Raw genomic sequence first — 57,671 nt, 5'->3', positions numbered from 1 at the left:
TTGGGTAGCGGTCATTTTGGTGATAAGCTAACGATCCAGGAAAACAATGAGTTAGATCAATTAGCAGCAGAACTCAACCGGATGAGTGAGCGCTTAGCTTCCCTAGATCAAGAACGTCGGGTGTTTTTAGCCAACGTCTCCCACGAACTGCGGACTCCGATCAGTAACGTTCAGGTAACAGTAGACGCACTTAAAAGCGGAGCATATGAAGAACCAGAATTACGCGATCGCTTTTTTCAAACTATCGACAGCGAAATCAAACGTTTGTCACGATTAATTCACGATCTCCTAGATTTAGGACGTTTAGAAGCAGGAGTTACCCAACTCGAACAACAAACCATCTCATTACAGGGGTTGATTAACCGTGCTGTGAATGCAATGGAACCGCGAATGCAAACCGTGAGAATTTCTCTACAAGTAAACGTAGAGCAGCTAATGATACAAGGCGATCCAGAACGGCTACTACAGGCGATTCTCAACTTATTGGATAATGCTATCAAACACTCACCCGCCAACTCCCAAGTCTTGATTTCTGGATACAGCAAAGGAAAACTAGCGATTATTCAAATTCAAGATCAGGGAAAAGGCATCAAGTCAGGTGATTTACCCCGAATTTTTGAACAATTTTATACAACAGACCCCTCACGCCAAAGTAGTGGTAATGGTTTAGGATTAGCGATCGCCAAGCGGATTATTGAAGCTCATCAAGGTAGCATTACAGCTACTAGCACGCCCAATCAAGGCGCAACTTTCACTATCTGCTTACCTTTAAAAAGCTAAAGTTCTGTGAATTCACAACTAAATTTCTTGCCAATCATTAATACTAGCCTCCATCAGTTTCATTAATTACACAAAATTAAGACATGAAACCTTGAGCCAAATTATAATCTCATGGACAATTGACAGATGGAATCATTCTCGGCTCTGCCGGAGTTAGGATACTAGATTTGCTCACCAAAACCTCAAAATCTCACAACTAAGTATGAAAATCGGTCTTCTCTAGTACCTAGATCTGGTGGGATGTTCCTTTGTCATTAGCTATTACTAGAAATTATCCAATCTAATCTCCTTCCAAATTTCCGAAACCTGCCATCCTGTATTCCCTACTGATTGGACTACAGGATTATCTCGCATAGGGATATAGTTAGGTTCTTGATTTTCTATATTCAATACTTGTTTTTCCATTGCTATTGCTGCCGATTCTGGAGCATCAATAGTATCGTCTTGAAGATTTTCTTCTATTTCCTCCATAATCTTGATCTTGTTGAGGAGGAGTTTTTCCGATTTTTTTATGAGTTTCATCTGGCTCTACTGAAAATTTTATAAATTTAGGCAATGGGAATTATTATATAGATCCACAGAGCCACTAATGTGCTTATTCAAGAATCTTCAGACATCCTCTCAGAACCTTTGCCGGAACTATAGTGGGAAAAATTTAACTTGGATTAACTAGCATACAGCAAAAGAGTGAGAAATCCGAGCGGTTTGCTGAAGAATGATAGAAATGCATCATCGGCAGCATGTCACCTTTTGAAAAAGATCTCAGATCGGGGATGGAATGGCACGCTTGTAAAGCTCTAACCTATACGGAATAAGGGCTACAGCTTTGAAATCTATTGAACAGTGAAGGAGGGGTCAGGCGATCGTCCTTGATGCAGTGTCATGGAAGCGATCGCTTTCTCCAACATCTTTCACCCTCTGGATAGTTGCGTCTCCCCCCAGCCCTTCTACCTAGCGATCAAAATTAAATATTTTTTCAAATCAGCATAATTTGTCGAGCAAACAAGGGATAACTAAAGATAGTCCTAACTATGGTAGATATTCTCGCGGTTATTCTATGACTTATTGCCTCAGAATTGCTGATATGCCTGAGACTGAGCGTCCGCGTGAGCGGTTAATGGCTCATGGCCCCAAAATTTTAGCCACAGCTGAGTTAATTGCAATTTTACTCGGTACTGGTCAAGGGCCAGGAAAACTATCTGCTGTAGGTTTAGGACAATATATCTTAAGTGAATTGGGCAAACACCAGCGTGATCCTTTGGCAGTTTTGCGCGAAGTTACCCCGGCGGAATTAATGCAAATTCCCGGAATCGGCCCAGCAAAGGCAACCACTATTTTAGCGGCAATAGAACTAGGCAAACGCGCCTTTCAATCCCGTCCAGAAGGTGAAATTATTGATAGCCCACAGGCGGCGGCGGCGGCGCTGAGTCAAAATTTAATGTGGCAAACCCAAGAACATTTTGGAGTCTTGCTATTAGATGTCAAGAATCGCTTATTGGGGACAAAAGTCATTACCATAGGTACTGCCACGGAAACCTTAGCTTCTCCCCGCGAAATTTTTCGAGAAGTAATTCGTCAAGGTGCAACGCGGGTGATTGTGGCACATAACCATCCTTCTGGGAATGTTGAACCTAGCCAAGAAGATATAGAATTGACACGCCAGTTATTAGCGGGAGCGCAGTTTTTGGGTATTCCTCTGCTAGACCATCTAATTTTAGGCAATGGCAATCATCAAAGTTTACGCGAGATCACAACCTTATGGGATGAGTATCCCCAAGGGGATTGAAAAATGAGGTACTATTCTCAGTAGTCTTCAAGAAGAGGCAGATATGTTATAATTGGGGATTACGGGCGATTAGCACAGGGGTAGCGCACATCCTTCACACGGATGGGGTCACTGGTTCAAATCCAGTATCGCCCATTGTTTTACATCAAATGCGATAAATGCGATCGCCAATGATCTGGACTCCAAGCTTTGCCCGAAGTACATCGTGGCGATCGAGAAGCGCGTTCACTAGGTGAATGGAGATGCGGCTTTGCTGGTGGGTGTTCTTGATGATTTGGTGCAAAGTTCTCTATATGCCGCGCGATCGCAGCTTTCACATCATAGAATCAACAGTGGGATTCAAGAAGATAAAACTCCTGTAATTGCTTCACCGCGCCTTTGCGTTCCTGCATCCCCGTGTCCGTTCAATTCAGGTTCTGTCTGAGATAAAGCGCCAAAAAAGTCGTAATGATCGAGTGCTTCCAAAATGCCCCAAGCATAATGCCCTTGAGCAAAGTAAACTTGTGGATAGCTACGCAACTTTTCTAATTCTGGGCTGTAGTTGCCCACAACCACAGCTAGGGTATTACCAGCTAGCATTGATTCATCATTACCCGATGCACCTGCAACTAAAAACCGTTTGATTGGCAATCCCCACTTTAAAGCACAATAACGAATAGCATCTCCTTTAGAAGCTCGGATTGGTACTAGGTCAAGATACATATTGTGACTATAGATACCTTTAACATGAAGCCGATGCTGTCGCAAATGACGCATGATTTCCCGATAACTCACAGATTGTTCTTCATCAATAAAGTAACTAATTTTGAACTTACCTTGATTTTCTGGAGGTTGTAGCATCACTCCTGGTAGTTCTGTCATTGCTTGGCGTACTGCGTCTGGTTGCCAACGATAGCTGATGTGTCTTTGCCAGTTGATATCTGCAATGACCTGAGAACCATAGTAAATTTCAGTACCCGTAGATACAATTAGCACATCGGGCATGGGAAACCGATATTCTTCCAACATCTGTAAAGAATTTTCTAGGTTGCGTCCGGTAGCAATTCCGACTCCAGTGGTGTGACCTTGATTATTTAAGCGATCGATTAATTGTTGCAGTGCATCTGGGTCACCTAACAGGGTATTATCAATTTCGCACACCAGGAAGCGATCTGCTGTTGGTAAGCGATTTTTTTCGGGTATGTTCCAATCAGTTAGGTTGCTGGCTGGCCCTTGTCGCAATGGACTCAGCAAAGATTGGACTCGTCGTTGCGGTAGTTGACGCACGTATTCGAGGTAGCGTTCTACATGGGTTTCCCAAGAGAAATTTTCTCGGACTCTACTTAAACCATTCGTAGACCAAAGTTGCCATTGTTCAGTATCGGTCAGTGCTTTGCGCAGAGCATCCTGAATCTGTTGAATATCTAGGGGATCGATTAACAAACCATTATCGCAAGCCGCTATGATATCTCTCGGCCCGCCATCTGATGTGGCAATAATTGGCACACCGCAGGCTGTAGCTTCGATTAAGGTGAGACCAAATGGTTCAGTCAATGCTGGATTGATAAAGACTCCTCGCGTTTTTGCCAGCAATCGATAGAGTTCCGGTACTTCATCAGATCCGTGATGTTTGGGATAGGCGATGTAACCGTAGAGGTCATAGCGGTCGATTAACTGGAAGATTTCTGTGAGTACCTGACGCGGCCCCGATTCCATCGTTGTAATATCATCTCGGTTTCCTAAAACCAGGACTAGGTTCGCCAGATGACGTAACTGTGGATCTTCGCCATAGGCTTTCACCAGAGTAGCGACATTTTTGCGCATTTCCGGACGGGAAAGCGCCATAATCATCGGCTTTTGCGAGTCTTTGAGAAAGCGTTGCAACTCTTTATATATCGGCGGTTCCTGCCAATTTTGCCCAACTGGGTAGAAGCGTTCAAGTACTACCCCAGGAGGAATTACAACCATTCTTTGTGGCTGATAGTGGTCGTAAATGTGATATTGCTGCGATACTTCTTGATAAGTACTGGCAATAATTAAGGCGGCACTAGCAAGTGTAGTTTCTTCGGCTTCAATTCTAGTAGTAAGATGAAAATTATTTTCAATAACTTCCGATTTGCTTCCCTGTTCTAACAATCGTTGTTGTTTGACACGTCCAAGGGAGTGACCGGTATGTACAAGCGGGATACCTAACCAACCAGCCACCCGACAACCCACATAACCTGCATCTGCATAATGGGTATGAATCACATTGGGTAATTTGGCAATTTGTCGCAGGTGTTTGAGTAACTCATCAGCAAAGTTATCCAAATGCGGCCAAAGAACTTCTTTGCGGAGATAGCGACGGGGGCCGCAGTTAAGGCGAATAATTTGCGCTTTGTCACAAAGAACTTCTACAGGTTTGGCGTAGTCAGAACTAACTTTTGGATCGTTAACTAAACGGGTGACTAGATCTACACGTTCTACTTGAGGGTTTTTCGCTAAGGCTTGAGCGAGTTCTAGCACATATTTCGTTTGTCCGCCTGTATCAGCATCTCGTCCTAATTCTAAATTTTGACCCCGAATTAACCCATGAACGCTGACTAGTAAAATATACAACCCTGAGCTATTTGACATAGTGCATTCCTCAATATGATTGCATTCCAGCCTACGTAAAGCTTTTGATAGAGATGTCTGTTATCCGCTACAGGTAAATGGAATATTATCCCAGTCTTTGCAGATTATAAAACAGATTTTCTGTCAGCAAGGGTAGATTTTACAACAAAGATTAGCTATTACTATGGTGCGGAATCCAATATCCAATATGCAAAAGATACAGCAGTTCTTAGGAAAGTATATTGGGGTATCTGAACACAATCTACTAAACTGCTTGCAAACATCCAAATTAACCTAAAAAGACATACATATTTATACTGATAAATAATATAATTTATTTGTTTTTTTATATACTAGATATTAATTTAGTCCAAAAAAAGTTTATTTTGTAATATATCGAGGATAATCTCAGGCAAAGGCGCATAGACGCAAAGCGGCTTCCCGAAGGGTAGGCGCAAAGAAAAATAACGTATTTATGGCTTAAGGCGCAAAAATTTTTCCCCGAAATTGTGCGTTTGACTCTGGCAATTTTAACCATTTTAGGGAACGAAACAGCCCTGCTGCTTCCCAAGGGGGGCAGTGGGGACAAGGGAAGGGGGACAAGGGGGACAAATGCCCCATGTCCAATGCCCAATAAGTAGGTCAACTTTGAAAAACGTAAAATAGATTCCTGGCGATTACTTCGCTACACTGCGTTTCGCTCGTAATGACATTTGACGTTTAATTATGTTGAGCTACTTACTTCGACTTCGCTCAGTACAAGTGCCCAATGCTCATTAACAATTAAAAAATATCTTTCCGCTTTTGCAACCAAAAAGTAATAATTAAATAAATTGCTGTATGTAACAATAAAATTCCCCAATTTAAATTTAAATTTCCCCATGTTGCTGTATACACTGTCCGTTCAAATGGTTGGGGAACTGTAGCGCTATCAGGTAATAAGCTATTAACATCTACTAAAGAACCATAAGCTCCTACAGACCACCGACTTAACATCAACCATGATAAAAATTGATTTACACCTTCATTTGTCTTAAATAAAACTCCAGAGAAAATAATTTGTGGTAACAAGAGTAATGGTAAAGTACTATTCGCTTGGCTACTATTTTTCACAGTTGTAGAGACCAATAAACCCAAGCTAAAACTAGCTAATAATGTGAGAAATGTTGTAATTGCTAATCCCACAGGCCAAGGAATTAATTCGGGATGGGGAGATTTAAAGCCGATGAGAATGACTGCAACCATCAACAAAGTTTGGGCGATCGCTAAAATTGATAGTACTGTTACTTTCGAGCCAAGATAAGCTAATAATCCCAAATTAACTAAGCGTTCTCTTAAGTAAATTGCTCCTTCTTTGACAATTTCTTGTACAGAACTAGAAAGTCCTACCCACAATGCTGCACAAGTAAACACAAACAATACTTGCAAAGCTAAGGGTGCGAGTGTGGGATCTGGTTGTGTACCTAAAACAAAGGGTGTTTTATCTTTGATGGCTAAGGTGATCAGGCTAATCCCGATGGGCGCTGTTAACAGTGAGAGGAGAAGATTGACGCGATCGCGTAAAATTAATTGCCAGTACCGTTGTGTTAATAAAAACCACTGTTGCCAAAAGGAAACTTTTTTCCGTGTCGGTGCAAAAGACTTTGTTAACTGTGGGGTGACGGTATTTATTTGATTGCCAATGTAACGTTGATAAAAGGGAGATTGCTGAAATAGCAGTGCATAATCAAGAACTGCTTGCTCTTGTTCGAGTTTAATATAGATATCTGCAAAATCACTGACGCCGAAAAATTTCAAAGCTTCTTGGGGTGTACCAAAATAGCATAGTCTACCACCCAAACCGAGAAAGACAATGCGATCGCATTCGGTAATATTCGCTGTCGCATGGGTGACTAAAATAATTGTTCTTCCCCCTTGATGGGCTAAATCCTTTAATAGCTGCATCATCTGTTTATCCAAGCCAGGATCGAGTCCGGAGGTGGGTTCATCTAAAAAGAACAATTTCGGATCGGCGAGTAATTCTACGCCAATGCTAACTCGTTTACGTTGTCCACCGCTGAGATCACTAACTAAAGCATGACGGCGATGAGTCATTTTAATAGCTGCTAACGCCTGTTCTACCAATGGTTGCAGATTAATATCCGGCGGTAAGCGTAATTTGGCTGCATAGGTGAGTACCTCTGCAACTGTCAATTCCCGGTGAATTACATCATCTTGGGGGACATAACCAATTTGGGTGCGGTATAAATTGAAGTTTTTTTGTAAATCTTCACCGTTGAGAAGCACAACACCTTTGGTGATTTTCTCAATTCCTAACAGCGTCCGCATTAAAGTAGACTTACCCGCACCACTCCCCCCAACCAAAGCGACAAACTGTCTCGGTTCAATCGCAAAAGATAAATCATCTAGTCGGCGCTTACCTTTAGTTTCTAAAAGTAAATTCTGTGCATCTAGACGAATGCGATCGCCTTGATCGAGAATTTCTAAATTATCATCGCGTACCACTAAAGTAAACGGCCCGATGCGGATTTTCGCACCATTTGACAGTACAGCTGTCCCCATGACTTGTTTACCGTCAATAAACACCCCATTAGTGCTATAGTCCCGCAAAATGTAGCGTCCTTGCCCATCAGTGTCAATCGTCGCATGACGGCGGGAAACTGTCGGTGCATCTAACTGTAAATTAGCTTGCGGATCGCGTCCAAGTAAAATTGATCGTTGTTTTAACGAAATCGCCCGGATTGCTGGTGTAGTTACCGAATGTGCGTTGGAGGGATTGCAATATTTAATTTGAATCAGTTGATTTGGGTTTTGGGCAATTTGAATTTCCAGTCCATGAGTTAAATAATAGCCTTCTTTAGGAGTGATCAGGGAATGATTGACATATAGCTTATTGCTACTTGGTTTTTGCGCGTCACCGTCATGAATGCGGTACTCTGCACCATCCTGGCGTAACACCGCTTGACAACGGGAAACCACTTCCCAATGTTGCGGAACCAGTAAATCGCACATACTGGGATCTCGTCCCAAAATATGCTGTGGTTTTTTGAGTTCAAAATAGATAATCTCGCCTTGATTGTTTAATTCTAAAAAGGGATTTGCGCTAAAAACAGTCCGACTTTGTGAAGGTGGCTGTACCATAAATCGCTATTAAAGGATGAAGGATGAAGGATAAAGAAAGAAATGAGGAATTGGTACAAGTCTGTGGCTGCAAAAGATGATTTCGCCCTGATTCATGCTGCATTGCAGTCTGGAAAAATTCAGGTGTAAGAAAGCCTTATCTCCGCTTTTTTGCTTGATAGGAGGGTTAATTTTATCCTGCATACTGCATATCTCATCCTTCATGCTTCAGTTGACTTATCAAAATTTAATTTTTTCCGAAGAAATTAAATTTATTCGCGGTATTAAGAGTTTATGATATTGGACAGCGAAATACAAATTAGATGAAGAAACTATGAAGTTACAATATCGGGCATGGCATCAAAGCCAGAAAATATAGAGATTTTCTTTGCGGCTTGGCGTGAGCTTTTTAAATAGGAGTGTTATCTGATGACCTTGACAATATTAAATAATCGTTATAAGGTTTTGCGCGTACTTGGAAGTGGTGGGTTTGGGGAAACTTTTTTAGCAGAAGATACCCAAATGCCCTCAAGCCGTCGTTGTGTGATTAAACAACTCAAACCTGTGGCGAATAATCCCCAGGTTTACCAATTAATACAACAACGGTTTCAGCAGGAAGCAGCAATTTTAGAAGAACTAGGCGATCGCAGCAATCAAATCCCGAAATTGTATGCCTATTTTATAGAAGAAGGGCAGTTTTATTTAGTACAAGAATATATTGAAGGTCACACCTTGAGTCAAAAAATGCAACAGCAAGGTGTATTGAGTGAAAGCGCAGTTAAGGGAATTTTAATTGATATTTTACCAGTTTTAGAATTTATTCATAGCAAGCGTATAGTACATCGAGATATCAAACCAGATAATATAATTTTGCGTTTCTTTGATGGCAAGCCTGTATTAATTGATTTCGGCGCAGTCAAAGTCTCAATGGGTACAATTATTACTGCTTCTGGCAACTCCAACCAGTCAATTGTCATTGGTACCCCGGGATTTATGCCAATGGAACAATCGGTAGGCAGACCAGTATTTTCTAGTGATATATATAGTTTAGGACTGACAGCGATTTATTTACTCACAGGGAAATTACCCGCAGAAATCCCCACAGATCCGGGGACAGGTGATATTCTCTGGCGACATTTGGCTTTTAACATTAGCCCCGATTTTGCAGCTATTTTGGATAAAGCCATTCAACAATCAGCACGCGATCGCTATCCCACAGCTAAAGATATGTTAGCAGCATTGCAGACACCAATTGCACCGACTGTACCAATTTCTGCACCGACTGTACCAATTTCTGCGCCAACTGTAATTACCACACCAGTAACAGCAGGCTATGTCCCAACGCCAACAGTTGCAGCTGCACCACCGCCATACCAGCCGCAGATATCCTCCCCATCTGCAAATCCAACGCCATCGCCGAAAGGATTAGCAACTTGGCAACAAGGGGTAATTATTGGCGGTGCGATCGGCTCATTAGTTGTCGGTGGTGTATGGTTAGTCAGAGGACAATTATCTAATCAACCACAGCCATCAAACACCATAGCCGCATCGCCTTCACCTACTATTAATAATCAACAAACATTACCGCCCACAACATCTAAATCAATCGATTCAAACTCGTCTAATTCTAATCCCCAAACAAATTACCCTTCAACACCTAACACAGAACAATCAAGCATACCTATCAATAATAATACAACCCGCACAGACAAACCTGTAGCATCAGCGACACTGACAGAAGCAGGAGCAAAAAATTTAATTAATAATTGGTTACAAGCAAAGAAAGTCATGTTTGCGCCGCCCTATGATTCTAGTCCAGCCGCTGAGTTAACTACTGGTAAACAATACGCCGACGTTGCTGGCTATGATGGTTCTATCAACTCTCTCAAAACTGACGGTCATTCTTACAAATATGGTTTACAACAAATTGATGGCGTAGACGATTTTTATGTCAATGGTAACCAAGCAATGATTCAAGTAAAAGTTACCGAAGACCGTAAACTTCTGGACAGAAATGGCAACATTCTGCCTAAAGAAACTGACTTTAAAACCAGAACAGTGCGCTATAATTTGCAGCTTGTAGACCAACGTTGGAAAATAGCCTCTACTGAAATAATTAGCAAATAATTATGAGATTGTTCTCAAAACTACCTTATCTTGCCAGAATCTTACTAATTGCGACAGTTGTGGCACTAAGTGTCATCATTAGCGGTATCTTAATGATGCGATTTTCTACCTCAAACGTACCTGTTCAAGCTAAAAATTCGCCAACGGCAACAACTACAGTTTCTGCGCAACCAAGCTTAGATACCGCAGCCCTACCAACTGCTATTCCGACTAATACTACACCAATAGAAATAACAAGAACCACACAAGTTAAAAAAACAACAACATCTAATCAGCTTGCTTATGGGCATTTTCCTTACGCACAAGCCGAACGCAATCAAATGATGTTGATTGGTAGCTATGCTAGTGGTGCAGATCAACGCTTTGAGTATTTGAATACTGAAGCTGTGCAAGCATTTATGAAAATGACTTATGCAGCCAGAGAAGTAGGAATTTGGATTATTCCGGTTTCTGGATTCCGGACTATTGAACAACAACAAAAATTATTTCAAGACCAAATTAAGCGCCGGGGTTCTGAGAAAGAAGCAGCAAAAATTAGTGCCCCTGCTGGATACAGTGAACACCATACAGGCTTTGCTTTAGATTTAACAGATGGTAAATCTCCTAAAAAGGATATTACTTTAGCATTTGAAAATACTGATGCTTATCGTTGGTTGACTAAACATGCTCAAGAATTTGGCTTTGAACTGTCTTTTACTCGCAACAATAAGCAAGGAGTAAGTTTTGAACCTTGGCACTGGCGATATGTAGGTTCAGCAAACGCAGCCGCAATATTTGCTAATGCTAAAAATCAGCAATAAATAATTGAAAATAAGAGGATATCTAGATTTTTTACTCTTCAGTTTACGACAGCATACAAAGTAAAATATATTGAGGATTATCCTGGTTATTAACGATGCCAATTTATGCAAACGCTGCTGAACAATCGTTATCAAGTGATTCAGACTTTGGGGGGCGGTGGATTTGGTGAGACTTTCTTAGCAGAAGATACCCAAATGCCCTCTAAGCGTCGCTGTGTGATTAAACAACTCAAACCGATTCAAAACAACCCGCAGATTTACCAACTGGTACAAGAACGGTTTCAAAGAGAAGCGGCGATTTTAGAAGATTTGGGCGGCGCTACTGACCAAATACCCTCGTTATATGCTTATTTTCAGTCAGAAGGGCAATTTTATGTAGTTCAGGAGTTGATTGAGGGACAAACTCTCACAGCAAAAATGCAACAGCAAGGACTATTTAGTGAAAGTGCTGTGCGGGAAATATTAGTAAATTTGTTACCAGTTCTAGAGTATATTCACTTAAAGCGGATTATTCACCGCGATATTAAACCAGATAATATTATCCTGCGCGATCGCGACCAAAAACCCGTACTCATAGATTTTGGTGCAGTGCGGGAAACAATGGGAACGGTATTTAATTCCCAAGGCAATCCTACCAGTTCAATTGTCATTGGTACACCAGGTTATATGCCCAGTGAGCAAGCAATGGGTAGACCAGTGTTTTCCAGTGATATATATAGTTTAGGAATGACAGCAATTTATTTGCTGACGGGGATACAACCGCCACAACTAGAAACAGATCCCCGCACAGGCGAAATTATTTGGTCACAACATGCTTTAAATGTAAGTCCGACATTTGCAGGCGTCATTGATCGCGCCATCGCCTATCATCCGCGCGATCGCTTCCCCAGCGCCAGAGAAATGCTACAAGCCTTGCAAATGGGGGCAAATACCTTTCCACCCACACAAACTTATAACCCTCCACCATTAATTAATACGCCAGTAGCACCAACTCAACATACAGTTTCTGTTAGCCCAGGCTTCTCTCATCAATCTCCAAATCCAGACAATGGAAAAAAGGGAATATTTCTAGTTATTTTGATGGTTTGTGGTTTAATTGGTGTGACTGCGATCGCTCTTCCTATCACTAATTGGTTTATTGCTCAAAATCAATCAACTCAAGCAAATCAGCCTTTATCTCGTGGTTGGATTAGGCTTGGTGCTGTCAATAATACTTTAGGTACTGCCACAATTGGAGAACCCCTGATTCAAACATCTCAACCTGTTACTATTTATCCCTCTGTTGTCCCTAAAGTTGGTACGCAAGTGACGGTAATTAACGGAGTAAACGTCAGGAAAAATAAACCACAAAAACCTGATTATAAATTAGCAGAAAAGATAAGTACACTGGCAAAGGAAGAGAAAATAATTATTCTTAACTTAGATTATTTTACCGATCCAACATCTTCTTCTCAATACACTGCTGTTTGGGCAGAAGTGGGGTTACCAAATTAAAAAGTATGTCATAAATATTCTGGCGATCCAAGAAAGATAAACCTAAACAGAAATTAAGATGCTATGACTCAAGCTGTACCAAAAATAATTACTTTTGATGAATTTATTGCTTGGTATCCCGAAAACTCTGGGGTACGCTACGAACTGCACAATGGGGAAATTGCCGAAATGTCACAGCCTACAGGTAAACATGAGAAAGTAAAAGGGTTTTTGGTAAGAAAGCTATCTGTGGAGTTTGACAGGTTAAATCTTCCGTACTTTATCCCCAATCAAGCAATAGTAAAACCACCGGCAAGAGAATCAGGTTATTTCCCAGATGTTTTAATTGTCAATGATGCAGCTTTAGGCTCCGAACCTCTTTGGGAAAAATCTTCCACTATTATCAATGGTGTATCAATCCCTTTAGTTATAGAGGTTGTAAGTACGAATTGGCGAGATGATTACTATTTAAAACTTGCTGATTACGAGGAAATGGGTATTCCTGAATATTGGGTGGTTGACTATGCAGCATTAGGGGCGAGAAAATTTATTGGCAATCCTAAACAACCTACTTTTTCACTTTATCAATTGATTAATGGTGAATATCAAGTGACTCAATTTCGGGGTAGTGATAAAATTCAGTCGCCCACATTCTCCGAATTAAATTTAACAGTTGAGCAGATATTTATAGCAGGACAATAATCGGATATTTTCATAGGTGTGCTGACGCGATCGCCAATCATATCATGTCCGCTTGATTACTTACTAAATCTCAAGAACCCCACCCCGACAAAGCGACGCTTTGTCTCCCCTCCCCGCTTGCAGGGAGGGGATTAAGGGGTGGGGTGCAGTGAATATGAGGACTTCCGCGACCCGTTAAATCCCAAATCCAAAATGCTATAAAGTATACAATAAGTACCCTTATTCTGACTGGCTAACGCCAATTTATGCAAACGCTGCTGAACAATCGTTATCAAGTTATTCAGACTTTGGGGGGCGGTGGATTTGGTGAGACTTTCCTAGCAGAAGATACCCAAATGCCCTCTAAGCGTCGTTGTGTGATTAAACAACTCAAACCGATTCAAAACAACCCGCAGATTTACCAACTGGTACAAGAACGGTTTCAAAGAGAAGCGGCGATTTTAGAAGATTTGGGGGGTGCTACTGACCAAATACCCTCTTTGTATGCTTATTTCCAGTCAGAGGGGCAATTTTATGTAGTTCAGGAGTTGATTGAGGGACAAACTCTCACAGCAAAAATGCAACAGCAAGGACTATTTAGTGAAAGTGCTGTGCGGGAAATATTAGTAAATTTGTTACCAGTTCTAGAGTATATCCACACAAAGCGGATTATTCACCGCGATATTAAACCAGATAATATTATCCTGCGCGATCGCGACCAAAAACCTGTACTCATAGATTTTGGTGCAGTGCGGGAAACAATGGGAACGGTATTTAATTCCCAAGGTAATCCTACCAGTTCAATTGTCATTGGTACACCAGGTTATATGCCCAGTGAGCAAGCAATGGGTAGACCAGTGTTTTCCAGTGATATATATAGTTTAGGAATGACAGCAATTTATTTGCTGACGGGGATACAACCGCCACAACTAGAAACAGATCCCCGGACAGGAGAGATTATTTGGTCTCAACATGCTTTAAATGTCAGTCCGACATTTGCAGGCGTAATTGATCACGCGATCGCCTATCATCCGCGCGATCGCTTCGCCAGCGCTAGAGAAATGCTACAAGCCTTGCAAATTGGGGCAAATACCTTTCCTCCCACACAACCTTATCAGCCCCCACAAGTAGCACCAACACAACAGACTATTTCCGTCAGCCCAGCCGCATCTCATCAACAAAATACAATTCCCGTCAGCCCAGCTCCATCTCATCAACCGCCCAATCCTCACCCCCCAAACAATGAACAAAAAGGAGTCTTGATTGCGAGTTTAATTGCAGGTGGTTTGATTGGTGGTGCGATCGTTATTGGTTTTGCTCTCAACAACAATAAACAACCTCAACCAGTTGCACAGTCAACAATATCAGCCAATGACTCTGCAACAATCCGCAATCAACCACAGGAGACAGCAACCCCAATTACAACTATTCCCAGCCCCAGGGTGACTGATTATTCTCCTACACCCACCCCATCTCTGCAATCTTATCCCTCAACACCAACACCTATTGATCGACCATCACCAGAACAAGCTGTACAAAATTATTACGCAAATATCAATCAAGGTCAGTTTCAAAATTCTTGGAATTTGCTAACTCCTAGCTTCCAAAATAATCGCAAACTCCACCCCAATGGCTATGTTTCCTATATAGATTGGTGGGGAAATAGAGTGCAAAGCGTATATGTTAAACAAGTTAATTTAGTGCAAGCAAATGCAGAGACAGCAACTGTTAATGCGCAGTTAGAATACACACTGAAAACGGGAAAAGTTGTCTCTAGTTCAGTTAATTTCCTGTTATTATGGGATGCCGACAATCGCAGATGGGTTGTTGCCGATGCTAAGTAGTCTACTACATTAATTTTGATGGACTGCGAGATCCCCGACTTCTTGAAGAAGTCGGGGATCTGAACTCTCGTTGTCTCTGAGAAAGTTATAAAAATTAACAAAGAAATCAGTAAAAACTAGTAAAAATGGAAAATAAAGCATTATAATTTCTATTTTTCTTGGGTGCAACCTGCAAAAAGTCAGTGAAATTACCGTTAGACAAAAACCGTAGCGGATAAAAATATGACTACACCAACCAGTTTGTATCTGAAGATTTGAATAAGTTAACAAGCGATCGCTAACACTTCACCATTGACTCTTCAACTCCACTTAACGCCAGTCCGCGACGATCTACCACCTCATAATAAAACAATTTAATTTATTATTTCAAATGTAATATTAGTAAGCCAACAACAACCATAATAAACATCCCTACTAAAAATAGGTTATCTGCGATTAATTCAAAATTACTATTATTATTGTTTCTGATAGATAGATATGATAAAAAACAAGAAGTAATGAATATCAGGGTATCAACTCCTAATATATCATCAGCATAAGTTTTCATGTGGAAATTCATTGTCCGCAAAAACGTAATCACTGTTACACATACACCAATCATTGTCGAAGCTGTTGGTAAAATGTGGGACGATAATGCTTTTTTTGGTTGTTTTGGCGGCAAATTTGATTTTTCCACTAAATATTGAAATATCCAACTAGCAAGGAATTGAAATCTGCTATTATTCTCAATAACTTTAGCTATCAATGACATCTATCAAAAAATCTCAACAGCTATTTTTGTCATCTTTAAATAATTTAATTCAAGAAAGCATTTATAAACTAACTGGTATATGTGGCAATTTTATGTCCAAGTTATGACGTAAATATGTCATTTACCACCTGCTTATATTTAGTTAGTTTTAGATAGTAGAATTAGTGTGCTGATGAGGATTTAAATTGCCAGATCATCATTCAGTATGGGCAAATTTAACAATTATTTACAGCGGTTCCCATAACAGCGAAAACGGAAAATGTTGAGAGTAAGATATCCCCGAATTTTGCATTACGGTATGGCTGTATTGAGTGTGTTAGTCGCACTACTACTAACTCTTATTTTGCAGCCCGTCCTCAACAAGAGCAGACTAGTAATATTTTTTGCTGCTGTAGCTGTCAGTAATTGGTATGGTGGATTCAAACCTGGACTACTAGCGACAATCTTGGCAGTATTAGTCAGCGATTACTTTTTCATCCCTCCGATTTACTCTGTCACACCCAGCAGTTGGGAAAATATCGCCCAGCTAATTGTATTCGTATTTGTCTCCGTCTTGATTAATTCGCTGAATACAGAACTGAGGATAGCGAGAAACCGCTCTGAAGCTAGTTTAGTCAAAGCAGAAGCGGCACGTAAAGAAGTCACCAACATCTTGGAAAGTATCACTGATGCTTTTATTTCCTTCAACAATCAGTGGTGCTGCATTTATATCAATGAACAAGCTATGAAGCTGTTACAAAAAACCCGCGAGGAGCTAATTGGGAAGCAGGTATGGGAAGAAGTATTTCCCCATGTATTTGGAGATCTGGCTTACCAAGAATTGCATCGAGCAGTTAATGAACAGACTACTTTGGTATTTGAAGATTTTGCACAATCTATTGACATTTGGCTGGAAATTCATGCTTATCCTTCTGCAAATGGACTTGCTGTCTACTTTCGAGATATTAGCGATGCCTATCGGCAAGCTGCGCAACGCAAACGAGCAGAAGCAGAACGCACTCAGCATCTACTCCAAGCACAGCAGCATACATATCGATTGCAAAGGTTGGCGGAGATATCCCTCACCATCAACTCAACCCTATCGCTTCAAGAAAGGCTGCAATTGCTGACTGAGCAATCTCGTGAAACCATCGGTGCGCATCAATCAGCTACTAGTATTACGGTAGATGAAAACTCGACACAGGCGATTCATGCAGTTTCGCTCTCAAACAAGTACGCACAATGGCAGAATTATCAGCAAAAACCACTGATTTTTCCTCTACAAAAACCGATACGGATGACTCAGGCTGAACTAGAATCCCATCCCATTTGGAGTGAATTTGCAAAAGAATTTCCTCAGTCTCTACCGCTGCGCGGTTGGCTAGCAGCGCCACTTGTTAATAGTAATGGCAAAAATATTGGTCTAATCCAGCTTTCTGACAAATATGAAGGTGAATTTACCGCAGAAGACGAAACTATTCTGGTGCAAATGACTCAGATGGCATCATTAGCAATCAACAATGCCCATCTCTACGAAGAATCTCAACGAGCCAATCGAGTCAAGGATGAGTTTTTAGCCATGCTCTCCCATGAATTGCGATCGCCTCTCAATGCTATCTTAGGTTGGTCACAAGTCTTGCGCTCTGGTAAGTTGAATCCAGAAATTACCATGCGTGCTTTAGAAACTATTGAGCGCAATGCCAAATTACAAACTCAACTCATTGAAGATTTGCTAGATGTTTCTCGCATCCTCAGGGGTAATATCAGCCTGAACGCCTTTCCCATCAACCCCGCATTACCGATAGCCGCAGCAATCGAGACTATGCGTCTAGCGGCGGAAGCCAAAACGATTCAGATATTACCTGTGATTGAATCTAATATCGGCACGATCTCAGGCGACTCCAACCGCTTACAACAAATTGTGTGGAATTTGCTATCTAACGCCATTAAATTCACATCCCCAGGGGGAAGAGTGGAAATTCGACTAGCCGCTGTAGACTCCCAGGCGCAAATTCAAGTGAGTGATACAGGTAAAGGAATTAGCGCTGAGTTTCTACCTTATGTGTTCGACTATTTCCGCCAAGCTGATGCTTCCATTACCCGGAATTATGGCGGATTGGGACTCGGTTTAGCAATTGTGCGCCATTTGGTAGAATTGCATGGCGGTACTGTGAGGGCGGAAAGTTTAGGGGAGGGAGAGGGAGCGACCTTTACAGTCAAATTCCCATTGCTGAAGCAACAGCCACTAACAAATCAGATTGATAAATCCTTAAACAATCCGCCAAACATCAACGGCGTAAAGGTACTAGTTGTTGATGATGATGTTGATACACGAGAGTTTCTAGTTTTTATCTTAGAGCAACATGGAGCGATCGCATTAGCTTCAGCTTCAGCAACAGAAGCCTTAGAACGCTTAGAACAGTTTCAAGCAGATATCTTGCTGAGTGATATTGGAATGCCAGGAGAGGATGGGTATAATTTTATTCGCCGAATCAGAATACTAGAATCTTCTCGCATTAAACAAATTCCCGCGATCGCACTCACAGCTTATGCTTCTCATGAAGACTGTAATCGAGCATTAAAAGCCGGCTTTCAAAAGCATATTCCTAAGCCGGTAGATCCAGCTGAGTTAATTACAACTGTTGCTCACCTCAATGCTAGCTTTGACCGTTAAATTTTGTGCGATCGCAAGTAGGGGCACATTTGTTAATGTGATGAATAGCGATCGCGGTCGCTTTGAGACCATCTAGTTTACATTAGTAAGGGCAAAGTCTCACGACAAGCTACTAGACGTCCACGCTTTCACAGAGCATGACAATAACCCTTCTCAACAATCGGTATCAAGTTATTCAGGTACTCGGTGCTGGTGGTTTTGGCGAAACCTTTCTGGCAGAGGATACTCATATGCCTTCTCGCCGTCGCTGTGTAATCAAACAACTTAAACCCATCAGTAATGACCCGCAAACCTACCAATTGATTCAACAGCGGTTTGAGAGAGAAGCCGCAACTTTAGAGTATTTGGGCAAAAGTAGCGACCAAATCCCGGAACTTTATGCCTATTTTTCGGAGAATGGGCAATTTTACCTCGTTCAAGAATGGATTCATGGTCAAACCTTGAGAGATGTTATCCAAGCAAAAGCATCCGAAAGTGAAACTGTGGTTCGGGGAATTCTTTTAAGTCTTTTGCCCGTCTTAGAATATATCCACAGCAAAGGAATTATTCACCGCGATATCAAGCCGGATAACATTATTCTCCGTTCCCAAGATGGTAAACCAGTATTGATTGATTTTGGTGCAGTCAAGGAAACTATCCGTTCTGTGGTGAGTTCCCCAGGATTAGCTGCGCAATCAATGGTAATTGGGACACCAGGATATATGCCCAGCGAACAAGCCTTAGGTCGCCCAGTTTATGCTACTGATATTTATAGCTTAGGTTTAACAGCAATTTTTCTGTTGACGGGTAAACAACCACAAGAACTAGAAACAGACCAGCAAACTGGAGAAATACTCTGGCAAAATTACGCCCCTAAAGTTTCCCCCGGTTTAGCCAAGGTACTTAATCAAGCGATTAAACCCAATGCTAGCGATCGCTACACCACCGCTAGTAAAATGCTCTATGCCTTGGAATCTGCTAGTTATATTGTCCCACCCACAGCTACCAAACGTCCCACCGCTATTGCATCAATTAACCAAACCCAAGCCTTATATTCCCCACCACCCCAAGCAATTCCGGCGCAAAATTGGCAAAAGCCAGCTTTAATTGTCAGTGGTTTAGTAGTAGGTGGATTAATTAGTGGCGTAGTGATTTCTAACCTTACCCGCCAACCAGAATCACAAACAGCTATTGTCAGCAATTCCACTCCTTCAGTTGAACCTTCAGCTATTAATCCCGAACCCTCAGATAGCGCGATTGATTCCCAACCTTCCCCAACAGCATCACCATCACCTGTGCAACAAATTCCTGCACCGATTCCTACGTTTAACCCCAAAGTAGAACCCGAACCGCCAGCAGTATCCACATCGATACCAGAACCAGAGCCAGTAATTTCTGATACTCCCACACCCACCCCTACATTAGCACCGCAGCCAAAAGCAGAAAATCCGCCACCTGTAGTTCCGACACCAGAGGTACGTTCCACACCACAAAATAACAACCAGCCGCCTAAATCAGCTAGCAGTAGCGTCAAGCAAAAAGTTCCGGCATTTCCCACCGGCACATCAAGAAGCAGCGTTGAAGCTACACTTGGTAAGCCAGCTAAAGATTTAAAAGGACTTTGGGGTAAAACCCGTGCAGTCACTTATAAAGTAGTTCCAAACCAAATTGACTTAGGCTATTTATTTGATCGTAAAACTGGAGCGTTACGTCAAACTGAAGCCGCTTTTGCCCAATCGGTAGACCCCCAAGTAATGCAGAATACTTTAGATGGAATGTTAGGTGGTCAAGCAAGTCAAGAAATTAAACAGGGACTACAACAAATCCAAAATCGTCAATCTGATAATTTCCAGTTTTCCGCAGGTTCAGTGAAGGGTCAAATTGTGCGTCAGAACTGTGATTTTATCTACATCAGCATTTGGGATGCAGATTTACATGATTTTGTCAATCCCGCTGATGCAAAACAATGCAGTTAACTCAAGTATGAGGTAAAAGGGGGTCAGATCCCCGACTTCTTAAAGAAAAAGGGGATCTTGCAGCCGTGTCTAAGTGCTGAACTATTCAGCGTCATCACCAGCAAAAGGATTACATTGGCGTGTAGCGATATCACAATAAGTCTGTGCTGCTACACCAAAGAAAGAGCGATCGCTTGCACTGCTGGTATTATTAGTCCGAATCACGGGAGCAGTCAGTTGAGGTAGCAATGTTTTCTTTTTCATATTTAACAATCCGCTTACGCAAAAATACTGTTGAGAGTATAAACTATTTAGGAACAGACCAAGAACGAACTTCACCCAAAGTTACAGGGATTATATATCTGACATCAATTGTAAATAAATAAATCCTTTTAGCTCTGCGGCCATTGTCTGGGTCAAAAAACTTCAATTTCACATCCCAACAATCACTATCTAAGCGACAGAAAGGACTTTTTTCGACTTCAATGCTGTCGAGTTCCATACCTCTAGAAACAGCATCCGCGAAAGTGGAAGCGGCTTGAAAAGCATTAGTGACGGCAAAATTTAAAGCTCTATCTTTAGATAGTTGCCCTAAATTTTGCAAATCATAATACACTCTTTGCAAGAAACTACTGAGGGATCTTCGCAATCTAACTTCATCAGCTGTTATTGCTTCGCCAATTGCACTTTCCACCGCCGCATTCACAAGGGTATTCACCTTCCAGCCATACATCCCCCGGATAACTGGTAGTGTCACCACCGGCACAACTTGCCCAGAAAATAGTTCTATAGTTCTATCAGTCAATCTTCCAGGGAAACTTACCCTCTCAATGTAATCTTCACTGTCTTGGGGTTGTAGCTGACCTGCTAAAATCATCTGCAAAGTTTCGTAAACATCAGCTGCAAATGCACCTTTGGGGTCAATTGCATAGATAGGTGTAAGTTCCTGGTTGAGTGTCCAAATTAAAGACTTTGCTTCTGAAGGGTTTTGATCTAAATAATCTGCCATTTGCCTTGCATCGTAAGGGTTGGCAGGAACCGTTACGCCGTCAATCTCTACATTTGGCATCAGTTGTTTAAACGAGTCGCGCCGCGCCTCTGTACCAAAGTCATAGCCCAGCCTACCCAAAGCATAGACTAAGTTTGTTTTAGCACTAGCTCTCACACCATCAGCAGCTTGGCTAATGGTGTGAGTTGCTGTTTGGGAATTGGCGCTGTGAGTGGCGACGGCTTGACCTAACCCCCCCACCCCCCGTTCCCTACTAGGGAAGTGGGGAGTAAATTCTTGTTCTCTAACTCCCCTCTCCTCGTAGGAGAGGGGCTGGGGGTGAGGTTCTCTAACTCCCCTCTCCTCGTAGGAGAGGGGTTGGGGGTGAGGTCTTTGTATTAACGCCTCTCCCGTCACTAACTTATAAGCACCGGGAATATTCAACTTACCCAGCAAACAACGTTCCGGTTCCTCCACCTCTTGAGGATCGCAAGGAATCGCACTATTTAAAATCGCTTGTCGCACTCCTTCGGCGTTAGGTTGTTCGCCTCGTTGCAATTGCAGACTCATCAACAGAGCAGAAATACCTGTAACAATAGGTGCGGCGCAACTTGTACCTTTTTCGCGGATGGGTTCTTCGGTTCCTGGTTGTGCGCCGAGGATATTTTCCCCATTCGCCATCACACCTTTATTTTGATACTCGCCGCCGTAGTTGCTAAATTTAAACGGCTGTCCATCGTCGCGGATTGCACCCACTGTAATCACACCAGGAAGAATGGCGGGAATACACCAACATTCGCCTTTATCATTGCCACCAGGAGCGACAATTAAAATATTATTATCTTGGCATTGTTTCACCGCACGGGCAAATAAATCTGGGGCTACTCCGGTTTGGGTGGGGTGACAAGCGGCTATATGGATGATATTTGCACCCCATTGCAAAGCGGTGTTAATGGCGTGGGTGAGGTTGACGGGTGAAATGAAATTATCGTCAGCGAAAGCAATGGGAATATTCATTGCTGTACACAGGGGTGCAATACCAGGGGCGGGTGTGCCGTGTTGCCCTAAGATAGTGCTAGAAATGTGAGTAGCATGGCTGGATAATTCGATGCGTTGTCTAATAGCTTCAGGGAAGGGTGCAAAAAATGCTTCTCGTTCTTTTTTCGCTGCTTCTTTATCGTGGTCTGGGTCCGATTTTTTGGCTTTTTGTTGTTTGTTAAATTCTAAATATAAGTTGAGATAATAAAAGTATTCATCGTTCAGTTCAATATCTTCTGACCAATAGGGTTTAAATTGGGTAAAATTTGCACCTTGAAAACAACTGCGTTCTAAGTCTGTTGCACCGTCGAGGATAGCAATTTTAATGCGGGGGTCGCCTTTTGTGCGTGTCCAAATTTGGGGAATTCCGGGGATATCGGTAAGGTCTGGCATGGGTTTTATGGGTGTTATAATTAAAAGTAAAAAAGTCTAAATATTGTTAAATTGATCCCTGCTAAAGATATTTTTCATGATGCTTTTAGAAAAGACTTAGAAAAAGAAGGTTGGGTAATTACAGATGATTCTTTGAGAATTCGATCGGGTAGGGTTGATATGCAAATCGACTTGGGAGCAGAAAGAATCGTAGCTTTTCCAACTAAAGAAGATATTGTGTTAGCATTTCATGAACCTTTGGTGAGGCAATATACAGGTTTTGCAGTTGGTTAAATTCAATCATTAATTGCGATCGCACTGGGAGCATCCCAATTTTGCCCTTAATAAATTTGTCGTGGGAGCAAGATGCTCCCTTTGAGGGCGATCGCAGTTAAATAAAAGTCAGTGCAATCGTCACCAATCCATCAGAAACTCACAGGCGCGATCGCACGGTAGGATAAGAGAAGCGTGCGATCGCCCAAAGTTCAACCACCAACCCCAAGAGGAGAGTGATAGAATGTGGTGACTTACTCAGTGTCGTCTCCGGCAAAAGGATGCCATATTGTTGTTGATTGTTGGGGATTTATCCCTTTTTCTCCTAGGGACGAGTTAGTGTTGGTTTCTCTTGCTACAGGTGCAGCTTGTTGGGGACGTAGGTTTCTCTTTTTCATGGTGTTTTTTCCTTTGTTTTTGTAGACAACTTCTTCAGTGCTGAAGAAGACTTTGTTGGTGAAACACTCGCGCTATTCTTGAAGCGTAATTTGACGAGCAGTGGCAATTCACCAGAAACTTTTAGTTAAGGCGGGCGATGTCTAACGACAAGAAGCGTAGCTCTCTACGCACTCAGATAATCACAATTGTTTACGCCAAAATTGAGATTTTCGCTTTGAGGGCGATCGCAGTTAAATAACAGTCAGCGCGATCGCCTCAACTCCCACTTTAACTTTTGGCGCGATCGCATTTAGATAATAGAAAGTATCATCGTCGCCATTCGCGCTGGAACTTTTGAAGCAATACCACAGTAATTATGTCAAGCGATCGCCTCATACTAGTTCAACCACTCACATCAAAACATGCTAGGTGGCTGCACGAAAACGATATTTACTGGCAGTGGGCTATGGGCTGTCAGTCCTTTTTGCTCTTGGCGAGAGGAGCCAGTGTTATCACGCTCAACGGGAGCAGTTTGAGTTGGCAGCAAGTTTCTCTTTTTCATGGTGTTTTTTTCCTTTGTTTGTTTGGATAACTTCTTCATTGATTGAAGAAGACTTTGTTAGTGAACTTTACTCAAATGAGTGAAGGGTAATAATTCGAGCAGTTGTCATCACCAGAAACTTTTGGTTAGGGCGATCGCCTACGGTGGAGCGTGGCCCATCGCGCAGTATGATTAAGTCAGTGCGCTATGCAGATGAGAGTTAGTGCGTAAGCTTGCATTGGATCATCACAAGTGCGATCGCTCAAGTAATATGGAAAGTGCGATCGCATTCTCTTGACGAACACCAAGCCATTCATCACAAACTTACCCCCCTTAGTCCCCCCGATATTTTGGGGGCAAACCGGAAATCCAATCCAGTTCCCTCCCCTTTATAAGGGGAGGGTTAGGGTGGGGTAACACCCGTCAACCAAAAGCCTCCCCCGTGCCAGGTATCGAAAACGAGGAACTGGCACTGGTTGTGCGTCAATTCATCGAGGCGAATCGTGCGCCAAGGGAAGTGGAAAAAGGATTTTGACCTTTTTTGAGGTGAGTGATAGAATCAGGTGACTTACTCCGCATCATCCCCTGCAAAAGGATCTCTACCCCAAGGATAAATAATCCCAGAGTAAAGAGCCGCGATCCCTTCTTTTTCTCCAAGGGAAGAATTAGTGCTGTTGGTTTCTCTCGCTACAGGTGCAGCTTGTTGGGGACGTAGGTTTCTCTTTTTCATGAGTTTTCTTTCCGATTTTTATGTTACTTGTTTTGTGGACAACTTCTTCAGTGTTGAAGAAGACTTTGTTGGTGTTAGCACTCGGTTTGAAGCGCAAATTGACAAGCAGTCGCAATTCACCAGAAACTTTTAGTTAGGGTGACGATCGCACACTAAGATAAGAGTCAGTGCGTAAGCTGCTCATTGATCATCACAAGTGCGATCGCTCAAGTAATATGGAAAGTGCGATCGCATTCTCTTGACGAACACAAAGCCATTCATCAGAAACTTACCCCCCTTAATCCCTCCGATTGGGGGGAAACAAGAAATCCAGTTCCAGTTCCCTCCCCAATATATCGGGGAGGGTTAGGGTGGGGTAAAACACCAAAGCGCAAAAGCGACCCCCCCGTGCCAGGTATCGAAAACAAGGAACTGGCACTGGTTGTACGTCAATTCATCGAGGCGAATCGTGCGCCACCTTAAGTGGAAACAGTGTTTTGATATTTTTTGAGGTGAGTGATAATATCGAAGTGATTACTCCGCGTCATCCCCTGCAAAAGGATTCAATTTATTTCCCCAATCAAGTGCCTGCACACCTTTTTCTCCGAGGGAAGAATTTGTGTTGGTTTCTCTCGCTACAGGTGCAGCTTGTTGGGGACGCAAGTTTCTCTTTTTCATGAGTTTTCTTTCCTAAGTTAATGTTACTTGTTTTGTGGACAACTTCTTCAGTGTTGAAGAAGACTTTGTTAGTGAAAGCACTCGCTTTGAAGCGCAAATTGACAAGCAGTCGCAATTCACCAGAAACTTTTAGTTAGTGCGACGATCGCACACTAAGATAAGAGTCAGTGCGTAAGCTGCTCATTGATCATCACAAGTGCGATCGCTCAAGTAATATGGAAAGTGCGATCGCATTCTCTTGACGAACAGCAAGCCATTCATCACAAACTTACCCCCCTTAATCCCCCCGATATATTGGGGGGGAAACAAGAAATCCAGTTCCAGTTCCCTCCCCTTAATAAGGGGAGGGTTAGGGTGGGGTAAAACACCGAAGCGCAAAAGCGGCCCCCCGTGCCAGGTATCGAAAACGAGGAACTGGCACTGGTTGTACGTCAATTCATCGAGGCGAATCGTGCGCCACCTTAAGTGGAAACAGTGTTTTGATATTTTTTAAGGTGAGTGATAAAATCAGCCTGATTACTCCGCATCATCCCCTGCAAAAGGAGTGTATATTCCAAGGATGTGAGCTGCGATACCTTCTTTTTCTCCAAGGGAAGAATTTGTGCTGTTGGTTTCTCTCGCTACAGGTGCAGCTTGTTGGGGACGTAAGTTTCTCTTTTTCATGAGTTTTCTTTCCGATTTTTATGTTACTTGTTTTGTGGACAACTTCTTCAGTGTTGAAGAAGACTTTGTTGGTGAAAGCACTCGGTTTGAAGCGCAAATTGACAAGCAGTCGCAATTCACCAGAAACTTAAGGTAAGTGCGATCGCCCTTGGAGGTAATGCGATCGCACTTGTGTTAAATTTTGTCAGTGGCGATCGCGCTTGCTCAAGATATGGTTTGAAGAGCGATCGCCCTTGGAGGTAATGCGATCGCACTTGTGTTAAATTTTGTCAGTGGAGATCGCGCTTGCTCAAGATATTGTTTGAAGCGCGATCGCACCTGAGGTGATGCATCAGCACAATTGTTCAGTTTTGTCAGTGCCGATCGCGCTTGCTCAAGATATTGTTTGAAGCGCGATCGCACTTGAGGTGATGCATCATCACAATTGTGAAATTTTGTCAGTGGAGATCGCGCTTGCTCAAGATATTGAAGAGCGATCGCTTTTTTCACCTCTATATTTAGTAGATTTACAGCTTACTATTAGCAGCAACAACAAAAAACAGGCGTTGTTGAATCTGTTGTGCTAGATGATGAATTCAATCAAACACTAATAAAAATCTTACACATTTGTCAACTCCTGAATACTTACAATTTTTGTTTAATCAAACACACAAAACTAAACATATCAAAATAACTAGACAATTGATCGAACAGTTAAGACACTTAAGACACTTAAGCTAACAAAAATCGGACAGTTAAGACACTTAAGACAGTTAATAAAAAAAGTTAAGTTTTCTCTTAGAAAAAATGTTTAACTTTTGTGTACACTGACTATCAATCAAACGAAAAATTCTGTATGTTCTTGATTGTGATTAATAAAAATTGCTTGCTCTAGCCTTCAAATGCCAAACATTAGCAAAATTCCAGGCATCCAGAAACTATGGGCAGAAACTACTGGTGATTCAACAATTTGTGTTGCTGTACTCGATGGATTAGTTGACCAAAATCACCCATGTTTTGCGGGTGCTGATTTAACAAAATTACCAACTCTCATTCCCGGTGAAGCTACAGCTAACGGTTCTATGTCTGTACATGGAACTCATGTTGCCAGCATCATTTTTGGTCAACTAAATTCTCCCGTCCAAGGCATTGCGCCTCACTGTCGGGGATTAATAATTCCCGTATTTGCTGATAATGGTCGCAATTTATCTCAACTAGATTTAGCACGCGCCATTGAACAAGCAGTGGAAGCGGGAGCGCATATTATTAATATCAGCGCCGGACAACTCACTGATATTGGTGAAGCAGAGGGCTGGCTAGAAAAAGCCGTGCAACGGTGCAATGAAAACAACGTTTTGATTGTCGCTGCTGCTGGTAATGATGGTTGCGAATGCTTGCATGTCCCCGCTTCCCTCCCCACTGTCTTAGCAGTCGGGGCGATGAACGAACAAGGCAAACCCATCGACTTCAGCAACTGGGGATATATTAACCAAGGTATTATTGCACCTGGGGAAAATATCTTAGGTGCAAAACCCGGAGGCGGAACCCAACAACTCAGTGGTACAAGCTTTGCCACCCCCATAGTCGCCGGAGTCGCCGCCTTACTGCTAAGTCTCCAAGTCCAGCGCAGGGAAAAACCAGACCCCCACAAAGTTAGAACCGCCTTATTAGAAACTGCCATCCCTTGCACACCAAACGACACCGACGATTTAAGTCGTTGTTTGCTAGGCAAGCTGAATATTTCTGGTGCATTGCAATACATCCGAGGAGGAACTGTGTCCGAAGAATTACAAACCCTAGAAGCCGTTGACAGCGTTGAAGCCGCTGGTTGTGGCTGTGGCGGAACCGATACCAACCAACAATCACCCAATCCCGAAGAATTTACCCCATCAGAAGTTGTTGCACCTACTCCCGTAGCAACTACTGCACCTATCACCACCGCAACCATACCCACCATCAGACCTACTGCTATGTCAAACCGTGTATCTAACTACGTCACCGCCAGCCAAGCACCCAGCGAACTAGCCCAATCCACCTTAGTTTATGCATTAGGAACCCTCGGCTATGACTTTGGTTCTGAAGCTAGACGGGACTCCTTCAAACAATTAATGCCAGGAATAGCAATTGAAGGCACAACAGTTCCCGCCAACCCCTACGATGCGCGGCAGATGGTGGACTATTTAGGTGCTAATCTTTCGGAAGCCAAATCCTTAATTTGGACATTGAACCTAGAATTAACTCCCATCTATGCAATTGAACCGGTAGGTGGTTTTGCCAGAGATGCCTACGCAGTCTTACAAGAACTATTATCAGGACAGATACAAGCAGAAGACAGCACCGACTATGTAGAACGAGTTAGTATTCCTGGCGTATTATCAGGACGCAGCGTCAAACTATTCTCAGGGCAAGTTGTACCAGTCATTGAAGTTTACAACATTCGCGGACTCTACGGCTGGAAAGTTAATAACCTAGTCAACGCCGCCATCCAAACAGTCCAAGCCACAGCCACAGACGCACAAGAAGAAGCTATCCGCCGCACCCTTACCAGTTTCCTCAGCCGCATCTACTACGATTTACGCAACTTAGGTACAACTTCTCAAGATAGAGCATTAAACTTTGCCGCTACCAACGCTTTCCAAGCCGCTTCCACTTTTGCCAGTGCAGTCGCAGAAGGTATGGAGCTAGATAGTATTACAGTTGAGAAAAGCCCCTTCTGTAGACTTGATAGTGATTGTTGGGATGTCAAACTCAAATTCTTCGACCCCGAAAATAGCCGCCGCGCTAAGAAAATCTTCCGCTTTACAATTGATGTCAGCGATTTAATTCCGGTGACTTTGGGCGAAGTCCGTACTTGGTCTTCACCATATTAATGGTCATTAGTCATTAGTCATTAATCATTTGTTATACTATGTCCGGTTGGGTAAGTAATCAAGCGGACATGATATTATTCTTCCCATCTTCCTCATCCCCCGCTGGCTGAGTTTCGACTACGCGGTAACAGCGAAGCGATGCACTGAGCGTAGTCGAAGTGTCGAACCACATCTTCCTCATTTTCCCCATCTCTCCACACCCCACTTCCCTTTACTTTTCAAAACAAAACAACATGAGATTACCAGTACTTTCAGCACCAGTTAAAAGACCCGATATTATATATCCCCATCGAGCAGTTGATGTAATTCACGGTAGAATCGAAGATTTAGTTAGCATTCGCATGGATTTATTACATGGTGCTAACTACAATGACCCCCCAGCATTTCAGCACAGAAGTTATCAGCAATTTAAAACTTCTGCTCACTGCGGCTGTCGCAAATTTTAACTAGTTTAGGCTTTATGTAATATCGTCAGGTTTAACATGACAGAGCCAAAAAAATCTTGGGAGTCTGTTATTGCGTTTGATGGACAACACAATTGGATTAATTTAGGTAAAAAGCCAGAATTTAAAATTGCGAAGGAAATTACTCTAGAAGCTTGGATTTATTGTCAAAACCAACGGCGACGAACGGGTATTGTTTCTAATGTTTTTGATACAACCACAACACAAAGTGGATATGGTCTGCTTCTCGATGGCAAAAGTGGCATATTTTTCGCCCTGAAAACTGGCTCAAAACGCATCCAGTATCTTAGTAGTAATCTTGACTCTATAAAACTAAATCAATGGCATCATATTGCTGGCACTTATGACGGTCAGCAAATGATTGTCTATATTGATGGAGAAAAAAAGGCTACTAAAGCAATAGCTGACTCTCTCATCGATTACGAACCAGAAAATGATTTATTGATTGGAACTTACAAAGATAATAATGAAACCTATCCGTTTCTGGGAAAAATTGCTGAAGTCCGCATCTGGTCTGTAGCTCTTAGCCAACAACAAATCCAACAAAATACGAACAAATATTTAACTGGTAACGAGTCAGGATTGATTGGTTACTGGCGCTTAAATGAAGGCGATGGTAATACAGCTTATGACCATACTGCTAATGCAAACCACGGTATCATTAATATTAATAATTGGGTAAAATCTCAATTACCAATTACTAATATCACTAATTCAAAATTAGGAGTTACCACTAATATGTCTAAAGAAAAGAAAGCTACCCCAAAAACAGAAACAGATACAACTGCTCCATCTGCCGATAAAAACCAAGAAATTCAAAGTCATTTATTATCAACCGGTCTTGAGGACTATGGATTCTGGTGGCAACAAATGGCTAAGGATAAAGCAAATCAATCTGAGCCAGAAAAACCATTTCGTCGAGGTCGGATTTGGGCTTAGAAAATTAATAATAAGTAGGTCGGAGTAATTAAAGATAACTGGCTGGGGTCGTCATTTGTCATTGGTCATTGGTAAAGGTTTCAAGCGTGTTTACCTTTGGTAAGTAGGTCAACCTAAATAAATATAATATGTTTTGTCATTGCGAGGAACGAAGCAATCGCAAAGACTGGTATTGCTTCGTCGTTCCTCCTCTCTACGAGACGCTTCTGGTGCGTCGGCTGACGCTCCTACGTCGCTACCGCAACGCTTACGCCAACGCGAACGCAATGACATTTTACGTTTTTTTTTGGTTGACCTACTTAGGCATCAAGTAAAAATAAGTAGTGCGAGCATCTTGCTCGCGCGGGCTTTTCGGCCCGCACTACAAATATTAAATTGTTCAACTTATTTTTACACGACTCCTTAACATCGTTGTGTTTATTTCCGCCTACTTACTTATCGTGTCCGTCTAACGGCGAATCATTGAACCTAGAATCCCCTCAGCTTTAGCCGAGGGGAGTGTCAAGCGGGCATACTGCTGATGAACCTCGTCCTTCATTTTGGGCGAGTTTTTTTTGACAATGATAAAAAAAGGAGCCAAATTCAGGCTCCTAAATCAACAACAGGTAATGAAAACTTGATTACTTAACTGTTACCTTACCGCCAGCTTCTTCGATGCGCTTCTTAGCATCTTCAGCAGCATCTTTAGCTAGACCTTCCTTAACTGACTTGGGAGCCGCTTCTACCAAATCTTTAGCTTCTTTCAAACCCAAACCAGTGATTTCGCGGACAATCTTCAGTACAGCAATCTTCTTGTCAGCGGGAACAGATTCGAGAATTACGTCGAACTCGGTTTGCTCTTCTACTGGTTCAGCAACAGCAGCAACACCAGGAGCTGCGATCGCCACACCAACAGGTGCAGCTGCACTTACGCCAAAAGCTTCTTCAATCTGCTTAACTAATTCAGCAGCTTCCAGCAAAGTCAAAGATTTCAATTGTTCCAAAATGTTATCGGTTGTAGCAGACATTGATATAACTCCTATGATGTTTGATTTAGTTATTTGTCAATAGTCATTACTGTTGACTGTTGACTGTTGAGTGTCTATTCGCCAGCACTTTCGGCACTATCGCCTTTTTCTGCATCAGCCACAGCTTGCAAAGCACGCGCCAGTGAACCAGGAACTTCGTTGATACCCACAGCAATCTTGGTCGCCAAAGCGTTGATGGCTCCAGCAATTTGACCCATGAGTTGTTCCTTAGATGGCAAGTCTCCTAAAGCCTTGACATCGGGTTCTTTCAGCAGGCGACCTTCCATCACACCGCCGCGAAGTTCTGTCTTCTTGGTGGCTTTTTGGAAATCTTGGTAAGCCTTAATTGCCGAAGAAAAATCGTCTTTAACTAGCAAAAAGGCAGAAGACCCTTTGAGCAGTTCTGACAGTGGTTGCCATTGTTCTTGATCTTGAATGGCAATACCCATCAGGGTATTCTTTGTTACCTTACAGACAGTGCCACTTGGACGTAAGCGCCGCCTTAAGTCGCTGATTTCAGCAACAGTTAAACCCTGGTAATCAATTACCAGTGCCAGAGTTGACACACTCAAAGTTTCTTTGAGGTCAGCTACTATCTCTTGTTTATTTTCTAGCGTTCTACCCATCTTTATTTCACCTCCTAGGGCTAAATCATCGATTTTCCCTACTTGTGCGTTTTGTTCTGACCAATCCAAACAATAAACCCCAGCTTTTATCGCCGGGGTTTAGTAGCAAGACTCTTGCTGCCATAGTAATCACTGCATTACGGGTGGTACTTTAGGCAATTTAGAGTTTAACCTCGGCAGGATATTAAGCCATAGGCTCCTGCTGTCTCCGGCTTTGTTTATTAATTTTGTTTTTTGTCTTTTGTCCTTTGCTTTTACAAATGACTAATGACAAAAATTAGGCTGCTTCGGTCAGTTTCAAATCCCTGAGGGCACTGATATCGACTTTAATAGATGGCCCCATTGTGGAAGACACATATACTGTCCGCCAATAACGACCTTTGGCTCCTGAAGGACGATTACGGTCAATTGTCTCTTGCAACGCCTTTAGGTTGATTAATAAATCTTCTGGCGAGAAGGATGCCTTACCAAACATAACATGGACAATGCCTGTCCGGTCAGCACGGAATTCTAATTTACCAGCTTTGAATTCTGCGATCGCACTTGCTATGTCAAATGTTACAGTACCACCTTTGGGTGATGGCATCAAGCCTCTAGGCCCAAGCAATTTACCCAGCTTCGCTACCTGTGGCATGACATCTGGTGTCGCAATGAGCTTGTCAAAGTCCATTCTGCCTTTTTGGATTTCGTCAATTAGCTCTTCTGAACCAACGACATCCGCACCAGCATTACTTGCTTCGTTAACTTTTTCACCTCTAGCAATGACTGCCACACGTACTTCTTGTCCTGTACCTTTTGGCAGTGCTACAGTTGTCCGCAATTGCTGGTCTGTATACTTTGGATCAATGCCTAAGCGAATATGCGCTTCAACGGCTTCCGCAAATTTTGCTGTTGCTGTTTCTTTCAGCAGGGCTAGCGCCTCTAAGGGTGCATAATCTCTATCTTCTACTTTTGCTTGCAATGCCTGCAAGCGGCGTGATATTTTTTTTGCCATTCTTGTCTCCTGGGGTAATTCCGAAGCTTCGCCTCTCCCCCGATAAATTTTTATCATTGGTCATTTGTCATTTGTCATTTGTCATTTGTATTTTTACTAATGACTATTGACTCTTGACTCTTGACTAATCTGCTATAGTTACGCCCATATTCTTGGCAGTACCTTCCACAATCTTCATCGCCGCTTCGATATCGTTGGCGTTGAGGTCGGGTAGTTTAGTTTGAGCTATCTCTTGTAATTGCGCTCTCGTAATCTTCCCAACTTTCTTTTTGTTGGGTTCATTGGAGCCACGCTCAATTTTCGCCGCCTTGCGAATCAGTACTGATGCGGGTGGGGTCTTGAGTACAAATGTAAAACTCCGGTCTTCAAACACCGAAATTTCTACAGGGATTACCATCCCAGCTTGGTCTGCTGTTTTGGCGTTGTACTCTTTGCAGAACATCATGATGTTAACGCCATGTTGACCCAAAGCAGGGCCTACAGGCGGTGCTGGGTTGGCTTTTCCAGCATTCAGGGCCAGTTTAATGACCGCTACTACTTTCTTTGCCATTTTTATTTAGCTCTGTTTCTCTACCTGATTAAATTCCAACTCTACTGGTGTATCTCGTCCAAAAATAGATAGCAAGGCTTTGAGCTTACTCCGCTCTGGAGAAACTTCAATTACCTCACCTTCAAAGTCTTTAAACGGCCCAGAAAGCACAACTATCTTATCACCAGTCGCCATGTCAATTTTCAGGACTGGCTCCTGTTCGCTGGTCTGTTTAAAGATGCGCTCAACTTCTGAATGACCTAGGGGTACTGGCTTGACGTGACCACGACCTTTACCGGTGCCACGTTTTTGTTCTGCTCCCACAAAATTAATTACATGGGAGGTGTTGCGCACTACCTGCCATGTATCATCATTCATGATCATTCGCACCAATACATAACCAGGGAATACTTTTTCCTCTGTAGTTTGGCGACTGCCATCTTTACGGATTTTCACCGCTGGTGTGTGCGGAATTTCAACTTGGATAATTTTATCAGCCACATCAAAAGTTTGAATACGCTGCTCCAAGTTGGTCTTGACGCGTTTCTCACAGCCTGAGGCTACTTGCACCGCATACCACCGTGCTTCTTTGAGCGCTGCTTCTGCGGCTTCCTCTGACTGCAACGTCTGGTCTCTTGGTTCGTCTGTTGCAAAAGTCATCAGAACACCTGTTTTGCTGCCCACCCAAACAATCCATCGACCAAATATATCAAAGATGCGGACAATGTCACCATTAGTAAAACAGCTGCTGATTCGCTCACCAGTTGTTTCCTACTAGGCCAGACAACTTTCTCAAGTTCTTCTTTGGTTCCTTGAAAAAAGTTAGCTAGGGCTGACCCATTTGTATTTTCTGGGATTTCCGCTTCATTTTTTTTGGCCACAGCCGTTTATCCCCCCGTTTTATCTACAGCTATCAGCTGCTAATTTTGATTCAGGTTTACAGCTTGACTCAATCCCAACTTAAATCTGGAAGCAAAAAAGCTGCAAAATAATTATACCCGAAATCACCATTACTAGCTGCTATGTTAGCAGCTGTATTGATATTTCGGGCAGTGTTTTTGCTTTTGAGCGCGCCCTGGAGGACTTGAACCCCCGACATCAGGTTTTGGAGACCTGCGTTCTACCAACTGAACTAAGAGCGCACAAGCTGTCTTGGATTCAGTGATTGCGTTGAACTCTTTTATTAGTTTAACGCAATTCCGGATCTAATCATATCTTACTTTTGTTTAGAATGCAAGTTAGCGGCATCTGCCGCTTTTTGATTCTCACCTCTGCCATAGTAATTGTAAATTACAAAGCGCGATCAAAGCGTTGCTTGATCCGGGTGGCTTTACCCACACGTTGACGGAGATAGTACAGTTTAGCACGGCGTACCTTACCACGGCGCATGACTTTAATGCTATCAATCCGAGGAGAATGTAACAGAAATACCCGTTCAACGCCAACGCCTTGAAATACGCGACGTACTGTAATTGTCTCATTGATACCGCCATTACGTTTGGCAATGACTACGCCTTCATAAGGTTGGACGCGGTATTTATCACCTTCTTTAATCTTTACGCCGACTTTGACTGTATCGCCCACATAAATGTCGGGCAGATTCGATTTTAGTTGTTCCGCTTCAATGGAACGGATGATCTCTTGAGCGTTCATTGCCTATTTGCTTTAAAAAACTCACGATCATCAATAATAAATCCATTCCACCCTGAGAGTCCAGTGATTTTTTTTGGGCATGGGGCATTGGGCATTGGGCTTGTGGTGGGACAAGGGGCATGGGGCATGGGGCATGGGGTGGGAAGAGAGATTTTTATGTTTATTTGTGGGATTTTCTATGTAATCGCAGTCATTGAAAATAGGGTTGGGTGTTTTTTCTTGCTCTTCGCTCTCTTCTTAAGTGAGGAACTAAGGGTAAAGCCTTGATAATTCGCGTTACAGCTATTGATAAATCGATGAAATGACGGACGGACAAGGAAGGGAGTAGTAGTTATTTTTATACTATTGACCACTAACTACTGACCACTGACTACCCACAAAATATGAAATTTAGTGTCGTTATCACTACTTATAATCGATTAAACTTACTAAAGCGGGCAATTGAATCAGCTCTCAACCAAACGATTCCTTGTGAGGTTGTTGTTGCTGATGACTGTTCGTCTGATGAAACTGAAACTTATGTCAAAAGTTTAGGTAAATCTGTTGTTTACCATCGCAATGAGGTAAATAAAGGTCATGCGGCTACGGTAAATGCTGGTGTGGAAAAAGCGAGCGGTGACTGGATTAAGTTTTTGGATGATGATGATTACCTAGCTCCCAATTGTCTAGAAGAGATGGTAAAGGCTATTTCACTCCATCCTGGTGCTGTTATCTGTTCTTGTATTGCGGCGCAGGTAGATAGTCATGGTGTCGAACTCAGCCGTACCCCCAAATTTGGGACAGGGTTAGCTTTGTATATTCCCCAAGCTGATATTCATTACGGTATGCTCTTGGAACTTGTACCTTTTGGTACACCTGTGCAAGTAGCTTGTTCACGGAATGCTTTCTTACAATCTGGTGGCTGGGATTCTCAACTTGATGCTAATTGTGATGACATTGATTCTTGGATTCGGATTGCTCAATTTGGCGATGCTATTTTCTTGAATCAATGCCTTGCTTACCGTACAGTCTGGCCTGGTGCTTATAATCAAAAGTTCTCTCTTTTTAAACGGTTAGAGACAAACATTTTGATGAAGGAGAAGATTTACGCTTTAGTTGATCAAAAGCATCGATCTTATATTCCTCAGCTTCAGAATACCAGAAATTATGTCACGCTACATTGGTCTATTGTGGCATTGCAGCAGAAACAAATTAAGGTATTTTTCTCGATGGTATATCCAGCGATTTTTTCGCCTGTGGCTTGGTGGCTGTTGCTGAGTGCTGTACTATCACGCCGTTTAAATCGCTCTAATGCTCGTCTGCAAAAGTTGGTGTTATCTGATGGGTGATCAATTCTTAGTCAGGACTAAAGTCCTGAGAGGATTTTTGAAAAGTCCTGTCGTTGGTAGCAAAATGTTTTAGATCCCCCTAAATCCCCCTTAAAAAGGGGGACTTTAAGAGGTTTTTCCCCCCTTAAAAAGGGGGGGCAGGGGGGATCAAGCAGTGCTTAAAATCACAGCCAAAAAATTTTCAAACAACCTCTGAGAGATTATTTATCAAGTCAGATAAAATAGTGGGTTATGGCTTCAGCCATAACCCACCCTAAAGTGTTTCTTTTTCAACAAGTCCTAATTAGATTTAGGAAAAGTTTTTCCTCAATAAACGCAGTCTCAGGAAAATTGGCTTTGTCCAACCCCAATCGAAAATATCATGGAGCAGTGTGTAAAAGCAGGGAATAATAAACAGAGTCAGCACTGTTGCTAATGACAAACCAGAAAATACTACGACACCTAATGGTTGCAAAAATTCTGAACCTTCACCAATTCCCAAAGCTAGGGGAAACATACCCAAGACTGTGGTAATTGTGGTCATTAATACTGGACGCAACCGTTGGGGTGCTGCTTTTAAAATCGCTGTTTTCCGGTCAACTTCTTCCCGTTCTAAAATTTGATTTGCCAGTTCTACCATGATGATGGCATTGTTAACTACTATACCTACCAACAACACTGCACCAACTATCACGGTGGCACCTATGGCTGTTTTGGTGATGTAAAGTCCGAAAATACCCCCAGCTAAAGCTAGGGGGATAGTAAACATGATTACCAGAGGGTCAACGAGAGAATTGTATTGCACCGCCATCACGACAAAGACTAAAAAGGCTGCTAATCCTCCTAACAGCTGTAATGAACTTTGGAGTTGTTGGTTGGATTCGGCTGCTGAACTTGGTAATAAGCTCACGCCCTCTGGCAAATCTAAACTATTGACTACTGTATTTACTTGTGCTAAAGCATTACTTAAGCTAGCTCCCTCTGCTAAATTTCCTGCAATTAAGAAGACTTGACGCTGGTTAATTCGCTGTACCTCCCCAGGTGCTTGAGCTTCAACTATTTTGGCAACATCACTCAAGCGGATTTGGCGATTATTATCGACAAACAAAGGTAACCTTTCTAATTGAGAAGCTGCTTGCACTGATGCTTCATCTAACTGCACCCGAACATCTACTAAACGGTTGCCACGTTGTAGCTGAGTTGGTATACTGCCTTCAAGTGCGGTCTGGATTGTTTCGCCAATCTCTGTGGTGGTTAAGCCCAAAGCGGAAACTCTCTCCCAGTCTGGAAGAATTTGAATTTCAGGTTGACGGTCATCAGCGTCAGGACGGAATCTGGCTAAGGTGGCTTGCTCTTCTAAGGCTGCTAATACTTGACGACCTGCTTGTTGCAATGTGTCTGTGTTATTTCCCTGAAGAATCAAATCAACGTCAGCACCCCGTACCGGAGAGTTGTTGAGAATTAAACCTCTGACTTGTCCAGGGGACAGGCGTAGGCGAATTCCTGCTAAATTCAGCTTGTTAAATTGCTGCGTCACTCTTTCTACATAAGCTTCTACATCAGTACCCTGTTTGAGAGTAATGTTGCTAGTGCCTCTGAGGGGGTTAGCATTAGTAGTGTTGCCAAAGAGCGCACCACCAATTGTAGAGAATACATATTCGGTTTCTGGTTGCTTGCGGAGAATATCGTTCACCGCATTCATGACTTTTTGATTGGTTTCTAAGGGAGTACCGGGCGGAAATTGGGCGTTTAAGTTAGCTTGTCCGGTATTGATGCGGGGAAGAATTTCTTGGGGAATTTGGGGAGCCATCCACAAACTACCACCGCCGAAAAGGAGCAGTGCTAGGGCGACTGTAACTAACCGCCAGCGTAATATCCCAGCTAAAAACCGACCATATCCGCCTGTAGCAGCCTCAAAACGGCGATTAAATTGTTTTAATAGCCAAAATTCGCTCAATCTACTGGAAAATCGCCATGCTAGCATTCGCGAGGCGAGCATGGGGACAACGGTGACTGCAATTAAAATTGAAGCGGCGACGGAAAAGGTAATGGTGAGAATTAATTCATTAAATAATAAGGCGATAAAGCCACCAATCAGCAAAAATGGTAATACGGCTACCAAGTTTGTACTGGTGGAAGCAACTAGGGCTGATTCTACTTCTTGACTACTTTGTTCAGCTTGGGAAATTAGTTGACTTTGACTCAAGCGGGTTTTGGTATCTTTACCCGGAGTCATTCCCGCACCCTCGGCGATGTTCTCTAGCATGACGATGGAGTTATCAACCACAATCCCTACACCTAGCGCCAAACCACCCAAGCTGAAAACGTTGAGGGATAAGCCAAACATTCCCATCAAGATAATCGCCGCGAGAGTTGCTAGAGGAATAGCCAGAACGATAATAAAAGTTTGTCTGAGGGAACCAAGAAATAGTAAAACTGCGATCGCGGCCAATGCTGTTCCAATTAAACCGGAACTGGTAACATTGGAAATAGAATTCCGGATAAACCGTGATTCATCTAGGGTAGGTGTGAGAACTGTCCCTTCAGGAACAACACCAGATTTTCGCAGTTCTTCTAAACGTTTTTTCACACCATCAACAACGCCAATGGTGTTTGCATCTGGCTGCTTTTGAATGCTGACTTTTACCGCTTCTTCCCCATTGAGTAGAACGTAAACCCGTTGTAGTTCTGAGCCATCAATAACTTCGGCAAAGTCCCGCAAATAGACGCGGCGCACAGGAGATGTAGTTTGGGAATTGGTGGCTGAGTTAGCAGTCGGAGTAGAGGCTACCTCAAAGGATAAATTACTGATTTCATTAGCATTTTGGAACCGCCCAACAGTACGGGTTAAAGGTTCCGAATTTTGCCCCAAAATCCGACCGCCAGATACATCTACATTACGGTCTCTGAGTTCATCTAAGACATCGGTTAAACCTACACCCAAGGCTTGCAATCGGTCTAAATCAATATTAACCCTGACTTCTTCTTGGACTCCTCCCGATACATCTACCCCGGCGACTCCTGGGACAACACCGAGTTCACGGGCTAATTCTTCTTCGGCAAAAACCCGCAAATCAACTCCTGTTAAGGATGGTGAGGTTAATGCAAATTCATAAACAGGTAATTGAGAAGGATCTACTTTAAATAAGCGCGGTTCTTCAATAGTATCTGGTAAGGTGCTTCTGGCTCTGTTAAAAGCCGCTGTTGCATCATTCAAGGCTTGGTCAATATTTCCCCCTGGTTGGAAAAACAAATCTAAACTGACTTGTCCCTCACGAGTTTGGGAAAAAACCTGTAGAACTCCCTCAGTGGCAGAAAAGGCTTCTTCTAAAGGCTTGGTGACTTCATCAACTGCTACATCTGGAGAGATACCGGGAGCTTGTATCCGCACCCCAATGCGGGGATAGGTAATTGATGGCAGTAAATCTACTGGTAGTTTTAAGACAAAAAATACACCTAACACTATCACTGCCAGAGTCAGCATAAGTGTGCCGATGTGTTGGCGGATGGAGATAGCGCTGATACTAAAACCGCTGCCGTTTTTTACCTGCTGCATCTTTCTAATTTATTTTTCAAAAATTACTGTTGATTCCCCGTTGGGGTGGACTAAGATTTTTCTGAAATAATTGAAAGACGCACTGCGTCTCCATCTTTTAGCGGTTTACCACTGCGAACAACATAGCGATCGCCTGGTTGCAAGCCAGATAAAATTTCGACTTTTGCATCAGCCCTTTTTCCTAAAACTACAGAACGGGCTGTTACCTTTGCTTTACCTTCGTTATCTGTGACTACGAATAAAGTCCCAGTTTGCTCATCTGACTGTTCTTTACTGGCTGTGGGCTGGGAAGAGCCTTTATTTCTGGCTTCTTTCTGAATAGCTGTTTGTGGAACTACTACTTTCTGTGCTGTCTGGGTGGCAAAATTAACTCGTGCTAAAAGTCCGCTACCGATATTACCGCCACTGTTGGGAATCACTACTTCCACTGGTATCAAGCGGGCTGTGGCGTCGGCAGCTGGAGAAATGCGGATGACGCTTCCTGTGATTGTTTGATTAGGATAGGCATCTAAACGCACTTGCACAGATTGCCCAATTTTGATTTGTGCTAGTTCTAATTCGGAAATTTGCACTACGACTTTGACGCGGTTAAAATCACCAATTTTCAAGACTTCACCGCCTGCTTGGAGCAAATTGCCCGGTTCTGTTACCTTCTCTGTAACGACACCAGTGATGGGAGATGTCAAGCGGGTATATGAGCGACGTTCTTTGGCTTGGGCGACTACTGCTTGTTGGGCGACTACTCTACCTTGGGCAGCGGCGACGGCTTGCTGTTCTGTACCCACTTGTTCGGTAGCAGAGCGTAGGGCTTGGGCGGCTGTTTGGGCTTGAGTGCGGGCTTGTTGGGCAGTTTGTTCCGCGATCGCACCTTGTTTGACTAGCTGCTGTTGGCGTTGGGAATCTGCTTGGGCTTGCACCAATTCTAAGCGCGCGCTTTCTACTTGGGCACGGGCATTACTTACCTGATTTGTAGCTCTTGCTACTTCTGATTTCAGGGAAGCTAATTCTGCTTCGGCTTGCTTTAAGTCTGTTAACAGCAGCACATCGTCTAACTGTCCGATGTTTTGCCCTTGTTTAACTCTATCTCCGACATCAACATTCAGTCCTAATAGCCGCCCTTCAACTTGCGATCGCAATGACACTGTACGGAATGGGATCGTAGTACCTGTATACTCCGGTTGTTTTTGCAAAATCTCTGTGCGGGCGATCGCCACATCTACAGGTGTTGCACCACCCCCTTGTCTAACTGTACTAGGCCCTTGAGACTGGGCATCAGCTGATTCTTTTGGAGATGAAGCACAACTCGCTGTCATCAAGCCAAAGCCTAGAAAACAAGCGATGACTAAATTAGACTGCGATCTGAAAATATGGGGAAACCTCCACCTATTTTCTTGATGATCTTTGTTATCTAAGCGTGAGTTAATTATCTGAGATGCAGCTATGGTATTTGGCATTTTCAACAGATTCTGCGGCTTATTTCTGTCCACAAACATTGCTTTGACTCCTAATTAGGGCGGCTTTGGGCTAACTCAGCCGTTTCCTAAGCAGTTTTTCTGACAAGTTTGTTTAACAAGTTTAAGTTTTCTCTAAAAAATGTTCGAGTATAAAAAGTCATGGTTTTTCTCAAATAGAATCAGAAAAATCTCAACACTTTACTGCTAGAGCATTACAGAGAATTTTGTCATCAGTCAATTGTAAAGATTAGTATACGTATTTTTAGCTTTTCTAAACTCTGCCGCAAGGTATAAGGCTGATAAAAACGACAAAAGTACTTTTCTCTGTTTTGGCTTCTATCTAGAGACAGAATTAACTTTCTCAGCTATTAGGCTTTTAAATTGCACAGTCGCTGATGAAGTTCGTTGATCGCTGACCGTTAACTGTCAACCGTCAACAATTAACAGCCATCAGGAAAAAACGTGCAACTTAAATGCGTGACAGCTGATTTCAATGTTTGGCATGGTAGCCAAACTATCAGTAATAGTTTCAATATCTAGTTTAGATTAAAAATAGTAAAGAAATTTGGTATTTGGGGCAGATGTAATGTACTCAGTTTCAACGCCAAACTATCTATGACTATCTATATATTGTGATTGAGGAAGAAGAGCAGTGACATCACCATTAATACTGGCGAAAACCGCCCAAGAAACACAGATTACAGAATTTTTTCAGGAATCAGTGGGCAAATGGCGATCGCAACGGCGTTATTACACCCTATCGTCAGGAACTACGAAGGAAATAGTGAGTGCGATCGCCATTAGGTTTTTAGAACAGGGATGCGAAGAACTGCAACAACTGGCTCAGTTGCATGACTTACCAAATTCAGTCAATTTAACCTGTGGTGCCGAAGTGACTTGGGAGAGTACAGATTCCATCACCAAAAGAGAAGAATCTCAAGGTTCGACTTTATTTGGTGCTTTAGGAAACATTTTGTATCGCGATCGCGGTTTTGCCACTACCAAACCAGTTACCGCCGAATATTATTTTCCCAATCCCAAAACACTGTGTTTACGAACAGAGTACAACGGCTCAGTCTTTGAGGAAGAGTTAAAGCTGATTGGCTCTAAATACCGCACCCGCCAGACTATTATCTCTCGTGCTGGTGAACAGTTGATGATTGGTCAGTATTTAGAGAACAGATTAGAGAGGTGAAGTACCCACAGACTCCGCTTGCGCTACGTCTGGGGCTTCGCGTCTCGTTCGCCGTTGCCGCTTTGTACGAGTACAATTTGGTCTTACACAGCGTCTCTCGGGAAAGCCCCGTTTATCTCCTCATGGGGAGAACCCGCGCAGCCGTCCGCCTCCCGCAGACAGTTTGATTACTTTTACGTACACCTGTGTATGGCTGATCTTTTACCGCAGAGCGCAATCATGCGAACCAGTGACCGAGGTCTTTCCCCCTTTCTCACGCTCTTAGTCTAGGCAAGCGTACTACCGCTACTGTGGCCGTTTGTTGTGAGTCGTGTGGGTGGGTCAACAACCATAAGTATTTTCCCATATACTCATGTGGAAATCAAGACTCCCTCCCTGCTTTCATCACCAAGGGGACGTTCCTCCACCGGGGGACTTCCCGCAGGGTTTGTTAAATTTGACATCGGGGCTGGGGGGTAAGGGGGACGAGGGAGATGAGGAAGTGTGGGGAGTTTTCTTACCAATGCCCCATGCCCAATGACCAATGACTAATTGATTAATGACTCTTGACTATTGACTACCCTACGTCAATTAAATTTCATTTATACCTATGCCATTAAAAGTTTGTTTTCACAGAAAGTTGATATATCATTATTAAAAGATGAGAATTAATTCGGTGATAGTGGTTTTTGTTAGTATTGACAGGCTTTTTCCTTTTGGTATTTTCAGACTCTCTCCGAAATCTAAATCTCTACACATTTATGATTTTGGAGACATGGTATGTCAGTATACGTAGGTAATCTTTCTTACAACGTTACAGAAGACGCATTGACTGCGGTTTTCGCAGAATATGGTTCTGTAAAACGTGTTCAAATACCTACCGATCGTGAAACAGGCCGTGTACGCGGCTTTGCTTTCGTGGAAATGAGTTCAGACGCTGAAGAAACAGCGGCCATTGAAGCGCTTGATGGTGCTGAGTGGATGGGACGGGATTTGAAAGTCAACAAGGCGAAGCCCAAGGAAAATAAAGGTTCCTTTGGTGGAAATCGTGGTGGCTATAGCGGTGGTGGTGGTGGTGGCCGCGGTCGCTATTAAGTTATTTTGATCGAAAATTAAGCTTTAATTTGCCCGATTATTCAGATCTATCAACTTAATTAAATTTTACCTAGGCTCAAGTAGCAATGCTTGAGCATTTTTTATCTCAAAATTTCGACCTCGCCCACCCAACCTCCCTCTCCTCGTGGGATGCTGTTGGTGGATGGGAGATCTGAGATCATCTCCGTTCAAATAACCGTCATTACGACTGTAGGGAAGCAATTCCCAAAATCTGGCGATTGCTTCCCTACCTTAAGCCGCTTTGCGTCTACGTTTCACCGCTTTCCACTCGCGGCGGACAAAATACCCTTCATTAACGTGAATTCGACACCTGATAGGACTTACGCAAAAAAACTCTCAAACTCTTATTTCTCCGTGTACTCTGTCTTGAAAAGTTCTGATTGGAGGTTTCCTCCGCTCAGACTTTTCGCTGCGTCCTCTGCGGTTTGTTTTTCCGTTACTTGTGCGTAAGTCCTGACCTGATATACTGTCCGTCTAATTGGCTCAATAAAAAGACCTCTCCCTGGTTTTACTACGCAAAACCGTCCCTCTCCGACTCCCAGAGGGACAGACTTGAACTTTAGTTCAAGACAGGGACAGGTTCGTCGAACTCACGTTTCATTAATAATGAGTCCCCGATTTACGATGATGTACGGCTGTGACACCATCTTGATTTAGCACTTTCCCATTCTCGACAGTCGCATAAACCAGCCAATGATCGCCGGATTCCATCCGATTATTGACAGAACACTCTAAATATGCTAAAGCATCATTGAGAATAGGAGAACCGTTTTCGGCTTCTTGAGTGGCGACATCAGCAAATCTATCTTGCGCTGGGCCAAAGGGTTTAAGGAAGTGCTTCATCAAGCCTAAATGATTTCCTTCTTTGAGGATATTCAGGACAAATTTATTTCCTGTGTGCATCAAAGTTTCTACAGCACGGTCTTTAGCAACGGCTATGGTTAAACCAGGAGGACTAAAGCTGGCTTGAGCAACCCAAGAGGCTAACATCGCACTGGATATATCCTCTTGCTTTGATGTGAGAACGCATAGAGAACCGACAATTCGACCGACAGCTTGTTCTACAGTAGTGGCGGGAACACTTTGCGATCGCACTTTTCTCGATTTCTTCAATGCTTGCGCAAAGTCGGTTCCAGCTTCTTCACACAGTTGCAAGGTGCTATCGTTGGGTTTGAATTTAACACGGATGGTGTCAAAACCAAAGCGATAGCCAGCGTCTTTGAGTTTACCTTCAATTAAATCAACGGCTTCACCACTCCAACCAAAGGAACCGAATACACCAGCAAGTTTATTATTCGTAGCAGTGGCGAGGACAATACCTAAAGCTGTTTGTACGGGTGTAGGTGCATGTCCTCCCAGGGTAGGCGAACCGATGACAAAGCCAGCGGATTTCTCAACAGCCGCCCGGATATCTTCTGGATCTGTGAATTCACAATTAATTGATTCTACAGCCACACCAGCTTTAGTGATGCCACGGGCGATCGCTTGGGCTAAGGTGGCTGTATTTCCATAGGCTGATGCATAAATTAAAGCCACTGTCAAGTCGGCTGAGGTTTGTTGCTGACTCCATTCCCGGTAAGCTTTGGTAAGTTCAATCAGCCCGTAACGTACCAAAGGCCCGTGTCCAGTGGCGTAAATTCTCGCTGGAAAATCAGCAAGTTTATCTAAGGCTGTTTCTACTTGACGCGCATGGGGAGCCATCAAGCAATCAAAATAATAGCGGCGGTCTTCGTTAATTGATTCCCAACCTTCATCAAAAACCTGATCACCACAAATATGCGCCCCAAAGAACTTATCTGTATAGAGAATTTCCGTTTGGGGATCATAGGTGCAGAGTAGATCTGCATAGCGGGGGTTGGGGGTAGGAATGAATTGCAAATCATGACCCTTACCTAAATCAAGGGTTTCGTCCCCCCGCATCACCAGAATTGATAAATCTGGGTTTTCTAGCGCCCCACGTAAATTGATCGCCCCTGGATTAGAACAGACAAAGGTAATTTGCGGTGCGACTTCCAGCAAAGCCTTTAAAGTAGCGGCGCGGTTGGGGTTGACATGACCCAAAATGACATACTCAATGGCTTTGACATCAAATCTTTGCTGCAAAGCATCTAAGTAAATTTGCGTAAAAGTTTCTCCAGGTGGATCAACCAGGGCGAGTTTATCACCTTGAATTACATAAGAATTAGCTGTTGTACCCTTGGCTAAAGCATATTCAATTTCAAACCTTAACCTTGACCAACTGCGCGATCGCAATACTGTGGTATCTGTAGCTATCGGGTAAACTTGAACGTCACGAGGTTTATTTATAGACATAGCAGAATGGGGAATGGGGAATGGGAAATGGGAAATGGGGAATGGGGAATGGGAAATGGGGAATAGGGCATTGGGCATATTTCCCCCTAGCCCCTAACCCCTAGCCCCTAACCCCTAGCCCCTAGTCCCTAGTAATGGTTACCAACTTTCCGATGATGCACAGCAGTCAAGGCTTCTGGTTTAGAAACTCGTCCGGCGTAGACGGTGCTGTATACTGCCCAGTGATCGCCGCAATCCATCCGGCTCTTGACTTCACACTCAATATATGCAAGGGCATCGATGAGAATCGGTGCGCCGTTTTCCGCTGGCTGAGTTTTCACGCCTTCAAAGCGATCTGCACCAGGGGCGAACCGCTTTAAAAAGTGCTTCATGAGTGGCTGATAATTGCCTTCTTCTAAGACATTAAGGACAAAGCGATCGCCTACTTGCATGAGTGATTCAATCGCCCGATCCTTGGCGACTGCTATGGAAAAGCCTAGGGGTTTGAAGCTGGCTTGGGCTACCCAAGAGGCTAACATCGCACTCTTCACATCACCTTTTTTGGCGGTGATGATATATAAACCGCCGCTAAGTCTACCGAGGGCTTTATCTAAGTCAGCACTCAGAGATTTCATCGCTTTAATACTGCGATCGCGTGTTACCCACTGAGCTAAGTCTGTACCTGCTTCTTCACACAGTTTGTAAGTGTTTTCACTTGGGGTTTGTTTAATCCGAATTGCGGGGAAAACTGTTGTCAGCCCTAAGTTACGAAATTTACTGACTAAAGGATCTATCGGTTCATCATCGCCACCACCAGTTTCAAATATACCGATGGCTTGTTTTTCTTTGGCAGATCCTAAAACAGTGCTGAGGGCGGCTTGAGTATTAGCAGAACTAGAAACTGGTGGGACACCTACAACCAATCCCGCACAACGCCCTACCAATTCCCGCAGTTCTTGTAAATCAATGCCTGAACTCAAGTCTACCGATTCTACAGCTACCCCAACTTTGTTGATACCATTAGCAATTGCTTGGGCTAGGCGATCGCTATAGCCATATTCAGAAACGTAAAATATTCCTACTACTGTTTCTGGCTTGGCTTGTGTCTGACTCCAACTCCGGTAAAGTCCGGTGAGTTTAGCAACGTTGTGATAAAGTAACGGCCCATGACCAGTACCAATCATTTTTACTTCTGGGAGTTCGCCCATCCGCTTCAAGGCTGACAGCACTGACCGCGCATTCGGCCCCATCAAGCATTCGTAGTAATATTTAAAATCAGGTTCAATCGCTTTTAAATCGTCATCAAAAGTGCTTTCGGTGCAATAGTGCAACCCGAAAGCGTCGCAGGTGTAGAGAATTTGGGTTTTATGGTCGAAACTGAAGATAGTATCAGGCCAGTGGAGATTTGGGGCGATGACGAATTCAAATTCATGACCGTTACCAATATCTAAGCGATCGCCATTTTTCACAATCCGGCGCTTAAACGGTTGATGTACCAAATCTTCCAGAAATTGAATCGCTACTTTTGAAGCGACAACAGTAATTTCTGGAGCCATTTGTAGCAAATCTTTCACCAATCCGCTGTGGTCTGGCTCCGTGTGACTGACAATTAAATAATCAATTTCTGTAGGATTAATCAGTCCTGTGACCGTATCAAAATACAACTGACGAAACTTTTCGTGGGAGGTATCAACTAACACGGTCTGCTCACCGCGAATCAGAAATGAGTTGTAGGTTGTACCGTTTTGCAGACCAAATTCAATATCGAAGCGATCGCGATCCCAGTCCAAAGAGCGAATTGCTGTAGTATCTTCAGCAATATCCACAGTCTGAATGGTTAGCCTTTTTTCAGTTCTTTCGGTGAGCGCTACCATAACTCCCCTCCTTGACAAAATGAGTATATTTTCCTCTAACTTTATTTTGACACGGGTTGATTGTTAATTTTTATTAAAAAAACTATAGATAACTTAAGAAATTTAAATTGGGGCATGGGGAATTGGGCATGGGGCATGGGGCATGGGGAACTTGTACTGAGCGAAGCGATGCCCTGAGCCTGTCGAAGGGTCGAAGTATGGGAAAAGCAGATTTATATGGGTGCTGGGGGAACAAGTGAGCAAAACAGACAATATTTGGTTGGCATTGGAAATTGGCAATTCTCGGCTACATTGGGCGCTATTTCTCAGCGCAAGGCTTGACTATACCTGGGACACCGAATATTTACCAGAGTCAGTCATCCAGCAGTTAGCACAATCTCAAACCCTAGCTGATTTACCACCAGAAGTTTTCCCTACATTACCGCGTCCCCGCGTCCTCGCGTCCCCGCGTCCCCTCCCCCTCACCATCGCCTCCGTAGTTCCTAGCCAAACAGCACTTTGGCAAACTTATCCCAATGTTCAGGTAATCACCTTAGAGCAAATACCCCTCAAAAATATCTATCCCACATTAGGAATTGATCGCGCCTTGGCTTTATGGGGTGCTGGTAAAACTTGGGGATTTCCCATGTTGGTAATTGATGCGGGAACAGCACTGACATTTACAGCTGCGGATGCTAAAGAGTGTTTGCTTGGGGGGGCGATTTTACCAGGATTAGGCTTGCAATTTGCGACTTTGGGGCAAAAAACCGGACAATTACCCCTAGTAGACACACAATCTATGGCATCTCTTCCGCCACGCTTCGCTTTAAATACCGCCCAAGCGATTCAAAGCGGTGTAATTTATACAATTATCGCTGGAATCAAAGATTTTATTGAGGCATGGTGGCAATTATACCCTGAGGGCAAGATGGCGATTAAAGGAGGCGATCGCACAATCCTATTCAACTATCTCCAAGTTTTGTATCCAGCGATCGCACCACGTTTAACTATAGAACCCAATTTGATTTTTTGGGGAATGGAAAAAATAGTAAATCAATAAAGCTTTAAAAACTGCTCATGATGGCGTACCAATCAATGAGTTACTATCTTGAGCATCATTTTTTGAATGCACATAAGGCAAGAACAAAGACCGTTCTTCTGGACGCAACCGCCTTGGGCGCATTGTTTCTCTATCCACAAACAATCCTTTCTGCCATGCCTCTGCTGCTAATATTTTCTGGCTGTTATGGAAACAAAACTGCATAATTGCTGAGGCATTCTTCAGTTCCGAAATCCACATAGAAACTTGCACAAGTTCGCCCAAATATAACGGTGTTTTGTAAGTGATGTTTGTTTGAACCAAAACTGGAGCAAAACCTTGCTCAAAGATTTTGTGTGTTGGCATTCCTATAGCTTCCAATAGTTTTGTCCGTCCAACTTCCATCCATTGAATATAAATACTATTGTTTACATGACCAATAAAATCAATGTGGAAGGAATACACCTCTAACTCAAAGGAAAGTCTTTGCATTTTTAGTCCTTTTTTTTGTCACCACCTAGTGACAAAGTATCATAGTCACCAGGTGGTGACAAGTAACTGAGAACAATTCATGGCGCGAGACAAACAAGAAACGAAAGCACGAATTCTGGCAGCAGTTGGTAAACTATTGGCAGAATCAGGCTTTAAGCAACTAGGGGTAAATGCGATCGCCCGTGAAGCTGGAGTAGATAAAGTTTTGATTTATCGATATTTTGAGAATCTGCCCTCCCTGCTACATACTTTTGCCAAGGAAGGCAACTATTGGATGACAGTTGAAGAATTAATTGGAGATGAAACCGCCGTAGATGCCGAATCCCTGGCTGACTGGATGGTATTGTTACTGACACGCTTTATGCATGACTTGCAAGAACGTCCCATCACCCAAGAGATTATGCGTTGGGAGTTACTCCAAGGCAATGAGTTAACCCATGAGTTAGCAACAGTACGCGATCAAATGGCGATTGAAAGTTTGGAATTTCTCCAGCAAAAGCATTCCTTCCCCCCAGATCAAGATATCCCTGCTATCAGTGCAGTTTTGATTGCGGGAATTGTTTATCTAGTTATGCGAACCAAAGTCAGCGATACATTCTTAGGAATTGATTTCAGTTCACCAGCTGGATGGGAACGGATTGAAAGGGCTATCACATCTCTACTTGGGGCAATTGTCGAAAATGATGGGTAACTGTTGCAACCGAAAAAGCGCAGAGCTTATTTACTCACGTTAAAGTAAAAGTCGAACATTATCAAAAAGCAGCCATGTACGTGCTAATAGGTGGATCTGGTTTAGTCGGACTAAGCTTGGCGCAGAAATTGGTAGAACTAGGACACACCGTAGCTGTCATTGACATTGATCCTAATGCTTGTCGCTATGCACGGGAACAAGTAGGAGCAATGGCTTTTGAAGGTAGCGCCGTCAGTACGCAAGTTTTATTAGAAGCAGGAATCCGTAAAGCCGACGCTTTAGCGGCTATGCTGCGAAGTGATGCTTTGAACTTAGCGATGGTAACTCTCGCCAAACATTATGGAGTCCCCCACATTGTCACTCGGATGCGTCATGCCGATTTCATGGAACCTTTTAAATTAGCTGGCGCTAATCATATTATCGGCACAGTTGAACTAGCAGTTTCCACAATGGTGAATGCGATCGAATATCCGCAAGTAGAATCAATGATGCATTTTGAGCAAGGACAAATTGAAGTTTTAAAACTTTCAATTCCTAAAAATTGCTATGTCGTTAATCGTAGCATTGCCGAAATTGCTCAGGATTCACGCTTTCCTACCGGTTCTCTAATTATTGGTTATCAACCCCATCCCCATGAAGACTTAAATATTCCTAATGGAAGTACAGTATTAGAACCAGGTTCAACGGTGCTGATTGTCACCAAACCAGGATCATTGCGTCAAATGATAGATTTCATCCAAGGCTGTAAGTAAAAATTTGTCATTTGTCCTTTGTCATTTGTCATTGGTAAAGATTTAAGTTCTATTTATGCAAAGTAAATAGTTTAGTAGATTTCTCCCACGTTACTTAATTCATCCTTCATCCTTCTCATGAAGCTGTACTTACGTTTTTATTTAATAATTGCTGCTTTGATTTTTTTAGTATCTTGTACATCATTAAAAAATTCACCAAAGCCAGAATCTCAAAATCCCCAGGCAAAATCATCTCAACAAGTGGTGACTCTGGATAAAAATTTTCAAATAGCAATGGGTCAAACTATTTATGTACCTATATATTCCCATATCTATCATAACGATGAGCGGCAAATTTTAGATTTAGCAGCTACCCTGAGTATTAGAAATACAGATTTAATCAATCCGATGATTATTACTGCTGTGCGTTACTATGATTCAAATGGTAAATTAATTAAGCAGTATTTAGACCGCCCGATTCAATTGAATGCTTTAGCTTCAACAGATTTCTTCGTAAATAGAACAGATAAAAGTGGCGGTTTAGGAGCAAATTTTATTGTAGAGTGGGTATCCCAAAAAGTAATTTCTGAACCGATAGTAGAAGCCGTAATGATTGCGACTGAATTCCAACAAGGTGTGTCTTTTGTGAGTCCAGGTAAAGTGATTAAAAGTCAAAAAAACACCCAAAATACATCTTTATAGGACTTACGCAAGGGGTATATTGTCATTGCGATCGGAACGGAGTGTAGGGAAGCAATCCCAGCGTCAGGGGGGATTACTTCGCTATCGCTCGTAATGACAAAATTACGTTATTTTTGCGTAAGTCCTGCTTTAAAATGAATTAATAATTATGAATTTAGTATATTTTGGTGCGTTAAGATAAAGCCATAACAACCCCTATTGAAGATTTAATTTTATAATTACGAATTACGAATTAATATATTAATCATCTAATTTCAACAATTGTTCATCAAGTTTTTTTAACCGTTCATAAACAATTTCTTCTGACAAAATTCGCTGACGTATCGCCTCATTTAATGCACCTTTCTCCGCTAGTAGCAATCGACGGCGAATAGCATCAAGCTTACTAGGTTCACCAGTTTTTATATCCAACTCATCCGCACGGCGATTATATAATTCTCGTAATACCTTTTCTGCGCCTGCTACTTGCACTTGATAAGCTGCACGCATCTCTTCATATACAGCTTTTGGTAAAACCCCTGTTTTTAATAGAGTATCTAATTCATCCTGTGCTGCTTTACCTGTAATTAATTGGGCTTGCAATTCTTCAACCTGCTGGCGCGTTGCTGACACCTGAGACAATTGCAATCGCTTCACCAACCAAGGTAAACTTACTCCTTGACCAACTACAGACAGCAATACTGTCCCAAACACGATCGCAATTAGTTGTTCTCTTCCGGTGATTGTTGTGGGAATACTCAACGCCAACGCCATTGACAGAGAACCTTTAATATTGCCAAAAAACAGAACGTGTTGCCAGCGCCAAGGAATGGGACGGTCAAACCAACGTAAAATAGCTAACAGTGGATAGACAGAGACGATGCGGGCTATTTGATAAGCTGCGATCGCTAGCAGCACAGCTGGTAGAGTTTGCCATAAAGTTATTAAGTCTATTTCTATACCAATCAGCAGAAAAATAAAGCTATTTACCCCAAAAGCAATAGATTCCCAAAAACTCAGTAATGTCAATCTTGTCGAAGCCGATACTTTACCTGAAAGCCCCACTGCACCGACAATTAACCCAGCAACAACCACAGCCACTACACCAGAGACGCTAAAAGATTGTCCCAGTTTAAAAGCTCCTAAAGCCACAGCTACCGTGAGTAAAATACTACTCAGTGGTTCATCAGCACGGACAAATAAGCCCGTACTCAAATACCCGACAGCTAACCCGACTAAAGTTCCCCCAATAATTACGACAAATAATTCTTGCAGTCCAACGAGAAATGAGAGTGAGCCAGCTGCATGAACTTTTAAAATTAAACTAAATAAAACTAGCGCCACACCATCGTTAAATAAGCTTTCTCCCTCAACAATGGTTGACAGACGCGAAGGGACATGTACCTCCTTAAATACAGCAATTACAGAAACAGTATCAGTAATTGCTAAAATTACTCCCGCCAATAGTGCATCTGTCCAATTTAGTCCCAGTCCCCATTTTAGAATTGCGGCTGTGACACCAGAAGAAATGAGGATTCCTGGCCCAGCTAATAAAGCAATTGGTTTAACCGTGGTACGCAGGCGGCTAACATCTGTATTAATAGCCGCCTCAAACACCAAAATTGGCAGAAATAAATTTAAAATCAGAGAATCATTCAGACCAATGCGCTGTGGTAAGAGTTCTGTAACAGCTAAACCCGCTAAAACTAAACCTGCAACATAAGAAACTCGTAGCCAGCGCGACAATAAAGCGACAACGGTGGCTACGAGTAAAAGAATAATTGAAACAGTGACTAATTCAGCTACATTCACTGGCAAATAGGGAAAAAGTGACTAGGAATGGTAGAAAAGAATATAGCAGTCGGCTGAGAATTTGTGAAATATTACATGTAGGATTGTTGACTGTTAACCGTTGATAGTCAACAGCCAAAACCGATATTTTTCACAACTGAAATAGGATTGCTATAGCAATGTCTGTCAAGTTTTACTTGATTTTATATAGCTGCAACTATCTTTTCTAAAAATCTATATAATCCTCGAACATTTTGTTTTTATATAATCCTGAATATCTTCAGCCACAACGGCCACACAAGATTCTGGTAAATTATCGCCTGCGTGAGGAATGATTTTCAATTCAACTTTAGGTAGAAGTTGATTGTAAGCTTGACTTTTCGCTAAGGCATCGGGTGTGTCTTTGCCACCTTGTAAAATCAAAACTGGATTTTCTAGTAGGTGCAATCTGTCTTGGAGATATTCTGCTGCAATTTCTGGCTTTGGCCTTTTGAAGAGGAGTTGACAGGCTGTCTGATGTTGCAACAGTGTTTTCCGCATTTGTAAATATTTTTCAAGTTTTGTATGCAACCCCAAAATTTTTATGATAGGCAGAAGCGATCGCAAAATCTTAAATAATAATTTTGGCCCATCCACTAACCACTGCATTTTTTGCCATCTTTTCTCTTGTCCTGCTATTGCTATACCCTCTGGTGATAACAATACTAAACCTTCTACCTGCTCTGGATACTTTAAAGCATAGCTAGCAGCAATCCACCCGCCTAGAGAATGTCCTATTAAATACACTTTCTCCAACTTTAACGCTTCTAATAACTGAGCTAAACACTCTACTTGCAACTCAACTGAGTAGTGAACATTCGGATTGTCTGACTCACCACATCCTAATAAATCTAGGGCAAAGCAATTAAAATGTTGTGACACAGATTCCATTACTGATACCCACTGGCTGCTATCATTCCAAGCACCATGTAAAAAAATGATCGGCATTCCCTGACCGGCTTCGCGCCAAAATAATAGCCCTTGAGAAAGTTTTCTCCGGGAGTTACGAAATAGCGTATCCATCTGAATTTTAACGATTAAGTTTTAGTATATTAATCAATAATCATTCCTCAGTAAACATAGACAAATGACTATATGACCAAAAAGCATGAAGTGTAAAGAATGTAGAGACAAAGCAACTTGCCGAGTCTAGGATGAAAAATCTCTACATACCCCAACAGTAGGTGGTGTCAAAAATCAGAGGTTTGTTCCTTCATACTTTATACTTCATACTTCAGTTGACTACCGACTAAGTAAATATTGTTATGCCACTGTTGTCAAGCCATTTAAGTAGTCTTGTAACTGCTCATAGTGGTCATGAGACATTGGTTCTAGAGGTAGGGAGTTACGAGAGAACGCTTGGATTTCTGTCACTTCCAATTTATCCTGAATTGCCATCGAGCCTTGTACTTCAGCTTCCACTGCAATACAAATCGAATGAATTCTCGGATCTCGGCTTGGCGAAGAATAAACCCCAACTAAACGCCGGATTTTTACCAACTCCAATCCTGTTTCCTCCAACAACTCTCGGCGGACTGTATTCGGGATATCTTCTCCCCAATCCACCATACCTCCAGGTAATGCCCAGCGACCGTTGTCGCTGCGCCGAATCAACACAATCCGACCATCAGGTAGAATGGGAATGATGCTGGTGCCGGTAATGGGATGACGGAAGATTATACCCAATACGGTTTGCCCAAAGCGCCATAAGCTACGTGTGGACTGCAAAGCTATAGTAAACAAAGCAAGAACGTTCAATCTTCAAATCTTTGTATTGTATTCTAGAATTCCTTACCAATTAACATAGATGTCTAAATACCAATATATTTAGTTGTGTATTATACAAAATGTTAATGGTTTGGAGCTTTCATTCTAACACTTTCTTAGAAGCACTCAATCTGATTATTTAATTTTTATACATCATCCTATATCACAGACAATAAAACGGATTAATTAGCTTCAATATCAATAAAACTCTAAAATAGATAATTTACCTACATGATTAATCTGTTAATATCTGAATTAATCATACTCCTCATCATTGTTGAATCACAATTCCAGAAAAATTTGCCGAACTTAGCGGCGAATTCAAAATTAATAATCCCCATAAATAAATTGAGATTGCTCAATTCTTTTCTTTAGGGGCTAGTAGATATTTTTTACTGAATCTATATCCTACTATTAAATAATTTACTGCGCTTAAGAGCAGGATACTCCGCGCTAAGTGTTGGCGCAGCCTCTCCGACAGGAGAAGCTATACCGTTTGCGCAGCGTCTCGTAGAGAAGGCTTTACGCCTGTCATTTGTCAGCGATGCACTGAGAGCTACAAGAAGTGTTATTTTTGGTAGGAGTTTCATACCTTCCTTGTGATAGCCCTGCGTTGCTTTTTTAAAGTTATAAGTAACCACGCAAAATTAATTACAGTCATTGCGAGCGTTCGCATCTGCTATTCACCCAAAAAATTATTCCGAATAAGTATTGACATATTACAAATAAATGCGTTATAATAGTATGCTGTTCAAAGAATATTATAGCTAGACTAGGCTAAGAATTATCAATAACAACGGTAGCTGATATTGCCTAGTGGCTGTTTTTTGTTGTTTATTAATGAGGTGAACATGGCTAAGCGCCGTAACCCAAAAAAAGAAAAGGCGCTACGGAACCAGGCATATGCCAGGAAGTTTCGTAAACGAACTACTACAGGAAGAATGCAGAGAAGGTTCCAACAAAGACCACCTAAGAGTGAAGAAGATGACGGCGTAGCAGCAATTGATGCTGAGTAAGCCATCTGCTTAAATCCTTACTCTTTAAATCTTTGATTTTTCAGGGCGTACATTAATTTGTATGTCCTGAATTATTTTGTGGGCATTGGGCATTGGGCAAGAGTAAAAAATCATTAGTTTTTATCTTACCTGTCCTCCCTTGTCCCCCTTGTCTCAATACGGTTCGGATAAGCAATTTTCATCTCCCTTTTGGGAAAGGGAAAAGGTTAAGGGGTAAGGGGGAAAGGTTTGAATGGGCCCTTTTCCCTTTCCCCTTTCCCGTTTAACCGAACCGTATTGCCCCTTGTCGCCCTTGTCCCCCTTCCCTAGTCGCCCCTGCGCCCTATTCCCTAGACCCTAGTTGAGTGCGGGCGGTAAGAATTGCGTTGCGTACTTGGGCAAAGCCAGTACCACCATAACTATTACGGGCTGCTACGACTTGACGGGGGGAGATGGCTTCATAAATATCAGCTGCAAATGCTGGATGAATTTGTTGCCACTCTTCTAATGTCAAATCTTTGAGGAGTTTACCTGCGGCAATACTGGTTTTTACCACTTTACCCACGAGGTTATAGGCTTCTCGGAAGGGGACACCTTTTGTAGCTAAATAATCTGCTACATCTGTGGCGTTAGAAAAGTCTTCTGCGACTGCTTGTGCCAAGCGTTGGGGACGAAATTCTAAACCTTCTCGCAGCAAAATTGTCATTGCTTCCAAGCAGGCTTTGACTGTGTTGACGCTGTCAAATAAACCTTCTTTGTCTTCTTGCAAATCTTTGTTATATGCCAGAGGTAGCCCCTTCATAATTACCAGCATCCCTTGCAAATGCCCAAATACACGCCCTGTTTTTCCTCGTACCAGTTCTGGAACATCAGGGTTTTTCTTTTGGGGCATGATGCTGGAACCTGTAGCACAGGTATCTTTGAGGGTAACAAAGCGAAATTCCTCAGATGCCCAAAGAATCACCTCTTCACTAAGGCGGCTGAGGTGAACCATAATTAGACTGGCAGCACAGAGAAATTCGATCGCAAAATCGCGATCGCTCACTCCATCAAGGCTATTAGCATAAATGTTGTCAAAATTCAAGAGTTCGGCTGTATAATGCCGATCAATCGGAAAAGTCGTCCCAGCCAAAGCACCACAACCCAAAGGAGAGATATTAACTCGGCGATAAACATCTCCTAGACGTTCCCAGTCTCGTTGCGCCATATTAAAGTAAGCCAAGAGATGGTGAGCTAAACTTAGTGGTTGGGCGCGTTGCAGGTGAGTATAGCCAGGAATGAGAGTTTCAACGTTTTTTTCGGCTATCTCTAGTAAAACAGTTTGAAAATCGCGTAATTGACTTTTAATTTGTTGAATTTGGTCGCGCAGATAAAGTCTAGTATCAGTGCCAACTTGATCGTTACGCGATCGCGCAGTATGCAGCTTTTTACCCACATCACCCACAATTTCTGTCAATCGCCGTTCCACG

Annotated in this window: 54 protein-coding genes, 2 tRNA genes and 1 other annotated feature (2 of these 57 cut by a window edge); of the genes, 24 read left to right on the top strand and 32 right to left on the bottom strand. The window is 42.7% G+C overall.

Translation table 11 applies throughout. From position 1 onward, the window contains the following. Positions 1-780, top strand: the 3' portion of a protein-coding gene (locus AACU32_RS05610; RefSeq protein ID WP_096598624.1) for a sensor histidine kinase. It extends 642 nt beyond the left edge of the window; 780 of the gene's 1,422 nt are visible here — the last part of the coding sequence; its start codon lies off the left edge, out of view; the stop codon is at positions 778-780. A 264-nt stretch (positions 781-1,044) separates the two neighbouring features. On the opposite strand, the gene AACU32_RS05605 is transcribed toward AACU32_RS05610, so the two are convergent. Beyond that, positions 1,045-1,302, bottom strand: a complete 258-nt coding sequence (locus AACU32_RS05605; protein WP_096598622.1) for a hypothetical protein — start codon at positions 1,300-1,302, stop codon at positions 1,045-1,047. Between the two features lie 535 nt (positions 1,303-1,837). Between AACU32_RS05605 and radC the strand changes: the two genes are divergently transcribed. Next, positions 1,838-2,566: a RadC family protein gene (gene radC / locus AACU32_RS05600; protein WP_096598620.1), complete on the top strand. Its 729-nt coding sequence runs from the start codon at positions 1,838-1,840 to the stop codon at positions 2,564-2,566. A 63-nt stretch (positions 2,567-2,629) separates the two neighbouring features. Further along, positions 2,630-2,701 (top strand) — tRNA-Val (locus AACU32_RS05595). 5 nt (positions 2,702-2,706) lie between these two features. On the opposite strand, the gene AACU32_RS05590 is transcribed toward AACU32_RS05595, so the two are convergent. The 3 genes from AACU32_RS05590 to AACU32_RS05580 all read right to left on the bottom strand — a co-directional run bounded on the left by AACU32_RS05590 (position 2,707) and on the right by AACU32_RS05580 (position 8,281). Then, a complete protein-coding gene (locus tag AACU32_RS05590; RefSeq protein WP_339377541.1) occupies positions 2,707-2,883 on the bottom strand; it encodes a hypothetical protein in 177 nt (58 codons plus the stop codon). A 22-nt stretch (positions 2,884-2,905) separates the two neighbouring features. Then, positions 2,906-5,161 (bottom strand): HAD family hydrolase, encoded by a 2,256-nt coding sequence (locus AACU32_RS05585; RefSeq protein WP_096598618.1) that lies wholly within the window; start codon positions 5,159-5,161, stop codon positions 2,906-2,908. 762 nt (positions 5,162-5,923) lie between these two features. After that, positions 5,924-8,281: an ATP-binding cassette domain-containing protein gene (locus AACU32_RS05580; protein WP_096598616.1), complete on the bottom strand. Its 2,358-nt coding sequence runs from the start codon at positions 8,279-8,281 to the stop codon at positions 5,924-5,926. 408 nt (positions 8,282-8,689) lie between these two features. Here AACU32_RS05580 and AACU32_RS05575 point away from each other — a divergent pair, with 408 nt between their 5' ends. The 8 genes from AACU32_RS05575 (at position 8,690) to AACU32_RS05540 (ending at position 20,544) form a co-directional block, all read left to right on the top strand. Next, the gene (locus AACU32_RS05575; RefSeq protein ID WP_339377540.1) at positions 8,690-10,387 is read left to right on the top strand and encodes a protein kinase domain-containing protein; all 1,698 of its coding nucleotides are present in this window, start codon (positions 8,690-8,692) and stop codon (positions 10,385-10,387) included. A 2-nt stretch (positions 10,388-10,389) separates the two neighbouring features. Next, the gene (locus tag AACU32_RS05570) at positions 10,390-11,187 is read left to right on the top strand and encodes a M15 family metallopeptidase (protein ID WP_339377539.1); all 798 of its coding nucleotides are present in this window, start codon (positions 10,390-10,392) and stop codon (positions 11,185-11,187) included. A gap of 105 nt (positions 11,188-11,292) precedes the next feature. Then, a complete protein-coding gene (locus AACU32_RS05565) occupies positions 11,293-12,681 on the top strand; it encodes a serine/threonine-protein kinase (protein ID WP_096598611.1) in 1,389 nt (462 codons plus the stop codon). Positions 12,682-12,744: 63 nt separating this feature from the next. Beyond that, positions 12,745-13,362, top strand: coding sequence for a Uma2 family endonuclease (locus AACU32_RS05560; protein WP_096598609.1), 618 nt, complete (start codon positions 12,745-12,747; stop codon positions 13,360-13,362). Between the two features lie 245 nt (positions 13,363-13,607). Next, positions 13,608-15,185 carry a protein kinase domain-containing protein gene (locus AACU32_RS05555; protein ID WP_096598607.1) on the top strand — a complete coding sequence of 526 codons (1,578 nt, stop codon included), beginning with the start codon at positions 13,608-13,610 and terminating at the stop codon, positions 15,183-15,185. Positions 15,186-15,730: 545 nt separating this feature from the next. Then, positions 15,731-15,871 carry a hypothetical protein gene (locus AACU32_RS05550; protein WP_339377537.1) on the top strand — a complete coding sequence of 47 codons (141 nt, stop codon included), beginning with the start codon at positions 15,731-15,733 and terminating at the stop codon, positions 15,869-15,871. Positions 15,872-16,195: 324 nt separating this feature from the next. Then, the gene (locus tag AACU32_RS05545; protein WP_096598605.1) at positions 16,196-18,589 is read left to right on the top strand and encodes a hybrid sensor histidine kinase/response regulator; all 2,394 of its coding nucleotides are present in this window, start codon (positions 16,196-16,198) and stop codon (positions 18,587-18,589) included. A gap of 137 nt (positions 18,590-18,726) precedes the next feature. Beyond that, on the top strand, positions 18,727-20,544 hold the full coding sequence (locus tag AACU32_RS05540) for a serine/threonine-protein kinase (RefSeq protein WP_096598603.1): 1,818 nt from the start codon (positions 18,727-18,729) through the stop codon (positions 20,542-20,544). Between the two features lie 81 nt (positions 20,545-20,625). Here AACU32_RS05540 and AACU32_RS05535 read toward each other — a convergent pair whose 3' ends face one another. Then, positions 20,626-20,787, bottom strand: a complete 162-nt coding sequence (locus AACU32_RS05535; protein WP_096598601.1) for an anacyclamide/piricyclamide family prenylated cyclic peptide — start codon at positions 20,785-20,787, stop codon at positions 20,626-20,628. Positions 20,788-20,830: 43 nt separating this feature from the next. After that, a complete protein-coding gene (locus AACU32_RS05530; RefSeq protein ID WP_096598599.1) occupies positions 20,831-22,942 on the bottom strand; it encodes a S8 family peptidase in 2,112 nt (703 codons plus the stop codon). Positions 22,943-22,993: 51 nt separating this feature from the next. Between AACU32_RS05530 and AACU32_RS05525 the strand changes: the two genes are divergently transcribed. Continuing rightward, positions 22,994-23,215, top strand: coding sequence for an element excision factor XisH family protein (locus AACU32_RS05525; RefSeq protein WP_339377536.1), 222 nt, complete (start codon positions 22,994-22,996; stop codon positions 23,213-23,215). Between the two features lie 233 nt (positions 23,216-23,448). On the opposite strand, the gene AACU32_RS05520 is transcribed toward AACU32_RS05525, so the two are convergent. From AACU32_RS05520 to AACU32_RS05505, 4 genes are all read right to left on the bottom strand, one after another. Then, positions 23,449-23,592 carry an anacyclamide/piricyclamide family prenylated cyclic peptide gene (locus AACU32_RS05520; RefSeq protein WP_096598597.1) on the bottom strand — a complete coding sequence of 48 codons (144 nt, stop codon included), beginning with the start codon at positions 23,590-23,592 and terminating at the stop codon, positions 23,449-23,451. Between the two features lie 395 nt (positions 23,593-23,987). Beyond that, entirely contained in the window at positions 23,988-24,134 is a 147-nt protein-coding gene (locus AACU32_RS05515) for an anacyclamide/piricyclamide family prenylated cyclic peptide (RefSeq protein ID WP_339377535.1), read from the bottom strand. A 176-nt stretch (positions 24,135-24,310) separates the two neighbouring features. After that, positions 24,311-24,433, bottom strand: coding sequence for a hypothetical protein (locus AACU32_RS05510; RefSeq protein ID WP_339377534.1), 123 nt, complete (start codon positions 24,431-24,433; stop codon positions 24,311-24,313). Positions 24,434-24,681: 248 nt separating this feature from the next. Beyond that, positions 24,682-24,843 (bottom strand): anacyclamide/piricyclamide family prenylated cyclic peptide, encoded by a 162-nt coding sequence (locus AACU32_RS05505; RefSeq protein WP_096598593.1) that lies wholly within the window; start codon positions 24,841-24,843, stop codon positions 24,682-24,684. A gap of 183 nt (positions 24,844-25,026) precedes the next feature. Between AACU32_RS05505 and AACU32_RS05500 the strand changes: the two genes are divergently transcribed. Continuing rightward, complete coding sequence (locus tag AACU32_RS05500; protein ID WP_339377533.1) at positions 25,027-25,305, top strand: hypothetical protein; 279 nt, start codon at positions 25,027-25,029, stop codon at positions 25,303-25,305. Positions 25,306-25,356: 51 nt separating this feature from the next. On the opposite strand, the gene AACU32_RS05495 is transcribed toward AACU32_RS05500, so the two are convergent. The 4 genes from AACU32_RS05495 to AACU32_RS05480 all read right to left on the bottom strand — a co-directional run bounded on the left by AACU32_RS05495 (position 25,357) and on the right by AACU32_RS05480 (position 26,652). Continuing rightward, positions 25,357-25,500 carry an anacyclamide/piricyclamide family prenylated cyclic peptide gene (locus AACU32_RS05495; protein ID WP_096598591.1) on the bottom strand — a complete coding sequence of 48 codons (144 nt, stop codon included), beginning with the start codon at positions 25,498-25,500 and terminating at the stop codon, positions 25,357-25,359. Positions 25,501-26,016: 516 nt separating this feature from the next. Continuing rightward, a complete protein-coding gene (locus AACU32_RS05490) occupies positions 26,017-26,163 on the bottom strand; it encodes an anacyclamide/piricyclamide family prenylated cyclic peptide (protein WP_096598589.1) in 147 nt (48 codons plus the stop codon). Between the two features lie 116 nt (positions 26,164-26,279). Next, a complete protein-coding gene (locus AACU32_RS05485) occupies positions 26,280-26,417 on the bottom strand; it encodes a hypothetical protein (RefSeq protein ID WP_339377532.1) in 138 nt (45 codons plus the stop codon). Beyond that, a complete protein-coding gene (locus AACU32_RS05480; RefSeq protein WP_096598587.1) occupies positions 26,368-26,652 on the bottom strand; it encodes a hypothetical protein in 285 nt (94 codons plus the stop codon). Before AACU32_RS05480 ends, AACU32_RS05485 begins: the two co-directional genes overlap by 50 nt. Before the next feature lie 392 nt (positions 26,653-27,044). On the opposite strand from AACU32_RS05480, the gene AACU32_RS05475 reads away from it, so the two are divergent. The 3 genes from AACU32_RS05475 to AACU32_RS05465 all read left to right on the top strand — a co-directional run bounded on the left by AACU32_RS05475 (position 27,045) and on the right by AACU32_RS05465 (position 30,415). Beyond that, on the top strand, positions 27,045-29,012 hold the full coding sequence (locus AACU32_RS05475) for a S8 family peptidase (RefSeq protein WP_096598585.1): 1,968 nt from the start codon (positions 27,045-27,047) through the stop codon (positions 29,010-29,012). A gap of 233 nt (positions 29,013-29,245) precedes the next feature. Further along, positions 29,246-29,458, top strand: a complete 213-nt coding sequence (locus AACU32_RS05470; protein WP_096598583.1) for a cyanobactin biosynthesis system PatB/AcyB/McaB family protein — start codon at positions 29,246-29,248, stop codon at positions 29,456-29,458. A 36-nt stretch (positions 29,459-29,494) separates the two neighbouring features. Next, positions 29,495-30,415, top strand: coding sequence for a LamG-like jellyroll fold domain-containing protein (locus AACU32_RS05465; protein WP_096598581.1), 921 nt, complete (start codon positions 29,495-29,497; stop codon positions 30,413-30,415). A gap of 108 nt (positions 30,416-30,523) precedes the next feature. Here the strand turns inward: AACU32_RS05465 and AACU32_RS05460 are convergent, their stop codons facing one another. The 9 genes from AACU32_RS05460 to rplS all read right to left on the bottom strand — a co-directional run bounded on the left by AACU32_RS05460 (position 30,524) and on the right by rplS (position 35,224). Further along, complete coding sequence (locus AACU32_RS05460; protein WP_339377531.1) at positions 30,524-30,688, bottom strand: hypothetical protein; 165 nt, start codon at positions 30,686-30,688, stop codon at positions 30,524-30,526. 347 nt (positions 30,689-31,035) lie between these two features. Beyond that, positions 31,036-31,422 (bottom strand): 50S ribosomal protein L7/L12, encoded by a 387-nt coding sequence (gene rplL, locus AACU32_RS05455; protein ID WP_096598579.1) that lies wholly within the window; start codon positions 31,420-31,422, stop codon positions 31,036-31,038. A gap of 74 nt (positions 31,423-31,496) precedes the next feature. Next, positions 31,497-32,048 carry a 50S ribosomal protein L10 gene (gene rplJ, locus AACU32_RS05450; RefSeq protein ID WP_096607869.1) on the bottom strand — a complete coding sequence of 184 codons (552 nt, stop codon included), beginning with the start codon at positions 32,046-32,048 and terminating at the stop codon, positions 31,497-31,499. A 62-nt stretch (positions 32,049-32,110) separates the two neighbouring features. Then, positions 32,111-32,278 (bottom strand) — a sequence feature (ribosomal protein L10 leader region). Between the two features lie 47 nt (positions 32,279-32,325). After that, positions 32,326-33,042 carry a 50S ribosomal protein L1 gene (gene rplA, locus AACU32_RS05445; RefSeq protein ID WP_096607868.1) on the bottom strand — a complete coding sequence of 239 codons (717 nt, stop codon included), beginning with the start codon at positions 33,040-33,042 and terminating at the stop codon, positions 32,326-32,328. 124 nt (positions 33,043-33,166) lie between these two features. Beyond that, complete coding sequence (gene rplK, locus AACU32_RS05440; RefSeq protein ID WP_015128148.1) at positions 33,167-33,592, bottom strand: 50S ribosomal protein L11; 426 nt, start codon at positions 33,590-33,592, stop codon at positions 33,167-33,169. A gap of 6 nt (positions 33,593-33,598) precedes the next feature. Beyond that, entirely contained in the window at positions 33,599-34,231 is a 633-nt protein-coding gene (gene nusG, locus AACU32_RS05435) for a transcription termination/antitermination protein NusG (RefSeq protein ID WP_096598577.1), read from the bottom strand. After that, a complete protein-coding gene (gene secE, locus AACU32_RS05430; RefSeq protein ID WP_096598575.1) occupies positions 34,231-34,452 on the bottom strand; it encodes a preprotein translocase subunit SecE in 222 nt (73 codons plus the stop codon). The genes nusG and secE overlap by 1 nt, the downstream gene beginning before the upstream one ends. A gap of 188 nt (positions 34,453-34,640) precedes the next feature. Then, a tRNA-Trp gene (locus AACU32_RS05425) sits at positions 34,641-34,713 on the bottom strand. A gap of 148 nt (positions 34,714-34,861) precedes the next feature. Beyond that, entirely contained in the window at positions 34,862-35,224 is a 363-nt protein-coding gene (rplS, locus tag AACU32_RS05420) for a 50S ribosomal protein L19 (RefSeq protein ID WP_096598573.1), read from the bottom strand. A gap of 383 nt (positions 35,225-35,607) precedes the next feature. On the opposite strand from rplS, the gene AACU32_RS05415 reads away from it, so the two are divergent. Continuing rightward, complete coding sequence (locus AACU32_RS05415) at positions 35,608-36,552, top strand: glycosyltransferase family 2 protein (RefSeq protein ID WP_096598569.1); 945 nt, start codon at positions 35,608-35,610, stop codon at positions 36,550-36,552. A 289-nt stretch (positions 36,553-36,841) separates the two neighbouring features. Here the strand turns inward: AACU32_RS05415 and AACU32_RS05410 are convergent, their stop codons facing one another. Both AACU32_RS05410 and AACU32_RS05405 read right to left on the bottom strand, forming a co-directional pair. Next, positions 36,842-40,087, bottom strand: coding sequence for an efflux RND transporter permease subunit (locus AACU32_RS05410; protein ID WP_096598567.1), 3,246 nt, complete (start codon positions 40,085-40,087; stop codon positions 36,842-36,844). Between the two features lie 50 nt (positions 40,088-40,137). Then, positions 40,138-41,580 carry an efflux RND transporter periplasmic adaptor subunit gene (locus tag AACU32_RS05405; protein ID WP_339377530.1) on the bottom strand — a complete coding sequence of 481 codons (1,443 nt, stop codon included), beginning with the start codon at positions 41,578-41,580 and terminating at the stop codon, positions 40,138-40,140. Positions 41,581-42,193: 613 nt separating this feature from the next. Here AACU32_RS05405 and AACU32_RS05400 point away from each other — a divergent pair. After that, positions 42,194-42,736 (top strand): phycobiliprotein lyase, encoded by a 543-nt coding sequence (locus AACU32_RS05400; RefSeq protein WP_096598563.1) that lies wholly within the window; start codon positions 42,194-42,196, stop codon positions 42,734-42,736. A gap of 759 nt (positions 42,737-43,495) precedes the next feature. Beyond that, positions 43,496-43,810 carry an RNA recognition motif domain-containing protein gene (locus AACU32_RS05395; protein ID WP_096598561.1) on the top strand — a complete coding sequence of 105 codons (315 nt, stop codon included), beginning with the start codon at positions 43,496-43,498 and terminating at the stop codon, positions 43,808-43,810. Positions 43,811-44,431: 621 nt separating this feature from the next. Here AACU32_RS05395 and AACU32_RS05390 read toward each other — a convergent pair. Then, on the bottom strand, positions 44,432-46,144 hold the full coding sequence (locus AACU32_RS05390; protein WP_096598559.1) for a diflavin flavoprotein: 1,713 nt from the start codon (positions 46,142-46,144) through the stop codon (positions 44,432-44,434). 128 nt (positions 46,145-46,272) lie between these two features. Further along, positions 46,273-47,997 (bottom strand): diflavin flavoprotein, encoded by a 1,725-nt coding sequence (locus AACU32_RS05385; protein ID WP_096598557.1) that lies wholly within the window; start codon positions 47,995-47,997, stop codon positions 46,273-46,275. A 235-nt stretch (positions 47,998-48,232) separates the two neighbouring features. Here AACU32_RS05385 and AACU32_RS05380 point away from each other — a divergent pair, with 235 nt between their 5' ends. Beyond that, a complete protein-coding gene (locus tag AACU32_RS05380; protein WP_445223161.1) occupies positions 48,233-49,036 on the top strand; it encodes a pantothenate kinase in 804 nt (267 codons plus the stop codon). A 15-nt stretch (positions 49,037-49,051) separates the two neighbouring features. Here AACU32_RS05380 and AACU32_RS05375 read toward each other — a convergent pair whose 3' ends face one another. Beyond that, positions 49,052-49,507 (bottom strand): acyl-CoA thioesterase, encoded by a 456-nt coding sequence (locus AACU32_RS05375; RefSeq protein ID WP_096598555.1) that lies wholly within the window; start codon positions 49,505-49,507, stop codon positions 49,052-49,054. A 79-nt stretch (positions 49,508-49,586) separates the two neighbouring features. Between AACU32_RS05375 and AACU32_RS05370 the strand changes: the two genes are divergently transcribed. The 3 genes from AACU32_RS05370 (at position 49,587) to AACU32_RS05360 (ending at position 51,631) form a co-directional block, all read left to right on the top strand. Then, entirely contained in the window at positions 49,587-50,198 is a 612-nt protein-coding gene (locus AACU32_RS05370) for a TetR/AcrR family transcriptional regulator (RefSeq protein WP_096598553.1), read from the top strand. A gap of 74 nt (positions 50,199-50,272) precedes the next feature. Then, positions 50,273-50,950 carry a potassium channel family protein gene (locus AACU32_RS05365; protein ID WP_096598551.1) on the top strand — a complete coding sequence of 226 codons (678 nt, stop codon included), beginning with the start codon at positions 50,273-50,275 and terminating at the stop codon, positions 50,948-50,950. Positions 50,951-51,067: 117 nt separating this feature from the next. Next, a complete protein-coding gene (locus AACU32_RS05360) occupies positions 51,068-51,631 on the top strand; it encodes a DUF3124 domain-containing protein (protein ID WP_096598549.1) in 564 nt (187 codons plus the stop codon). Positions 51,632-51,871: 240 nt separating this feature from the next. On the opposite strand, the gene AACU32_RS05355 is transcribed toward AACU32_RS05360, so the two are convergent. The 3 genes from AACU32_RS05355 to AACU32_RS05345 all read right to left on the bottom strand — a co-directional run bounded on the left by AACU32_RS05355 (position 51,872) and on the right by AACU32_RS05345 (position 55,198). Then, positions 51,872-53,422, bottom strand: coding sequence for a cation:proton antiporter (locus AACU32_RS05355; RefSeq protein WP_096598547.1), 1,551 nt, complete (start codon positions 53,420-53,422; stop codon positions 51,872-51,874). Positions 53,423-53,635: 213 nt separating this feature from the next. Then, complete coding sequence (locus tag AACU32_RS05350) at positions 53,636-54,463, bottom strand: alpha/beta fold hydrolase (protein ID WP_096598545.1); 828 nt, start codon at positions 54,461-54,463, stop codon at positions 53,636-53,638. A gap of 240 nt (positions 54,464-54,703) precedes the next feature. Then, positions 54,704-55,198, bottom strand: coding sequence for an NUDIX domain-containing protein (locus tag AACU32_RS05345; RefSeq protein ID WP_096598543.1), 495 nt, complete (start codon positions 55,196-55,198; stop codon positions 54,704-54,706). An 860-nt stretch (positions 55,199-56,058) separates the two neighbouring features. Between AACU32_RS05345 and AACU32_RS05340 the strand changes: the two genes are divergently transcribed. Continuing rightward, positions 56,059-56,223 (top strand): hypothetical protein, encoded by a 165-nt coding sequence (locus AACU32_RS05340; protein WP_339377528.1) that lies wholly within the window; start codon positions 56,059-56,061, stop codon positions 56,221-56,223. Between the two features lie 322 nt (positions 56,224-56,545). Here AACU32_RS05340 and argH read toward each other — a convergent pair whose 3' ends face one another. Beyond that, positions 56,546-57,671, bottom strand: the 3' portion of a protein-coding gene (gene argH / locus AACU32_RS05335; protein ID WP_096598539.1) for an argininosuccinate lyase. 266 nt of this gene lie beyond the right edge of the window; the window shows 1,126 of its 1,392 coding nt (coding positions 267-1,392); its start codon lies beyond the right edge, outside the window; the stop codon is at positions 56,546-56,548.

This window comes from Calothrix sp. NIES-2100 (genome assembly GCF_963875285.1).
Taxonomy (GTDB): Bacteria; Cyanobacteriota; Cyanobacteriia; order Cyanobacteriales; family Nostocaceae; genus Aulosira.
Note: the sequence above shows the minus strand (reverse complement) of the source record. Positions and strands in the feature narration are given on the sequence as shown.

What these genes read in the sequence shown, in the direction of transcription:
- nusG (WP_096598577.1), bottom strand. Translation starts at nt 34,231, where the DNA reads ATGACTTTTGCAACAGACGAACCAAGAGACCAGACGTTGCAGTCAGAG.
- AACU32_RS05365 (WP_096598551.1), top strand. Translation starts at nt 50,273, where the DNA reads ATGTACGTGCTAATAGGTGGATCTGGTTTAGTCGGACTAAGCTTGGCG.
- AACU32_RS05545 (WP_096598605.1), top strand. Translation starts at nt 16,196, where the DNA reads ATGTTGAGAGTAAGATATCCCCGAATTTTGCATTACGGTATGGCTGTA.
- AACU32_RS05370 (WP_096598553.1), top strand. Translation starts at nt 49,587, where the DNA reads ATGGCGCGAGACAAACAAGAAACGAAAGCACGAATTCTGGCAGCAGTT.
- AACU32_RS05585 (WP_096598618.1), bottom strand. Translation starts at nt 5,161, where the DNA reads ATGTCAAATAGCTCAGGGTTGTATATTTTACTAGTCAGCGTTCATGGG.
- AACU32_RS05560 (WP_096598609.1), top strand. Translation starts at nt 12,745, where the DNA reads ATGACTCAAGCTGTACCAAAAATAATTACTTTTGATGAATTTATTGCT.
- AACU32_RS05520 (WP_096598597.1), bottom strand. Translation starts at nt 23,592, where the DNA reads ATGAAAAAGAGAAACCTACGTCCCCAACAAGCTGCACCTGTAGCAAGA.
- rplA (WP_096607868.1), bottom strand. Translation starts at nt 33,042, where the DNA reads ATGGCAAAAAAAATATCACGCCGCTTGCAGGCATTGCAAGCAAAAGTA.
- AACU32_RS05385 (WP_096598557.1), bottom strand. Translation starts at nt 47,997, where the DNA reads ATGGTAGCGCTCACCGAAAGAACTGAAAAAAGGCTAACCATTCAGACT.
- AACU32_RS05360 (WP_096598549.1), top strand. Translation starts at nt 51,068, where the DNA reads ATGAAGCTGTACTTACGTTTTTATTTAATAATTGCTGCTTTGATTTTT.
- AACU32_RS05405 (WP_339377530.1), bottom strand. Translation starts at nt 41,580, where the DNA reads ATGTTTGTGGACAGAAATAAGCCGCAGAATCTGTTGAAAATGCCAAAT.
- AACU32_RS05490 (WP_096598589.1), bottom strand. Translation starts at nt 26,163, where the DNA reads ATGAAAAAGAGAAACTTACGTCCCCAACAAGCTGCACCTGTAGCGAGA.
- AACU32_RS05415 (WP_096598569.1), top strand. Translation starts at nt 35,608, where the DNA reads ATGAAATTTAGTGTCGTTATCACTACTTATAATCGATTAAACTTACTA.
- AACU32_RS05465 (WP_096598581.1), top strand. Translation starts at nt 29,495, where the DNA reads ATGACAGAGCCAAAAAAATCTTGGGAGTCTGTTATTGCGTTTGATGGA.
- rplK (WP_015128148.1), bottom strand. Translation starts at nt 33,592, where the DNA reads ATGGCAAAGAAAGTAGTAGCGGTCATTAAACTGGCCCTGAATGCTGGA.
- AACU32_RS05475 (WP_096598585.1), top strand. Translation starts at nt 27,045, where the DNA reads ATGCCAAACATTAGCAAAATTCCAGGCATCCAGAAACTATGGGCAGAA.
- AACU32_RS05515 (WP_339377535.1), bottom strand. Translation starts at nt 24,134, where the DNA reads ATGAAAAAGAGAAACTTGCTGCCAACTCAAACTGCTCCCGTTGAGCGT.
- AACU32_RS05375 (WP_096598555.1), bottom strand. Translation starts at nt 49,507, where the DNA reads ATGCAAAGACTTTCCTTTGAGTTAGAGGTGTATTCCTTCCACATTGAT.
- AACU32_RS05350 (WP_096598545.1), bottom strand. Translation starts at nt 54,463, where the DNA reads ATGGATACGCTATTTCGTAACTCCCGGAGAAAACTTTCTCAAGGGCTA.
- AACU32_RS05410 (WP_096598567.1), bottom strand. Translation starts at nt 40,087, where the DNA reads ATGCAGCAGGTAAAAAACGGCAGCGGTTTTAGTATCAGCGCTATCTCC.
- AACU32_RS05565 (WP_096598611.1), top strand. Translation starts at nt 11,293, where the DNA reads ATGCAAACGCTGCTGAACAATCGTTATCAAGTGATTCAGACTTTGGGG.
- AACU32_RS05550 (WP_339377537.1), top strand. Translation starts at nt 15,731, where the DNA reads ATGTGGAAATTCATTGTCCGCAAAAACGTAATCACTGTTACACATACA.
- rplS (WP_096598573.1), bottom strand. Translation starts at nt 35,224, where the DNA reads ATGAACGCTCAAGAGATCATCCGTTCCATTGAAGCGGAACAACTAAAA.
- rplL (WP_096598579.1), bottom strand. Translation starts at nt 31,422, where the DNA reads ATGTCTGCTACAACCGATAACATTTTGGAACAATTGAAATCTTTGACT.
- AACU32_RS05395 (WP_096598561.1), top strand. Translation starts at nt 43,496, where the DNA reads ATGTCAGTATACGTAGGTAATCTTTCTTACAACGTTACAGAAGACGCA.
- rplJ (WP_096607869.1), bottom strand. Translation starts at nt 32,048, where the DNA reads ATGGGTAGAACGCTAGAAAATAAACAAGAGATAGTAGCTGACCTCAAA.
- AACU32_RS05580 (WP_096598616.1), bottom strand. Translation starts at nt 8,281, where the DNA reads ATGGTACAGCCACCTTCACAAAGTCGGACTGTTTTTAGCGCAAATCCC.
- AACU32_RS05570 (WP_339377539.1), top strand. Translation starts at nt 10,390, where the DNA reads ATGAGATTGTTCTCAAAACTACCTTATCTTGCCAGAATCTTACTAATT.
- AACU32_RS05505 (WP_096598593.1), bottom strand. Translation starts at nt 24,843, where the DNA reads ATGAAAAAGAGAAACCTACGTCCCCAACAAGCTGCACCTGTAGCGAGA.
- AACU32_RS05535 (WP_096598601.1), bottom strand. Translation starts at nt 20,787, where the DNA reads ATGAAAAAGAAAACATTGCTACCTCAACTGACTGCTCCCGTGATTCGG.
- radC (WP_096598620.1), top strand. Translation starts at nt 1,838, where the DNA reads ATGACTTATTGCCTCAGAATTGCTGATATGCCTGAGACTGAGCGTCCG.
- AACU32_RS05540 (WP_096598603.1), top strand. Translation starts at nt 18,727, where the DNA reads ATGACAATAACCCTTCTCAACAATCGGTATCAAGTTATTCAGGTACTC.
- AACU32_RS05555 (WP_096598607.1), top strand. Translation starts at nt 13,608, where the DNA reads ATGCAAACGCTGCTGAACAATCGTTATCAAGTTATTCAGACTTTGGGG.
- AACU32_RS05390 (WP_096598559.1), bottom strand. Translation starts at nt 46,144, where the DNA reads ATGTCTATAAATAAACCTCGTGACGTTCAAGTTTACCCGATAGCTACA.
- AACU32_RS05470 (WP_096598583.1), top strand. Translation starts at nt 29,246, where the DNA reads ATGAGATTACCAGTACTTTCAGCACCAGTTAAAAGACCCGATATTATA.
- AACU32_RS05575 (WP_339377540.1), top strand. Translation starts at nt 8,690, where the DNA reads ATGACCTTGACAATATTAAATAATCGTTATAAGGTTTTGCGCGTACTT.
- AACU32_RS05605 (WP_096598622.1), bottom strand. Translation starts at nt 1,302, where the DNA reads ATGAAACTCATAAAAAAATCGGAAAAACTCCTCCTCAACAAGATCAAG.
- AACU32_RS05340 (WP_339377528.1), top strand. Translation starts at nt 56,059, where the DNA reads ATGGCTAAGCGCCGTAACCCAAAAAAAGAAAAGGCGCTACGGAACCAG.
- AACU32_RS05460 (WP_339377531.1), bottom strand. Translation starts at nt 30,688, where the DNA reads ATGTCATTGCGTTCGCGTTGGCGTAAGCGTTGCGGTAGCGACGTAGGA.
- AACU32_RS05495 (WP_096598591.1), bottom strand. Translation starts at nt 25,500, where the DNA reads ATGAAAAAGAGAAACTTGCGTCCCCAACAAGCTGCACCTGTAGCGAGA.
- AACU32_RS05530 (WP_096598599.1), bottom strand. Translation starts at nt 22,942, where the DNA reads ATGCCAGACCTTACCGATATCCCCGGAATTCCCCAAATTTGGACACGC.